Here is a 45,330-nt window from a genome sequence, read left to right as displayed (position 1 = left end):
GTAAATCCGATTGTTGGTGCTGGTGATCCATTCGCAGAATCGATCCCATACGTTGGCGCTTTCGCGACGTTGTAAGGTTGTTGTCATTGTTTTATAAATGCGATTATTTGCAGATGAATTTAGGTAGGTTTGACTACCTGTTACACATCTTAAATAATTTATTGCGTTTTGTAAAGTACTTTCAGAAAAAACTTTCTCTTGGGATTTACGCACTCATAAAGAATCCCCAAACCTTTGAAAAGGGGGACTTTAGATTTTGGATTTTAGATTGTGAAAAATGGGTACTGGGGATTGGGTACTGGGGATTGGGCAAGAAAAATAGAATTAAAATTTATGAGTAAAATTCGGTTAGGGGTTTGAATCTCCACATAAATGTCCCTAATCCCCAGTCCCCAATCCCCAGTCCCCGTCCCCAGTCCCCAATCTCCAATCCCCAGTCCCCAGTCCCCAGTCCCCAATCACCAATCCCTAGTTCAATTCGTTGCTGGCTGCTTGGATATGGACTCCATACCCACTTCTTGTAAAGGTGGACGCACAGATAAATAAATCAATGGGCCGAATAGCGGTATCAAGGCTATTAACCAGAAAAACTGCGGATTTTTCCAACCGCGACGCGCCATATCATCCCCTAGTAATACAGGAAATAATAGGGAAAGTAGACAGAAGTCTATGCTCATCACATGGATAAAGCGGTTAGTTTGCCACTCTTGCACAAAACTACCCCAATCTCCTCCTCTTAAACCGTAAGCAACTAGAATAACTGTAGCTATAGTTAATACAAAACCAGTCACACGAGAATCTAGCACCTTAATTAGGGTATTCTTTTTACCAAGAAATTGATTATTTGGTTCTCGTAGAGCTAAATACGGCAACAAGGCAAAAGCACCAACTGCAAAAGAAGCAGTAGCAAACAGCCAAGCAGGTATTTTTTGTCCTCTACCATCAATAAAGACTACTGCACTGTAGATAAGAGGCCAGATGCCCATGAGGTTGAATAGTGCTATGACTAATGGGTTAATGCCTTGCCAGTGGCCAAGAGAAAGGTTTTTAATTAACTCAAATGTATCGGGTTGATCGGGAGGCGCTAGGAAAAAACCATAGATAATTAATCCCAGCCACAGCAAGCCAAAGGCAATTTTTCTCACCATAAAAGATTTTGGTAGTATTAATTATTGATTTTGCCACTAAAAATTAGGCTATCTGCTTGCTATTATAAAAGCACCAAGAACGGAGTTAAAAGGATATTTCCAACCGTCCCAGGCTTTAAAGTTCAAAAATTGCTGCTTGAGATTAGACCACTTCAACGTGACCTCAACACCTTAGTGTTTACGGATGAGTCCGGCAATCCGTTATCTTCTGCGGTGCTGCAAAGATCCTGGAACGGACACACCTCAAAAATAAATGGGTGTGAATATGTCTGTCTGGGAGTTCTTAAAGAATTGGTAAAAAAGGGAAGCTTGCCTTTTTATCTAAAACCATATTCGACACGCCACACCTTTGCGATCTGGGCAATTACTCAAGACGTTTCACCCGATAAAGTTGCCCAATGGATTGGGGACAAGGTAGAAACCGTTTTGAGATATTACTGCCATCCACAGGTAATGGAGGCAGATTGCCCAGATTTTTAGTTTCTACTCAAATGCTGCTCAAAATTTGGCTATCAAGCCTTAAACCTTGGCTTCGAGCTAGTTTTTTCTAAGCATGTTCGTTTTTCAATGCTAAACGAGCAAGTCCATAACAAATTAGGGCGTTGGCAATGAGAAAGAGGCGTGCTATGTTACCACTTCCTAAACCCCAAACAGCTGGATCTAAAAATGCACTTACTGTCAAGCAGGCTGCTACACCTAATGTTGAACCAATGGCAAACAATTTCCAGCTAGGATGTCCCAGCAGCAATGCCATTAATACAATGGGAATCAGTACGCTGGCAAATAGGGGATTCAACGCATCAGTTCCCTGGAGGGCATTACCTAGTTCGGGAATTGAACTGCCCAAAACCCGGAAAGGCCATTGGGGAAGATCAAAAATATAGATTCCCTTGAGGAAGAATAAGCCAGAACTGCCGGCAATTAGTCCACTGGATAAAGACCAACTCCAAGTGAAGGGGAAGTAAACGCGTAAAAACCAAGCTAGCAGATAGGAACCAACTACCATTAAAATCTTGGGTAAGAGTGCGATCGCACCACCATCTATCCAAAAGCCGGGGTTAAGATAGCCGCTATCCCGTAACCACCGAAAGAAATCTGGAAAACTGATTTGTCCGCTAAAGGCTAGTTTGACTGCTGCTTCTGCATTGAGTTGTCCAGCGCCATAATAGTTCAAACCATCATCCTGAATCACTCGTGCTGACTGCTTGAGGACTTTTAAAACTTCATCTGGTTCCTTGATGCCAGCAGCTTTAATTAATGCCGCAACACCAGCAACGTGGGGAGCAGCCATACTTGTACCCTGGAAGCCCAGAAATACCCCTTCACCCTTTTCGTCGATAGTTTCTTGGAGAATTTTTCCAGCTTCACTGCCACCAGGAGCAGAGATATCTACCCCAGCACCAAAGTTAGAATAGGGCGCTCTTTCGCCATCTGGGCCGATTGCCGAAACGCCGATAACATAGGGATAGCGGGCTGGATAGCTGGCCCCATTGGTGTTTTCATTCCCGGCTGCGGCGATGATAACTACACCTTTTCTATGGGCATACTCGATCGCTTGTTTCATCAACTGGCTTTCACCACCACCGCCTAAGCTCATATTAATCACATCTGCGCCTTTATCAGCAGCAAATTTAATCGCTTCGGCAATATCGGCAACAGTACCACCGCCGTAAGAACTGAGTACCTTCAGGGGCATCAAACTAGCTTCGTAGGCAATTCCAGCGACGCCATATTTGTTATTTGTGGCTTGAGCAATAGTTCCAGCAACATGAGTACCGTGGCCGTTATCGTCTGTGGCTTCTTCTCGGTCGTTAACAAAATCGTAGCCCTTGACGAATTTTGTCTCATACAAGTCGCGAACTTTGGTAATCCCGGTGTCAATGACTGCGACTGTGATGCCACTGCCTTTAGTTTGACTCCATGCGCCTTCAATACCGATTTTATGCAAGTTCCACTGCTTGCTGTAATATTGGTCATTGGGGCCAGTTAATGAAGGATTTGCTTCTTCATCTTCTTGGGGTGTTAAAAATTCACCTAGCCAAGCGGTTTTACCTGGTTGGGGAATCTTGTTGTAGATATAGTTTGGTTCAATGAATTCTGTCGCTTGGGCAAACTGAGATTTTTTCAGTTCTTGCAGGCGTTGGCGATCGCCCTTGATAATATAAACATGATCTTTTTCGGAAAACTTGTTGTCTAATTGGGGTGTAACGTTGTATTGTTTGGCGATCGCTTGTAGATCCTGTTCCACCACAAGTGATGGAATATCTTCTCGAAAATCAAGCAAAATCGTCTCAAACTCTCCTCTGGCTGCCAATCCCTGGAAATTCAGGAAACTAAATATGGCAGCTCCCAGCCCAATGACAAACAAGCACAATAATATAAGTTTTCTCATATTAACTCATCACCGCTTTTTGCCAGTTTGTTCACTACCATAACTTATCTGCATCACTTGTTGGTAGATTTCGCACTTTTAGTTACAAATTTCATTCAGGACTCAGGATTTTTTTAACGATGGAACGTGGTCTTTTGTGGTTGCCCCTGTTAGTAATGTTTTTCTGGTTAGCTTGGCAAGGCTCGAAGGAGTATCAAAAAGTCGAAGCTTATCGCGTCTGGGCAGAGCAATTTGAACGGGCTAAGTATGATATTTATGCTGTATTAGGTCAGAAAAACAACAATATAACTTGGGGAAAACCCACGCCTCAAGGGCCGATTAAACTAGAAACATTCTCTTTGCTTGATATCAAACAAATCCAAGTTTTAGTAGATGAGAAATCAGTAGATGTAAATAATCCACCTGAGAAAGGTCGTTCTATAGAATTAGAATTTCTATTTTCCGAATCTACTAACTCAGTGCGGGTTCCGTTTACAGAAATTCCTTTGGCGTCGGAATGGGGTAAGTTTTTGCAGGGGGTATTACAAGAATTGCGATCGGAAATACAGCAGTTTCCAAATGATTGAAGAAGAATTCAGAATTCAGAAGTCAGAATCAATATGCGACTCGAAAATACTCGCTAACGCTGTGCTATTCGCCAGTCGCACAGAATTCATTCTGTTAGCGGATAGCTAAAGTTTAGCCCATTCTGATTTCTGACTTCTGAATTCTGTTTGATAAAATACTCACGCTGTATTCATTTTTAATCTTTAATTTTTAATTCCACCTTGCAGTACTAAGGGACTTCTAAATAAAACAAATATCCAATTAATTCTTGTGGGCTGGGCGTCTCGCCCGCCCTATGGATTGGGCGCTCATGTTGCCCACCCCACAAGAGTTATGTTTAATTCGATTATGCAAATTAGATGTTTTTTAGCTTAGGAGATTTTCATCTCTAGAATCTTCAAAGCTACTGCTTTAGGGACGGGCATCACCGATAATCGATTTCCTTGTCTCACCACCATTAGCTCTTCGGCGCTAAACTTCTCTTTGAGTGTTGATAGCAAGATGGGGTTAGAAAAAGTTTCAACGAATTCTACTACAACTGTTTGCCAGCGAGGGGATTCAGCACTTGACTTGGGATCGTAGTATTTACTTGTTGGCTCAAACTGATTCGGGTCAACAATATCTTTTTTCACCACACGCATTAACCCCGCAATACCGGGAGAATTAGTATTTGAATGATAGAAAAAAGCTAAATCTCCTTCATCCATTTGGCGCAAAAAGTTGCGAGCTTGATAATTACGAATACCGTCCCAGATAGTCTCACTTTGCTGTTGGAGGTCAGCAATGCTATAGACTTCTGGTTCTGATTTCATTAACCAATAATTCATCTACACAATTTATGGATACATTACAAATAGAACTTACGCAAAATCACACGCTGTAGGGGCAATTCATGAATTGCCCCTACCTGAAAATCATGGTTTCGGCTATTGTTTGCGTAAGTCCTGACAAAAATAAGTATTTCAAAAGTCAGGGTGAATTCTATGAGACTGTTGGTCAATTGACGGTGGGTTTGACCCCTCACCCCTAAAACATTGGTTTGGCTTTGCTTTCCCGCCCTGAAATAAATTTCAAGCTAATAGCTCAAGTCCGTTTCAACGGACTTAAATCAGAGTAATGAGGAATCATGGGTTAAACCCCCTATTAATTCGCCAATAGTCTCATCGAATTCGCGGCTATACAAATACTCGTCCGCCTCAGCTGATTAAGGAAAATAAACCCACCTCTGTGGGTTTGCCCTTTTAATTACGGTAAGCTATGACGGCATAAAACGGATCTCCTCCAGCTGCACCCAACCACTGTAATAAATTTGGTAATGTTGACTTATGGGCTATCACTTCTGCCGTTGTAAATCCGGGGATTGAGGCGAAGTACTCTTTGACTAATTCCACTCGAACGGTTTCTGAAGCCTCCCGCCAAGCCTGAATCGCCTTTTCAAAAAACATCCGGTTAGAAAAGCTGATAATTGCGACACCACCGGGTTTCAAGATGCGGTAAATTTCAGAAAATACGGCTTCTGGATATTGGACATACTGCACAGATACGCAGTTGAGAACAGCATCAAAATCTTCATCTGGTAATGGTAGCTGCGGATTGTCGTTAATATTTTGCACAAAGTAATGATTTAAGCGGGGATTACGTGCCAGTTCCTCGGCGTTGAGTCCATGTCCCTCTACATGGGAAAACGGTATCTCTTCTGGCAGATGAGATACCCAGCTGCTCATCATATCAAAAATGCGGGTGTTGGGTTTCAGGCGATCGCGATATAAATCCGTTAGCTGTTGAATAAATCCTTCATCAACATGGGTGACGAAGCGGGGATAGGCATAGAACAGCTTATCATCTGTGTCGTCTAATTTCAGGCGTTGATTCGGTCTTAACTGCATAAATCTCTGTTTTGGAGAACTTTTCGGAAAATTACGGCAATCTCAGGTATTTTTCAAAAATCACTATGTAAGATATTTTAATAACGGCAGGACATTTAAGAATTCAAAATTCAAAATTAAAGACATTTCAGACGGGGATTTAAACTCCTACTGAGACTGATACTACATATAAATGTAGGGGTCTTAAACCCTTGATTTGACGATAAACGAGTCGAAATAGCAGCATTTAATGTTATCAATTCAATGTTCTATAAACTATCAATGTTCTATAAACTACAGATCTTGCAGTATATTTGGCGACAAATCCGCCTGGTCAGATTATTACCCTATTTGAGTTTGTTCACTTGGATACTGCCCTTATTATTATTTACTTCTGGTAACAATAGTCTGATGGCACATGATGAAGCACTTTACGCATCGCGTGCCCGTCTGATGTTCGACTCTGGTAATTGGATGACTCCTTGGGAAAATGCACATCATAAAACCCCTGGCCCTTATTGGTTAATTGCCAGTTTCTACAAGCTGTTTGGGATGAGTGATATTAGTGCGCGTATTCCTAGTACGATCGCTGGCATTTTTAGCTTATGGCTGGTGTATGAAATTGGCAGAATTATGCTAGGCAAAAAAATAGCTTGGTTAGCTGCTGCAATTTTAAGTGTGGAATTTCTCTGGCTACAATACTGTCGTTTAAGCACACCTGACGTACCAATGATTTTCTTGGTACTTTTAGCTATTTATTCTTTAATAAAAACGGAATTATACCCCAAATATCGCTATTTTTGGAGTTTTATCACTGGCTTTAGTTTAGGTTTAGGCTTCTTAGTCAGAAGCTTTATGATTTTTTTACCAATTATAGCTTTATTGCCTTATTTAATTTGGGAACATCACCGTCATCGTCATCTTGCTAGCCCAATTTTATATCTAGGCTTTTTAGTAGGTTTAATCCCTACCTTTGTTTGGCTGTGGTTAAGCTGGCTTCACTATGGCAATGATAGTTTTGAGGAGTTACTCAAGTTTGTTGTGCATCTGGGTTTTGAGGATCAGAATCATAATGGGCGGCTGTTCTATATATGGAATATTCCTTTAAAAGCATTCCCTTGGGCTTTCTTTGGAATTTTAGGTTTAGTTTTGACTCTCTATCGTCCTATTCCTCGTTATCATTTGATATTAGTTGGTTTTCCACTTGTTTTATTTGTAGAAATTAGTCTTTTTACCACTCGTTTTCCTCACTATAGTCTTTGCCTTTATCCGTTTATAGCTTTGTTTGCATCTGTGGGTTTAAACTGGTTAGGCAACACTTATAATACAGGAATTCCCCCCCAATTTCCTCTTCAAAAGAGTGAAAGAAATATATTAAATCTTTTTACCAGGAAGAATCTTCCCCGAAACCTCAGTTATGGCTTTGGTAGCTTAGGTGTTTTACTTGTAATAGCAAGTACTATTATTCTCACTTGGGGTAGTTCTGATATCCGCAAGTATGCAGCTATTGGCTTGGCTATGGGGTTTGGTTGGTTAATTTTACCTGTGGTTTGGATTAGTCGTTACCACTTTGGTAAAAAGTTTCTCACTGCACGTTATTGGATTGCAGGATGGTTAATTCCCTGTTGGCTGGCTTTGGCGACGATGGGTAGCATTGGGATGTTAAGTGACTATAACCCTGTTTTGAGAACTTTTTTACAACAAAGTGCGATCGCCTCTATTGTCCAATCTTATCCTACCTACTATGTGCAAATAGACCAGAAAACCCAAGTAATGTTTGAGTTCTATCTTCCTATTCATGCCAAACAAGTAGCCTCTATTTCCCAAATACCAGCTTTGAGCTATGCTTGGATATATACTGACCAGTCTCCTAAATTGTCTCGGCCTCACCGTATTATCAGTACAATTCAAGAGTATCAATTAATTCAATTTCTTTCCTAAGATAGATGCAATGCATCTGTTGCTAAAAAAGACTAAATTTAGTTATAATAGTACGTACACTAACTATTTTACTAAATGGTTTCTACATCTAATCACTCTCCAACTTTAGAGTCGTGGCAGCATAATCTTGCACCATACAACTTGGGCTATAGAATCAAATTAGTCTCACAACTGCTCAGTCGCAAGTTTACTGAGAGGTTAGAACCCTTTGGATTGACGCCATTTCATTGGCTGGTGTTGTGCTGTCTTTGGCAAGAAGATGGTTTACCTACTTCTAGTATTGGGGATAAACTCAAACAAGTGGGAGGCACTTTAACAGGCGTACTAGATCGGATGGAAGAACGCGGTTTGGTGCGTCGAGAACGCGACACCCACGATCGCCGCATCTGGCGAATCTGGCTAACGGATGCAGGTAAGGAACTAGAAGCTGTGTTACCGCCAATCGCCGCAGCTGTGCGTGATGAAGCGATGGAAGGTATTTCTTTTGCTGACCGAGAACTGTTTTCTCAAATGTTGAATCGGGCGATCGCTAACCTCTCCTAAAGATGATCCCACAATCACCCGGTAGGGTGAGGCAGTGTAAACATTTATTTTGAGATAATATTACGCATACTAAGGAAATAAGTTTTTTTCAGGAAATACTACGCATTCTAAATAAACGATTATCAATCAAATTATCGAACGAGGAAGGGAGTTAAGAATCATGGGTACTAATACTTTGAACGGACGCAACGGACACAAAACCCCAATTTTAGAAAAAGAAGTGATTCCTGATTCAGAGACTTTAGAAACTGTTACAGCAGAGACATCTGCTATTGCAGAAGCACCTGTTGTAACTCCTAACATCGAAAAAGAAGTTCCACCGAAGCGCAAAAGACCGACTGGTTTAATTTTGGCAGGATTAGGCGTGGGTGCGATCGCCGCAGGTGCTTTTGGTTATCACTACTGGCAATATGCCTCCACCCACCAGGAAACAGATAACGCCACCGTTGCGGGAAACATTCACCAAATTAGTAGCCGCATTCCCGGAACTGTAAGTCAGGTGCTAGTGAATGATAACCAACTGGTGCAACCGGGACAATTGTTAGTGGAGTTAGATCCACGGGACTATCAAAGTCAGGTACAACAAGCACAAGCCGCGCTAGAAAATGCTCGCGGTCAGGCACAAGCGGCTCAAGCAAATATTGCTTTAACTTCACAAACCACCACTGGTAAGACAACTCAAGCGCAAGGTGATGTCAGTGGTGCAGTAGCAGCAATTTCTACAGCCCAAGCAGCAGTACAAGAAGCCCAAGCGGGGATACCAGCAGCCCAAGCTGAAGTCAGACTCGCCCAAGCGGGGATTCCCGCCGCCCAAGCGCAGGTAGCGCAAGCAAATGCCAATTTGGAAAAAGCTAAAACAGATTACAATCGTTACAACGAGTTGTATAAATCAGGTGCGATCGCTCGTCAGCAATTAGATACAGCCAAGGCCGCTTATGATGTAGCGACGGCACAGAAAAACGCCGCAATTCAAGGAGTAGAACAAGCCCAAGCTAAATTAGCCTCCGCGAAAGTTGGTGTTGCCAAAGCCCAGTCTCAATTAGCACAAGCGCAAGAGAATGTTACTAACGCCCAAGCTAAATTGGCAGCATCCAAGGGAGGATTGCAACAAGCTACCGCAGGCGGACAAGATACAACAGTTAAACGTAGTCAATACGAAGCGGCAAAAGCGGCGATCGCGCAATCAGAAGCATCGCTTAAAGATGCCCAATTGCAACTATCTTATGCCAATATTACCGCCCCCAGTGCCGGACGCATCGGTAGGAAAAATGTGGAAGTTGGCAACCGAGTTGCGGCGGGAACACCATTAATGGCGATCGTGGATAACAACTATTGGGTAGTTGCGAACTTCAAAGAAACTCAATTAGAAAAGATGCGCCCAGGAGAGGCAGTAGAAATTAAGCTCGATAGTTTCCCTCATCACACTTTTGTTGGTCATGTTGACAGTATTTCGCCAGCTTCCGGCGCTCAGTTTGCCTTATTACCACCGGATAATGCTACGGGTAACTTTACCAAAGTTGTCCAACGCATCCCAGTCAAAGTAGTTTTCGACCAAAAGAGTATTCAAGGGTATGAATCGCGGATTACTCCGGGGATGTCTGCGGAAGTTGCTGTAGAAGTCAAGTAATACCAATTTATACAGAGATGAGCTAGACTATGGTACAAAGTTAGGCGATCGCCTCCGATAAAAAATTAGGATGCGATCGCTCATTCAGAAACAGACTCAGCACTGAGTATGATGAAGATTACTGAGTTACAAATGCTGAGTACTCTTCTTCTTACTCTAAGCCAAGGCACTCAGTACTGAGTATGGTAAAAGCAATATCGGTAAATCTAAGCTCCAAGGGTTGGAAACTGACCCTCGGAATTTTTGTAAGTATACTATAACTAACTATATCAAAAATATAATTTTTGATCAGTAACTCTGATAGTATGATAAGTTTTAATAAATTTTTGCTGATATTGATAATTTTCAACCTGGCTTTGGGCAAAAGACCTTGTAAGTATCTAAATACTCAGGGAATTTGCACAGTGGTTAGGGTGACATGAACAACAGAGCAAACCAAAGGCATGAAGAACATCATGTAATACAATATTTCTGTATATTCAACCGAGTGTTGATTTTCGTTGCAGAGATGTTTATGTCAAGTAGCCTTGCTGCTGGAGGGGTAATATTGCGGTTGTTGCAAAATTTTCAGCCTTCCAGATTTTCCTGGTTAGGACTCAGACACTCATTTGTGAAAACCCAAGCTGTTCCTCTACCTGATAATGAAGCAGAAAGACTCAAAGCCCTGGCGGACTACAATATCCTGGATACTCTACCCGAACAAGCATTTGATGATATAACTGCTCTTGCTGCCTACATTTGTAAGACTCCAATTGCTCTAATTAGCTTAGTTGATGCCGATCGCCAATGGTTTAAATCTAAGGTTGGACTACAAGGTAATGAAACACCCAGAGATTGGGCTTTTTGCTCCCATGCCATTCTTGAACCAGAAGATATATTGGTGATTCCCAACGCCATCAAAGACGATCGCTTTAATAACAATCCTTTAGTCAAAGGTAATCCCAAAATTCGTTTCTATGCTGGTGCCCCTCTAATTACACCCGATGGTCTTCCTATTGGGACATTGTGTGTTTTGGATACCATTCCTCATCATTTAAGTTACCAGCAGTTAGATGCACTGCGCCGCCTAAGTCGTCAAGCGATCGCTCAAATGGAACTCATTCAAGAAGTTCGCAATCGCAAACAAGCGTCTCTGACTGATGAACTAACAGGTTTGCATAACCGACGTGGTTTCTTTGTGATGGCTGAACAAGAGTTAAAAATTGCTCACCGAATGAAAGCATTGTGCTGGGTTATCTTCATTGATTTAGATGGGCTAAAACAGGTTAACGACACCTTTGGTCACGATATGGGAGATGCCTTGATTATTGATGCGGGTCAATTACTCAAGCAAAGTTTTCGCAGTTCTGATATTGTTGCTCGCTTGGGTGGAGATGAGTTCATTGTTTTCATCTCCAGCTACTTTAAGGACGCTGATAGTATCCAAGAGTATCTGCAAGCAAATATTGCCAACTTTAATCAACAACAAAACCGTAATTATGAACTTTCGATGAGTATGGGGATAGAGTGTTACTCACCAGAAAGTGATATGTCACTAGAAGAAGTAATCGCCAGGTCTGACAAATTAATGTATGCTCAGAAGCGTCGGAAGCGGCAATCTTTTACATAATTTATTTCTTGGAAGTCCCTTAGAACTAGACACTAAAGTAAAAAAATTAATTTTTAAGCAGATTTTTTCCCCAATCCCCAGTCCGCAACTCCCAGATTAAGATGGAATTTTAAGGCTTAATGACAAAAGGCGATCGCTCATGAATCCAGATTTGTTGTGAATGAGAAGGAGTCAGAAGTCAGAATGGGCTAAACGCCCCGCTATCGCTAACAAGAGTCAGAATACCCCATACCTGAAGTCAGGGGTTTCAAGCAAGGAAAATTTTTCTTTATCTCCACGATAGCGACGCGGACTCGCTTTCCGCGCACCCCTGTCGGGAAGCAAGCTACGCGCAGCATCTCGTAGAGAGCGAGAGCGTCTTAGATTCATCCACTTTTTCGTGACGCTTGTAGACTCGCTACCGCTGCGCTATCAGAATTATTCTGTTAGCGGATAGCTAAGGTTTAGCCCATTCTGGCTCCTGACTCCTGAATTCTTCTTCGGTAATTTTGTAATTCCGATGAAAGGTACTGTAAATCCTTAGCCGGAAGCGACTTAACTAATCTTCATGTCCGGTTTTTTCTTGGCAACTCGATCTGAAATCAAAGCCTTGACATTCTGTAGCTTTCAGGAATTGCCTAACTGCACCACCAGGCTGACAACTCACTAAAGTTGAACCCACCACAGCCAGTGTAATTACAGTGGCTAGTCCCAGCACAGTCGTTTGTTTTCTCGGTTTGATTGTACTGACTAAAGTATCTATCTTAGTGGCAGTACCAACAACTTCAATTGCCTGAAGTGTTTTTAAAGCAATAGATGCATTGGCATAGCGATGTTTTCGGTTGCGTTCTACCATTCTCATTAACCACGACCGAAAATGCGGACTGATTTGAGGAACTAATTTTTGGAAATTAAAGCGATAGTTATCATCAATTAATTTCCCAATGTCAACAGAACGGGTATTGGTAAGTAAGCAAATCAGGGTTGCTCCTAAACTATATAAATCTGATGCCTCAGTTAGGGCATGACCAAACTGTTCCTCTGGTGGCATAAAACCTGGGGTTCCAGCTACAAAGCTGCTCAGGGCTATTTTTGCATCCTGCATTCTCGCTAAACCAAAATCAACTAGGTAAGCATTTAGTTGTTCATCAACCAAAATATTCTCTGGCTTAATATCCCGATGAATAATTGGAGGAACTTGCTTTTGTAAATCAACTAAAATTTCTAAGATTGACAGAGCAATTTCCTTAATTTCTTCAGGATGAAAGCTACATTTTAAACCCAGAGATGGCGCGTTTTTATATTCCTGTACCAGATAAAAAAATCCTGGGATCTCAAAGGAATCTATATAACGAGGGATGCGGGAATGATTCAGTTGTTGCAAAATTTCAATTTCGCGCTGATATGCTTTCACTCCTGACAAATCAGCACTCGCACGAGTAAAACAAAACTCTTTAATCACCACCTGTTGATTATAGTTGAGGACATTAGCTAGGTAAGTAATGCGTCCCCCTTCACTATTGCGTCCTAGTTCGGTGATGACTTGATAGCCTTGTTGAGAAAAATCTGGATGGTGATTTAAGGGAATTACCCTTTTATGTCCATTCTGCACACCAAGCTCCATTATAGAAACACATGAGTTTGATTTTGTCAAGGCTTAATTAAAAAACTTAGATCCGTTCACCCAGATTGTTAGCCCCATGTTCTCCTGTTTGGGCTAAGGCACATTGGCAGAAAGGCAAAATTATCACCTTTGCGCTAGCCAATCAACAATCTGGGCATTGACAACATCTGGAACCTCATCGTGGGGACAATGACCGGCATTGGGAATGGGAACAATTTTAATTTCTTTGCCATTCTCACGCGCCTTTTCGTAAATCTTTGCCCCAGTAATTGGTGTCCAGGGATCGTCAGCACCCCAAATTACTAGTAAAGGACGTTCTACTTTGGGCAAAAGTTCCTCTGGACTGGGGCCAGGCGGGGCTGTGAGAATGGAGGCAAAGACTTGTTGCGCTCCTTGATCACAAGAGGGAGTATAAAGTAAATCAACTAATTCATCGGTGACGGCTCGGCGATCGCGGTAAACTTGGTAGAGAGTGCGGCGAATTTGGGCTTTTTGGCGGATGCGGTTATAGACAAATTTACCTGTAATTGGCGATCGCACAAACCGATTAAAAGCTGCCATCATCATCCGTAGCGGCGGGTTCAATTCGTGGGGACGATGACTCAACCCACCCGCAGAGTTAATTAAAATACCACCAGCAGCAATTTCTGGATATTCTACCAATACAATCAAGCTCAAAAGTGCGCCGATGGAGTTGCCAATAAACACAGCAGGTTCGTGGATGTGTGCTGTGCAAAAATCTTTCAGCAGTTCCACCCAAACTTCTACACTGTAATCAATAAGTGCTTTATCAGAACCACCAAAACCTAAAAGGTCTATAGCAAACACCTGGTAGCCAGCATTAGCTAAAACTGGGATATTTTTGCGCCAGTGTCCAATAGAAGCACCAAAGCCGTGAACCAGTACCAAAGGGCGTCCTGTACCCATGACAGTATACTTAATTTTGTAACCCTTCCAAGTCCAAATGAATTTTTCAAAGGCGTCTTGAGTTGCAAGCTGCTGTGCCGTTACAGTCATTATGAAGATTAATAAAGTGTTTCTTTAATATAGTAATGTTCTCTGACCGTGAACGGTGCAAGCAACTCAGCCAGCACACAATGCCGCAATCATATTAACTCGCCCTATTCTTCGACCTGACTTGAAATCATAAAAGCCTTCTCCTTGGGGGACTATAGCCGTAGCCATAGTCGTCGCGCTCATCCATACCAGCCTCGTCGGCATACACAATAAATTCAGGTTTAACCGTGGCTAGCTGTTTGAGAAACTCTTACAACATATTCCATTTTGCTACGTATCCCGGTTGTATCCCTTGTGGAACTGCTCAAAATTCCAGTAATTTGTAATTAGTGAAGTCGTTGATTAGTCTTTTTAACTTGGATATGGAAAAAGTGGAAACAGCTAACAAAGAGATTCAGTCGCCGCTTGATTTTCTCAAAAACTTGTTAGTTGCTCGTTGGCGATCGCTCTTACTGCTGTTGATAGGAGTATATTTACCTTTGCAGGTATTTGAAATCCTGACAGTGAAGATATGGGAGAATCAAGCAGGTTTACCGTGGGATGTGCCTATTTTGTTAACAGTCCATTCTACAGCCAACCCACAGTTAGATGTTTTAGCTGTCACTCTCGCTATGATTGGGTTGCCTTGGACGGCGATACCGATTTTAGGTGCGATCGCACTCATATTACTACTTCAAAAACGCTGGCGATCGCTAGCTTATTTACTCACTGCCTCACTGGGAAGTGTGATCATCAACCGCATAGCGAAGCAATTAATGCATCGAGTGCGTCCACAATTGTGGGAGTCTATTGCACCTGAGTATAGTTTTGCATTTCCCAGTGGTCATGCCATGACGAGTATAACTCTAGTAGCAATTTTGCTATTTTTAGCTTGGGCTACCTCCTGGCGCTGGTTGGTTCTCATCTTTGGTAGCTTATATATCATCGCTATTGGCTGGTGTCGTCTTTATCTGGGAGTTCATTTTCCTAGTGACATTCTCGCAGGTTGGATGGTTGCATTAGGTTGGACAATTGGCGTCAGTTTAATTATCAAACCCCATAGTACTAAAGCCCAATCTGTAGATGAGGAAAGCGCTGAGGATGAAACTACCTTACTCCCAGAAGAAAGAAAGTTGATCGCTGAGGAGTAACATTTAAGATTTAGTTTGGGGCTGAATCCCTATCTAAATCTTCCCTATTTTAATCCTGTTGATGAGCAAACTTATAACCACCCCACAGAGAAAGAGCGATCGCAACCACCAGCAAAATCGGTATGCTGTACCAAGGAAATTGGGACAAGGGTAAATGAGCAACTGCACGCAATCCCATGCTGGCGTAGGTTAGTGGCAACAGGTAAACTAAGACTTTGAAAGTCGGTGGTAATGTCGCCGGGTCAAAGAAAGTCGCTCCTAAAAATGACATGGGGATAATGATAAAATTGTTGTAGAGTCCGACTGATTCGAGCGATCGCACACTCAACCCCACAATCACCCCTAACCCGGCAAATACCGAACAATTCAGCGCCACCAACACCAGAAATAGTGGGTTGATAAAATTCCAGTTTCCAGTCAACAGCAGCGCTACCAAAATCACCGAACCGGAAGTCATCAACCCCCGCACGACTCCCGCCAGCATTTTACCGATATACAACGCTAGGGGATGTATGGGAGTTAACAACAATTCCTCAAAGGTTTTGGTAAATAATCTGTCCCCACAAATGGAAAATGTCGTTCCAGCAAAGCTAACCGTCATCGACGAGAGCGCTACCATCCCTGGTAATATAAATTCCAAATAATTGTTGTAGCTACCACTAATTCCTGAACCTGGTTTGATGGAACTACCCAAACCCAAGCCAAAAGCTAAAATATATATCAGTGGAGATATTAAGCCTGATGCCGCAATTGGTAAGATTCTCACACGTAAATCTAACCAATCTCCCCAAAAAATAGTCAGACTATCAGCTAGGAAGATTTGCAATTGCGAAGTTTTGAACCTCTTGCCCGAAGGTAGCGCTCTTTGAGATATCACGTGCTTTCAATTACTTATCAAAATTTTATTAAGTATTAATTTACATTGTTTTACACATCAATTACTAGGGGTAACAAAAATATCTATCCTAAAAATTTAAATTAACCACAAAATCTAGATGTTTTAAGCATTCTTACTACATTAATTGTGAAAATTTAGTTAGCTGTATCTGATAAAAATGAAAAATATGGTATAATTCATAAATAAATTGTTTGCAAGTGATTAATCAACTCAAGCAGCGCAAAGGTCATAACTAATAACAATTCGTTAACGATTAAATAAACAAAGATACTCATTAATTGTTCCAGATAGAAACAACAACCGACTAGTACTACTTGGCTTAAGAGAATGTTTGAAAAGTATTAGGCGAATAGAATTCGCTACTACATAAACAAAGTCCACCTCTGTGGACTAAGAGAAAATCAAGAGTTTTTAACCTACGGGGGTGGATTTGGTCTGTGTAGCTGCGAATTCTATTCGCCCGGTGAGTAATAAATTAGACTTTTCAAACAACCTTAAAATTCTGTCCAGATATCTAGATAACTTCCTATTTTTCGCATTTAACAAGAATATTGCACAGAAAGTTACAGGCAATTAAAGTCCAGAATAGGCATACTTAAAGAGGGAGAAAACTTTAGACAACTCCCTGCCAAATCAGCGTGAAGGTGATTAAGCAACAATGAGACGTAAATCTACTGGTAGATCGGCTACTACTTCTAAACCCTCTGTTTTCCAATCCCCTCTATTTAACTTCACCACCATCGCAATTATGGGAGGGGTGTTAATTTTGGGAATTGGGATTGGTATTGCTTTTAGTTCTACAACCACGTTAGCCCCATCAAATGTGGCTTCTCGTGAATTTATTGACACCAAAGCACCAAACCCTGAAATTTGTGTGCAGTACGGAGCCAGCGCGATGGTGATGGACGCAAGACTCTTCGTCACCCTCAACCCCTTCAATGTCTATGTTGCCCAGCCTAGTATGCGTCCTGGATGCGTAATCCGACAAAATAACTGGGCGCTTTTAGAGCAACGTAAGCTGGTGACATCCGATCAGGTAAGAGATTGCAAAAATCGCCTGAACACCTTTGGTTTTACAGGGAACTTGGACAGTGACAAACCTGATATTAGGTGCATATATCAGAATGAAGCTGCTCAAAACTTCTTCACAGCTCAACCAGGAGCAGTTGGAACACCTCAGGAAACGGACAGATTTTAAAATTGGGCATTGAAAAGAGGCAGAGGGGCCGGGTGCGGGGGGCGGAGGGGAAAACTCTTCTCCCTGCCCCCTGCCCCCTTCCTTCTTCCCCTGCCTCCTTATCTCCTTTTAGGAAGAGGTTGACCAAACTCAATGATCTGGGGATCGGGAGCATTGGAGATTGTTGGGACTGGAAATTCCGAGATCCCAACAGGGGGAGTATTATTCAAATTATTGGGCTGATTTGGGAAAGAAGGCGGGGGAAGAGTCAAAGCAGGTTGTTGAGAAGATGTATTGGGAGTTAGGGGGGGTACAGTGACAAAAGGCTGGCCTGAGTTGGTAATAATTGCTGAGGGTAGTTCATTGGATGGAGGCGGAACTGTGAGTAAGGGCAGTTGTTGATTAGTATTGCTTACGGGTAAGTTACTCGGTGGCTGTGACTTATAAGGTGTTTGAGGTTGTTTCTTGGGTGAAGGTGAGGAGTTTCCTGCTTTCACGGCAGTTGTTTTACCAGAAATAACCGGACGTAACACCCAACGAGTGGAGTTTTTGCGGGAAACGGGTTGCAGTTGTATCTGTTTGGGATTAAAAATAGTCCCTGGTGCTAAATCTAAGACAATGCGTGTGTCGTTTGCGTTCAGTTGAGAAACGCGAATGCTTTTAATTGCTCCAGAATAATTTTGCAGCGTGGTAACTTTGCCCAACTTAGTATTCGGTAAATCTACAACTAGACGCGAGGGTTGCGCCAGGTAGAAATAGCGGGGTGTTGTGCCTGCTGAAAGGGTGATTTCAAGCTGCTGTGTCTTGGGGGAAAAACGCCAATTATCTAGCTTGGCCACTGGTGTAGCAGCAGTAGTGCAAGTTTCAAGGGCGATCGCTGCGTAAAAGCCTAATATACTGATGCTAAATAGTTGCTTGCCCCATTGGCAAAATTGCCTAGTCTTTAGTCCCTGATCCATTCTTTTTATTTGCTCCATAAAGCCCATACAATGCGCTCACATTGCTGTTTACTTCGCGCTGCCAATCCCGTAGACGCGATGAATTGCGTCTCTACATGTCGTCGCGCCAGGATTACCGGACTGGGGACTGGGGAAGAAGCAAGGGAGCAGGGAGCACAAGGGAGAAAAGTTTTCCCATCTGCCCCCTGCACCCCGTCCCCTTACCTCTTTTCAATCCCCAATCCCCAGTACCCAGTACCCAATCCCTAATCCCCAGTCCCTTTTTCAATTAACTTTTTGAGGCACAGCGGTAAACTTCAGAGTTTGGGAAATGCCCTGTACGGTTAATTGACCTGTCATATTACCTTTATCCACAAGTTGCATTTGGATTGTCACTGAGTTTAGAGGATCATTTTGGGGGCGAGGAATATTACAAAGGATTGAACTACCAACTTTTCCAGATAAATTTAATTGTTGATTTCTAAAGATGCCTGCCAGAGAGTGCTTTTCGTCAGTGTCGGTCTTAGCGTTTGCCGGTAATACGGAGGCATTTAAGTAAATACCCGACTGTTGAATGTTTAACGTCAGGGTATCCGATTTTTCACAATTCGGCAAATTCTCCGCAAGGGTTAGACGGTAACGGCCGTTAACGGTCGGAGGAGCCTTGAGATTGTTTTCTCCGTAAACACTGACAGTTTTAAACAACAGTAGTACTGACGTGATTGCGACTCCGTAAAAAGCCAAAGATTTGAAGTTGAAATGATTCATGCTCTTAATTTCTCAATGTTGGCTCTTGACTGCTAATGTCAGGAAGCATGGAAGCTAGATGAGCGGTGACTTGACTGTAGCGGCGGGTAATCAGCAGAGAGGAGCAACATTGGATGGCTAGTTGATCTGTATATCTTCCCAAGGTTTGACGCTCGATACCCCAAGTGCGGCTAGTACCAGCAATTGTCAAGTCTACATTTTTTGAGGCTTCGACTACTGTTTGGATTGCCTCTGGAGCTTGGACAATTTTGATTTCTATGCGATCGCGTACACTACTCGGTAATTGCTCCATCATGATGTCCAACTCATAATTAAGTTCGTCTTTGAGGCGATTGTCGGGTAATACATGTAAAATCTGCAACGTACAAGTTTCATGATTGATTAGCAGTCTGAGGGCTAAAATCAGGGCTAAATCATCATGGATATTTGCAGAATAAGGCACTAACAAGCTTTCTAAGCGATCGCTTCCCCGGTCTATAAATACTGCTACATCCACTGGTGCAGTGCTGAGAAGTTGACCGACTCTTCCACCTAAACGATTGCTACTAAAAGCTGGGCGATGCCATCCCAGCAGAATTAAATCAACTTGCTCTAGTGCGGCTATCTGTGCGGTTTCCCGTGCGACATTGCTAGATATGCGAACGATGGGATGCACATGAGAGCGTGTTTCTAGCGGTTCGAGAGTATTAATCAACTCTTCTAACTGCTGACGGCGCTGGGCAATTAATCGGTCTGCTTCAACTGGTGTACTTTCAAAGGCATAATCTTCTTCAAATTCAATCAGGCTAAGAGGGTTAACCACGGCGGGATGTCGGGAACTGAGAGCAAGGCTGACTGCCAACTGTAGCAAGCCTTTTTGGGTACTCGGATTAGCCACAGGCACTAAAATTCGGTAAGGACGAATGTAAGTGTCGGCATCACTAAGGCTTGTAGCTGTTTCTGCTTCTAACTCTGGTTCTACTACATCTAACCTGATTAGCTTCTTCGGATATGTCCATTCCAGTAATGGCGAGGTCATGAATGTAGTTACCAATGCCATAATTACCAGCATGGTAAATATTAAAGGGGAAATTACCCCTAACTCTAAACCAATGTTTAGCACTATAAGTTCGGTCAAGCCGCGAGTATTCATTAACCAACCCAGTGCCGAGGCTTCCCGTTTACTAATGCCACTGACACGAGCTGCTACATAAGTGCCAATATACTTGCCTGCGATCGCCACTCCTAAAACCAACGCGCACAAAAGCCACAATTCGGGACGGTTGAGCAAGCCAATCTCTGTTCGTAAACCACTGTAGGCGAAAAATATTGGTAGCAAAAAAATCAGGACAAAATCTTCCGTTTTGACTGCCAATTCCCGCACTAAATCTTCATTTTTGGGCATGGCTGCTCCCAGTAAAAATGCCCCAAAAATTAAATGAATTCCAATTAGTTCGGTGATTAATGCTGATGCAACCACACCCATATAAATCCCAGCTAGCAGTAATTGGCTGAGTCGTCCTGCACGGAGGTAGTGTTTAGCAAGGCGTTGCAGAAACCAACGTCCCACCGTCAACATCAAGCCGATGTAGACTATACTGGCAATAATTGTGGGTATAGCACCAGCAAAGTCGCCAGTCCGAGCAACTGCGATCGCTACTGCCAACAAACACCAAGCTGTCACATCATCTACTGCTGCACAAGTTAGCGCCAACGTTCCTAACCGCGTTCCTTGTAAATTGTTTTCAGTAATGATTCGTGCCAACACTGGAAAGGCAGTAATCGACATCGCCGCCCCTAAAAACAAAGCAAAGGCGGTGAAAGATACACTTGCATTGGAAACTAGAGGATAAAGTACCACCGCTAGCAATGTCCCCAGAGAAAAGGGCATTAAAATGCTGACATGAGAAGTTAAAACAGCTACTTCTAATTGTCCAGCGAGGTATTTGGGATTTAGTTCTAGCCCAATCAAAAACATGAAAAATATTAGTCCCACCTGAGACAAAACATTGAGAAAAGGAAAAGTTTCTGGCGGAAACAAGGTAACTGCTAGATGAGGAGCAACTAAACCAAATAAAGATGGGCCGAGCATAATTCCGGCGACAATTTCACCAATTACCAACGGTTGCTTAATAGAACGGAATCCCAGCCCTACTAGGCGTGAAAGTCCAATAACAATCAGCACCTCAACCAGAACGAGAACAACTATGTGCATGGTTTCCTCACAATTAACTATCTGGTTCCCTTAGATAATTCTTTAAAAGACTGGAAAATGTCAAGTTTGTTAGATACAACCAAGAGTAATTTGTGCTTCGTAGTTATATGAATTATTGTTAAGATTCAGTTGCAGTCGTGAAATATGAATTCTGATGATTTTAGGAACTACATCTAAAATAACTTCCAAATTAACGATAGCAAGAAAATTAGCGTTATATGTTAATACTATTTGATTGGTTCTCCACCGTGAGGCTCAGATCCCCGACTTCTTGAAGAAGTCGGGGATCTTTTTTTGGAACTTATTTAGGATTGCTATAGCCAGAGTCAAAACAGAGAATTACCCAATTACTAGGTAATAAATTTTGTATTTAATTTGCTTAAATGGAAGATTTTTCATAGCTTGTACCGTGCAAGAAAAAAGCAATCAGTGGTGATGCCATCAGGGTAGTAATGACTGCCATAATAACCATTATAGTGAATAGAGTTGGCGTAATTATACCTTGTTCTAGACCAATATTCAGGATGATTAACTCCATCAAACCACGAGCATTCATCAGAGCGCCGATAGTTGCAGATTCGCGCCAATTTTCCCCGCCCAATTTTGCCGCCAGCATACAAGCAACACCTTTGCCGAGAATTGCGATCGCAATAATTAAGAGCGTAATTCCCCACAAAGTAGGTGTGTTTACCAATCCAATTTGAGTGTTAAGTCCAGAGAAAACAAAAAATATCGGTAACAAAAAAGAACTAGTTAAAAACTCCGTATATTGGCGAATTTGCTGGGCGAATTCTCCCCGTGGTGTCACTGCTCCTAACACAAAAGCACCGAATATTGCATAGATACCAGTGACATCAGTAAACCATGCACAAAACATCAAAATTATCAACATTAAAGTCAGGGTTTGTCTGTTCACACCTGCATCACGTTTCGTCATCCGTGTGAATGCTTTCAGTAGAGGTTGACCGAGAAAAATTGCAAATAGCACGTAACAAATGCCACCACCAATTGCTAATATGGCAATACTCAGAGAATTTTTCACGCTAGCAAGCACGATCGCTAGTAAACACCAGGCAACTCCATCATCTACCGATGCTGCACCCAAAGCCAAAGTACCGAAGCGGGTTTGTGCAAGACCGCGTTCGTAAAGAATGCGAGCTAACATGGGAAAAGCCGTAATTGTCATCGATGCACCCAGATACAGCGCAGCTGACCACGGCGTTACCTTTGGTTGAAAGAAATCACCATTGTGATAAAACCAAGAAGATGCGATCGCTCCTAAAATAAAAGGAGTAATAATTCCAGCCGCAGATAGCAAACTTGCACTTTTGATATGATGTTTTAACAGTTTAGTGTTGAACTCTAAACCAATTAAAAACATATAAATTACCAACCCAATCTGACTAATAGCATATAAAATCGACATCGATGGATTGGGTATCTTGAGTCCGACAGCAGTAATGATAGGAAGCTTAGGAAACAGCCATTGCTGAAAACTTGGTGCAATCAATCCTAAAAGTGATGGTCCTAGCATTACCCCTGCAATCATTTCGCAAACAACATCAGTTTGACCAAGATAGCGGCGTCCTAAAATCGTAACAATGCGACAAGTAGCTAAAATAACTGTGAGTTGCAGAAATAGCTGAATAACCAGATCAAAATTTGACATTACACTTCCTTAATTTGCGTCTCTGCATTGAAGAATCTCCCCAGACTCCAAAGCTTTTCCTGTTTTTTCATATACAGCAAGGAATAAGGTACTCTTAACTGAGGTGAAACTTTATTGATATAGCAACGGACAAGGAAGTTAGGACATTAACTGATGATAAAACCTATATACAAAGAGACTTTAAACCCAGTCCCCAGTCCCTAATCCCAGTCCTCTGCTATATATAGCTTTGTGCTTAGAATTTGTACCTCACTTACCTGTAATCTTCTGTATGACTACTACATCAGCATAAGTGTCAATTTGGGAAATATCACATAGCTGTTTTTAATTTGATTAGATGTAATAGGCAATGTGCTGCTTTGGTTTCCAAAGTTGTAGCAACTACCATGTTGTTCTGAGAAACGCACACAACTGTACGTCAATACAACATATTGCATCCAAACTAAAACCGCCATATATAATTTTTTCTGATTTGTTAATTTGTGATTTATCACATTTTTCATCTATGTTAAACCATAATTAGCTGTAAGTACGCATATATATGCGCCCCTATTTTACGGTTTAATTACCTGAAAATTACTGTAATTTTTGATGAAATTAGTTATGAATATTTAAGATATTACAACCATTCTCCACCCCGAAAACGCCAACGCAGAAAGATAATTCGCATCAGGCTTTGGGAAGTAATAAAAACTGCTAGCCACACGACGCTATAGTGCAATAAAAAAGCTCCCCCCGACAGTTCTTCCTTCGGTAAAGGTATTGGTAAAAAGCCAAATAGTTTGACTCCACAAAACACAAACATCAATTCCCATATACCAGCTAAGAGTTGATAAACTGCGGGCCAATCTCTATCCCAACGTGATTTTTGCAGATAGTCATAAAGCACATCCCAGCCTAAGCCAAAGATGGCGACATAGGCAAGTATCCAAAAATAAACCGAGTTAGCGCCAGGGCCAATCCAACCCATTGCAAAAGGCAAAGATACGAGTACGCCGACAGTTGCAAGTAATAATAATCGAGTTTGCCAACGGCCAAATAAAGTTGGTGTCATAAAAGTGCTGAGTTATGAGCTATGAGTTATGAATAATATAGAGAAATTAGAGTTTTTATCAATAGATTTTAACTAGCTTCATTAAAAGTTTAGGAAGATTGTTGTATTTGCGATCCTTGCAAATACGACAATCTTAGCTAGCCCCAAAGCACCAACACAGCTAAGTAGGTCGGCAGAATAAAACAAAACTATGTTAACAAAAATGAACGAGGCTGAAACCCTGCTGCTCCCTGCCTCCTGCCTTATCCCAACGACAAATATTGACGCCCACCTACTTATATTATTATGATGGTTTCAGGTGATAATCAAATTTAGAATGGTAAGCTGCATTGGCAAAGTCCATTGAAGGTATTGCTTCCCAATTGATTACATCTTCTAATAAAGCTTGATAACCGAGTGTATTGGGATGAAGACCATCTTCACTCAAGCGTTTGAGCCGCCAAGTTTCACCGCGTTCCATCCACTGCTCAAAAATATCTAAATAGGGAATCTGACGTTGATTGCAAGCAATTCGAGTCGCTTCTTTGTAGCGGTACTGATCGGCATGATTATAATAAAAACAATCTAAAAATGGCATCTTGCTTTCATCCACTGGCACCATACCCACAAATAATACAGGACAAAGTTGCTGTGCCAAATCTAGCAGAGAAGCAATTTCCTTTTCAAATACGGTAAAATCTGTGTAGCTTCGGCCATCAGGACGCGCCAACCGCGCTGAGTCGTTAACGCCTACTGATAAAATAATTAAATCAGGAACGCGATTTCGCAGTTCACCCCGGTGGCGAAATTCAACTTCTAGCCTTTGTGCCACTTGTTGCGTGCGATCGCCTCTTACCCCTAAATTATAAAGAATATGACCCGCACTATCCGGCAACATCCACCATCGCCGTAGTTGCTCGATCCAACCTCCTTTTTCTGGGTCGCCGAATCCATAAATTAAGCTGTCCCCCAGCGCGACAATCTTCATAGGCTGAAAGTGATTTGGTGGTACAGACAGCTGCATTGAGGAAGAAGCTAAAAATGTGTGCATTTAACAACTATATTTTATATCTTTACAAGATTCTATACATTTCTATACCATAGATAACTATCTTTAGTGTGCAAGCTATGGGGTTTCTATGGTTGCAAGGTTAATATTGCTACAGTTGAGCCTCTGAGATAGAGAAGAGCGCAAAAGAAAACATTAGAGGAAGCGATCGCCATATAATAGCGATGGATGGGGGAAATTTTCTGCTGACTAGACGACCATATACTACAGATAAAAAACGCTTGTCTGCACCAGATGTCCCGTTAGAAGAGCTAGATTTAAGGGCAAATGACTATGTTAATTTGAGCCGTGAAGATATTAAAAAAAATTCATTTGTTTGCCAGAATTGTCTGGTAGGCTTGGATTGTTTGCTTTGCGATCGCATCCCAGCTAAAATTTTCCAAGGCATACTTTTGGGCGTTTAATCCCCGTCGTTGGCGTTCTGCGGGATTTTCCAAAGCCTCTTGTAGTAACTCTACCAGTGATTCGACATCTGTTGTGCCTACCCAACCCGACTCACTATCACGTATCTGTTGACAAATATGCACTTGGTCAGAAATGACTACGGGTACTCCTGCTACCATCGCTTCAGCTACAGCAATCCCAAAATTTTCGTAGTAGGAAGGCAAGACAAATAAATCGGCAGCTTGTAGTAAACTAACTTTAAGTTCACCAGTAACAAAGCCAGTAATTGTAGAGTGCGATCGCAGTGGTGAATTTTGGATTTGGGAGATTATCTTTTGCTCATAATCTGGATCTTGAGGATTTGTCCCAGCTAAGACAAAATGAAACTTATAACCAAACCCTAACAGCTTCTCTAGCGCCGGAATCAGCAAATTTAACCCCTTTTTTGGGTCAATTCGTGACATAAACAGTACCAAAGGTACGTCTTTTGGTATTTCTAATTGACTACATATATTTGTCAGACGAGATTGAGGGGGAATTACACCCAAAGGAATTACCAAATCTGGTGTAGATACTCCAAATCGTTCTGATATTTTAGCTTCTTGATCGCTGGTAAAATGAATTGCTGCGGCACTAGCTAAATTTTGACGTTCTATAATTGCCACATAAAGCTGTTTTAATTGCTTTTTCTTTTGTAAATCAGCCGGATCGAGAGTACCCAAAGGGCGGAAAATATAAGGTAGCTTCTGCTGACGACACACAATAGCAGCAGCACTAATTATAGGCGAGAATAAAGCATGAATATGTGCGATGTCAAACTCGTGAGCATGACGTTTTAGCCAGTTTAATAAATCTAGGGAAAATTTGTAGCGACGAAACGGGGCGCAATGAAAGTAAATTATCTCATAACCATCTTGTTTAATTGGGCAATTTAAAGGAACATCCAGAGGTATTTGACCATTATCGCCATTACTATCAGTTGTCAGAATTGTAACTTCCACTCCCTCTTTTACTAATGCTGGCCCTAGCCCTAGCACCATTTGACTGGGGCCGCCGTAAATCAAAGAAATTGAGGGAACAATTTGTAATATTTTCATTTTTTTGTCATTAATCAAGGGCTTTTAACCCACCTCCGTGGGTTTTGTCTGTGTAGCCAAGCCAGTGCGGTCTTCTCCCAAGGGGAGACGCCAAGGGCGATGGGGGTTTCCCCCATGAGCAACTGGCGCGCAACTTATAGTCGCCAGGGCTAGTAATAAATTAGACTTTTCAAACATCCTATTAATGACTATTAACTAACTCTTGATAAAACTCCAATTGCTGTTTAGCCAAAGCTTTATTTGTATATTTAATCATTGCTTTTTGATAACCCATTTCACCAAGATTATGAGCAAAATCTGGTTGATCCATTAATTGAACTAAGCAATTAGCAAGAGCTTGAACATCACCTTCAGGAAACACTAAACCAGCATCGCCAATTACATAGGGAATTTCACCAGAATCAGAACCAATTACAGGTACTTGGCAAGCCATCGCTTCAATTAGCACATGACCAAATTGTTCTTTCCAGCCAACAGAAGTTAAGGTTTTAAACTTGTAAGTTGTTTCTGAAGGTAATACTAAAGTACTCATTAAATTGATATAGTTTGTCACCTCGTCATGAGGAACACTTTCTACTAAAATTAACCGTTCTTTAATATTCTTTTCTGTGGCTATTTTGATTAATTCACCTTGCAACTCTCCCCGACCCAGCAAGAGTAATTTCCAAGGTTTATTTTTCAAGGTAATTAAGGCTTGTAAAAGTGTCAATAAACCCTTTTCTTGCACAAATCTTCCAACAAAACCTACCACAAAATCTTCTTTTTTAATACCAAATTTAGCTGCTAACTCTGGTTGAGCTTTAGGAGTAAATAAACTTTCATCTACACCCAGTTGGGGCATAACTTTAATTGCTCCTTGATATCCCCGTTCTCGCAAAACTTCTGCTCCATCTTGATTACCAGAAATAATGCCGTGGCTGTGATTGAGGTTATACTTTTCTAATAAAGCAATTGGTGGTTTGAGATTATATGGAAGATTCCACCAGGTAAAAAATAAATTTTTTGCCTTGAGTCCTAATAGCTGATTTAAGGCAATCATTTGAGTATAGGCTAAGGCTCTAGACCCTTGTTCTACTTGGATGATTTGGGGACGAAATTGTTTTAATAAAGATATCAAATCAGCACCAAAGGTCAGAAGCCCTTGGTGATTTTGACTAAAGTTAGAAACTGGAACTATTTTAAATGTGCCTTCATCACGGTATTCAGTTTCAATAATTCTATTTTGGACGCCACCTGGTTTCCAGCGCTTTGGAACTACAACTGTCACTTCAATATCGGATTCTAATTGAGATAAAGTGCGTAATTTTTCACAGTTGAGGTCTACGATATAAGTATGACTAGCAACTAAAATTTTCATTTATCCTTTCTTATTCACTAATGACTAATGCCTAAACTTGTTCATCCAATCGACTGTAAACTTGACCATCGTTCCATATTGATTGGATGACAGTACCCAAGGCTTTGAAAAACCCCAAAGTGTAGAAAATAGCGCGAGTAGCAATTTTGATGGGTGAACCGCTTTTATGGCAAGGTGGGCGTCCTAGAACGTGACAGTCAAATAAACGGGCGTATAGGCGTAAAGCTTGAGTTGCAGTGAGGTTTTTCAGCCCAAGTAGGAAATGGTTGTGATAAAAAGTGAGTTGATATTTGAGCGATCGCATACTAATATCATGACAACCCCCTGTTTCTTCGCCTAAATGCACCAAATGGGCTTCTGGGTCGTACCAAATCTTATACCCTGTTTGTCGCACCCGCAAGCAAAAATCTGACTCTTCGCGCACTGCACTACCACGAAACCTTTCATCAAACCTCAGTCCATACTTAGTAAAAATTTCGCGGCGAAATGACATATTGCAACCCCTGGTTGTCAAAACTTGCTGGGGTTTGGTGGTATGTACTAAATCAATATGATACCAAGCAATTCCTGGGTCCATAGCTTCGGGAGGCAGATATTCAATCTCTAAATCTCCTCCAGAATCACCTAATTTCATTCTATCAAATACCCGTCCAGCAACAGCACCCACTTCTGGATTTTGCAAATAATTTTTCGCATGGGCTGCTAACAATCCAGGGGTTAGCTGAACGTCATCATCAATAAATAATATTATTTCACCAGATGAGCGGCGAACAGCATAATTCCGCGCCCCTGGCAAACTCGCCCAATCTAAGCGCAACCATTTAATTTTAGCTGCATCTGCCATCTCTTCTAGGTAGGCTTGAATTTCTGCTTGATGCTTTGGAGTTTGGTCTACAACTAAAACTTCAAAATTGGGATAATCCTGTTTTAATACATCCACAATGCTATCTCGTAGTGCTTCCTCCCGCCCGTAAGTCGGAATGACTACAGTAATTAATGGCCAATTATTCATGAGTTTTTTTAAGTAATTTTACTACTTCTATAATAGCCTTGTAAAAATTAATTTTCTAGTTTTGTAGTGGCGTGGCAAGCTTAAAATAGTGCATTAGTCGTAGGTTGGGTTGCGCTCCGCTCCAGCCAAGCGACAATTTTTTTGCAACATTTTAGCCTTGCCACGCCAGTAGGGTGTGTTACAGCGGTTCTCGCTCACGTAAGGTACATCTGTAGGGGCAATGCCCTTAAACCTTGCGATCTAATTCTGTACCACATTTGAGTGAAAGCCGTTATACGCCGTAGGCTAATGAACCCTACAAAATTCAAGAAAATTCTGACTTTTTAACGTCAGAATTCACCTTCAGTCAATTGTTTACACTACTACGGCATAGAGATTATCAAATAACTCATTTTGCTTTTCAGAGCTATGCACAATTTGGGCTTGAGCTGATGCTCCTACACTTAAAAATTCTTAGTGTTCTTGTTTATCTGGTTCTATCAATAAATTGGATGATTTGTTCCACTGCATACGATAATTTTTGCCATTTTTATTTCATTTAAATTGTTTTGAGACGTTTTTTCTTGTTTTTTTGCTGAGGATCGGCCTCTTCTTTATCTTGTTTCTCCAGTTCTGGCAATTTAAAAAGAACTCCCGCAAAAAACCAATAGTAGACAGCAACCGGATCGACATCCAAAGGATAGTAGTAGGTGTTGTAGCTAATAAACAATATAAACACCCACAAAGCTGCTCCGTAACTGCGGAAATTACGGTTTTTGATGGAGCGATAGGTTTTAAAGCCAATAATAGTTAAACTTGTTACTAAACCGAGAAAGGCGAGTACTCCAAAAATTCCAACTTCAAAAAGTACTTTGGGGTAATAGGTTTCTATAAGCTTAGTTTTACCCATTACTCGGGCAGAGTTAGTTGCTCGACCTAAGCCACTTCCCAAGGGGCCATCTACGTTTTTCCAATTCTCTTCAAATTGCTGGACGATAAAATCTTGAGGTGGTGAAGCTTCCCATCGACCTGTAAAACTCTCGGTTCTCTGTTGCACGACTTCAGGGTTAGTCACCATTGCTATTCCTAGAACTAGAACCAATCCTATGCCTATGGGGATAAATCGTTTCAGGTTGCCAAGTTGTCCAGTAAGCAGTAGCAAAATCCCAAAGCAGATTGGTACTAAAGCTAAGGCAATTCTCTGTCCAGAGATTACAGCATTGATAAATACTGTCACTAAAGAACCTAAACCAATCAACCGCCATATTGGGGAGGGATCGGTGAAGCCAGTGGCAAAGGTAAAAAAGGTGCTAGAAATTAAGAACCATGCCCATTGCCAAGGAGCTACAAATGTCCCTGGTAAGCGAATAACCCCTTCTTCAGGACTATATAAGAGCGCTCCACCAAAATAACACCGAGCTTCTAGTGATGTGACAAATAGGGCATTTCCTTCAAGTCCTCTAGTGCCTTTACATACACCAGTTAGTAGTAAAAAGTATTGAATAAATCCCAGCACACAGCAAATCAGTATGAGAGAAATCTGGAGGCGTGATAAAAATAGAAAATCTCGCTTATCTCGAATTAGATAGTAGGCACAACCAATCAGGGGGACATAGCCTAAAAATACTTTCAGTCCTAGAATGCCCATGCCTAAAGGTATTTCTTCGGTTGCTTTTTCCAGTAGTCCAAGGTGTGGCGGGTTAAACTGCTGTCCACCATTGATAAACAATAGTGTTAGCAGACTGCAAGCAAAGACTATATAAAGTGGGGTTTTAATCCCTTGGGGAATAATTATGGGTAGTCCCTGCTTGCGACAAGTCTGCCAAAGCCCAATTAGCGCTGGAACATAAAAAGCATCTTTAGCTAATTGAAGTATGGGACTATTGCCCAAGTAGTAGGTGATAGTACCCCCAATAGGTACGTAAATGATGAAGGCATATAGGGCTTGGCGCGGGTATTTGTAGGAAAGGGATATGACGAATATCCCTAAGACGCCAGGGAGTGCTGCTTTAATTCCACCTACAAAAAAAAGTAGAATGCCAAAGAACAGACTGCCAAAGGTGGCGCTGGTGACTAAGCTAATGAACTCTTTACGTGCTTGGGCTGCTTTGCGCTTTTGGGCTAACTGTTCTTTAAGGCTAAGAGTAGGAGTTTCTTTTACAGCCTGTTTTTTTGATTTTTGATTTTTTGACTTAGATTTTGGCATAGTGGCGCTGTAGCCTATCAGCCTTAAAAAACAATCTTTAGCTTACATATAAATGGATTGCAATGGCTATAGTATGTACAAGCCAAATTCATCCTTAATTGATTGAGTTAGAGATTTTCGATCAAAAATATTAAAGTTTAACTTCATTGCACCGTAAAAAATATTTTCTCCTGTTTCTACAATGTAAACTGCTCCTGGAAATGGTAATGGTTCAATAGGTTTATCTTTGCTTTCTAATACGCCTTTGATTTTACCGTGGTCTATATAATATTTGTAGTACCCATAGCCCCGATTATATTCTGCATTTTCTGGTAAGAAATTTAAGTCATATCGGAGAATATTGGATGTACCGCACATGGAATAGAAATCTTTTCTTTTAATATATATATGATTACTACCTTCTTTATATTTATAACCCTTATTGATAAACCATCCATTAGAGTTAGGATGTTGCTTAATAAATGCTGCTAAGTTTTTACTGATGCAATCATCTGCATCAACTGCCATAGTGTGAGTTGGAGAAAATTGATGAGCATACATTAATCCCTTCAAGATTTTTCGCCCTTTATCTGTGTCTCCTCTAGCTATAGGGTTTGTCTCGTTGGGAGAAGGAAAATCAACTGTAATGTAAGTAATTTGGGGATGATTAAATTCTATTTTTGGCTGTTCATGGCAAACGACAATAGCGTGAAAATCAGCAGAGGTTTGATTACAAATTGATTTGATGCATCTTTCAAAGGATTGGGTGACACGCTCCCAAGAATTGGAAACTTGCGGACTTTTAAGTGGGATAACAAAAACAAGCATTTTATTACCTTGTAGAAGATAATCAATGAACACACACAGACCTCTTTTCTTGTTATAAAAGAGGTTTAAAATATACATACAAAGTGCAAATATACAGCAGAATTCAGGAGCGGAGCCGGAGACACTCCGCCTCCGGTCAGAATGGGCTACGCCCCAGAAGTAAAACAGTTGTAATCTCTGGTTTTGAGATTTAGCTTGTGTACTTCACTCAACTTGAAATCTGCTGTAAATAGTAAATTTTCCACAGATGACCAAGGCTGGTTAATTTGCAGAAACTATGATGACGAAAAATTTGCATTTGTGAAAGGTGAGATAGCAGCTACTCCCTTCTCCCAAAGAATACCTAATTTAATAAACTGTGAAGACGCGCAAGGGATGCGTCTGCTAGAGAAGAGAAGGACATCAAGAAAAAGGAAAAATATAGATAGGTAATCTGATTGTGGGAAGGGAGTAGGAAATGCCTATATGTGTTGCTGGACTTGCGAAACTAATTCATTTGTCCAGTGGTTTGCAAGATCAGCATTGGCAGCTTCTACCATAACCCTGATTACTGGTTCTGTGCCAGAGGCACGAACCAAAATTCTGCCGGAATCTCCCATTGCAGCTTCAGCAAGTGCGATCGCTTGTTGCAGAGGTTGGCAATTTTGCCATCCTAAGCGGCGATCGCGATCGACAACTCGCACATTCCGCAACAATTGTGGATAGGTTTGGAAGCTTTGATCTACTAATTCGCTTAAGGGAACACCCGCTTCTCTCACCAAAGCTGCTATGTGCAATGCTGTTAACAAGCCATCCCCAGTTACGGCATAGTGACGGCAAAGAATATGACCTGATTGTTCGCCGCCTAGCATTCCTCCAGTGCGCTGCATTTCGGCTTGCACGTATTGGTCGCCAACTGCGGTACGAATTAAGTTACCACCAATTTGCTGCCAAGCTTTTTCAAAGCCTAAGTTGGCCATGACTGTAGATACAATCAGGTTATCTGGCAATTGCTGGTTTTGTTGCAAGTGGCGTCCCCACAGGTAGAGAATGTAATCGCCGTTAACTTGCCTACCTGTATTGTCTACTGCTAAAACGCGATCAGCATCGCCATCGAAGGCAAAGCCGATGTCGGCGTTGTGTTCTTGTACTGTTGCTGCCAGAATATCTAGGTGTGTGGAACCACAGTTAACATTAATGCGATCGCCATCTGCTTCGTTATGCAGACAGATTACCTCTGCCCCCATTTCTATAAAGACTGATGGTGCTAACCCAACTGCTGCTCCCCATGCCAAGTCTAAAACAATCTTCATTCCCTGAAGATTTAGGGAACCGTTTAAGGGTTTTTTCAACGCCTCGCTATAATGTCCCACTAATTCAAAACGTGAGTAATGCCGCCCACAATTATTAACTTTGGTAATAGGTGATAGCTTGCCACGCAGTCCCGCTTCTATTTCTGCCTGCAATGTTGGCGGTAACTTTCCACCATTAGCACCAAAAATCTTAATCCCATTGTCTTCTGGGGGATTGTGGCTGGCAGAAATCATCACTCCACCGATGGCATCAGTAATGCTGGTGAGATAGGCAATGCAAGGAGTGGGACACAATCCCAAATACCAAACTTCTAACCCTGCTGCTGTTAACCCTGCGCTCAAAGCCATTGCCAGCATATCGCTGGAGTTTCTAGAGTCCTGTCCGAGGATGACTGGTCCTACTTGAGTCGCATGGTTACGTAAAACAATCCCCGTCCAAAAACCAACTTGCAATGCCAGAGGCGCACTCAATAATTCTCCCACTCGTCCGCGAATCCCATCTGTGCCAAATAAAGGATTTGCTGGTAGTGGGATTAAATTCTGTCCAAAACTGCTCTCAATCCCTTTTACCAATTCCTCAGCCTCGGAAGCAGAATCCCCAGGAAAGCCTGATGTTCGAGTTATAGATGAAACCATATTTTTAAACACTCCACACAATCACACTGAAAAATAGCACTTAAGACTTTATTCAGCAATTTTGACATGCTTTTTCTCTTTATAAATTCATTTTAGTTCAAGGTTTATTTCCGTAATAATACTGATTTTATGTCTCTCAAAATGTAAATATTTCATGAAGTAGGTCGTATTGGTTTTTACATTATCAATAAAGTTTCCACATTTTAGCTAATTATTCCTTTTATGCCCTCAATTTTTTGATTGATTTTTATTTGTATTGGTTCAGACTTTGCAATGACATAAAAATCCCATTTGATTTTTGAACGTGGTAGTCCCTGCCACCGAAATGTAAAGTTATATTCTCTTGATTTTATTATGTATAAAAAACTACATAATTATCAGAGCTTAAAAAATTTTAATATAAATTCTCATCAAATAGTTTTAAGGTAACGTTTTAATGGCTTTTTTAGCCGTTAGTGAATCGAAACTCCGGCAGTTAACTTTTTAAAGTTGAGAAATTTAGTATGAGCAGCAATTTAGCAACCAAATTACGTGTAGGCACTAAGAAAGCCCACACAATGGCAGAGAATGTAGGTTTTGTCAAGTGCTTTTTAAAAGGAGTAGTGGAAAAAAACTCTTACCGGAAACTAGTTGCTAACTTCTACTTCGTCTACTCAGCGATGGAAGAGGAAATAGAAAAGCACCGCCAGCACCCAATTGTTTCTAAAATTAACTTTCCTCAGCTAAACCGCAAGCATAGCCTAGAACAAGACTTGAGTTATTACTTTGGTGCCAACTGGAGAGAGCAAATCAAACTATCTCCCGCAGGTGAAGCTTATGTCAAGCGTATCCGAGAAATATCTCAAACCGAACCAGAACTGTTAATCGCCCATTCATATACTCGTTACTTGGGTGACTTATCCGGGGGACAAATTCTCAAAAATATTGCTGTAACAGCGATGAATTTGTCAGATGGGCAAGGAACAGCTTTTTATGAGTTTCCAGAAATTACTGATGAGAAGGCATTCAAAGCCAAATATCGGCAAATTTTGGATGAATTACCCCTTAATGATGCTACAACCGATCGCATCGTTGATGAAGCTAATGCCGCTTTTGGCACGAACATGAAGATGTTCCAGGAATTGGAAGGTAATTTAATTAAGGCGATCGGTGTAATGCTGTTCAACAGCCTCACACGGCGTCGTACACGCGGTAGTACTGAACTCGTCACTGCTGAGTAATGAGTGCTGTGGTGTTTCTAGTAAAAGAGCGATAGCTCAAAAACGCTCAAAATATTTAGGGGCAATAGCCTTGTGACTGCTTTTGATTCGTGAAAGCAAGCATGGGGAGATTGCCCCTCAATTATGTTAATTAGCGATTAAATTTTTGAGAGCATCTTTAGCATCAGCGTTTTCTGGATCTATCCACCAAAGATGAGCGGCTTCTTCATAATTTTTCACTTCTTCGGCAGATGTCGCTTTTTGTTCCAACTCCTCTACCGTTTGGGCCACAGTGATTTGAGGAATTAAAACCAAATCTAAACTCAACAAAAACGGCAATATTTTCCGGTTTACTATAGACTTTCAGCTTAAAATAACTAAGTCAATCTTCAAACCAAGCTTAATCTCAGTATTTAAGTTTGTAACCCGTAAAACTTACCATACTGGGTAAATCAGGCAAAAATATGGCTACGAAAATTCCTGTCACAGTGATTACAGGCTTCTTGGGTAGTGGAAAAACCAGCCTAATTCGCCACCTGCTACAAAATAACCAAGGACGCCGCATTGCCGTAGTAGTCAATGAATTTGGCGAACTCGGTATTGATGGCGAATTGTTAAAATCCTGTCAAATTTGCCCCGAAGATGGTGAGGGCGACACTAATACTAATATCTTTGAATTAACTAACGGCTGCTTATGCTGCACCGTACAGGAAGAGTTTTACCCGATGATGCAAGAGTTAATCAAGCGGCGAGATAGCATCGACTGCATTTTGATTGAAACCTCTGGTTTAGCCTTACCAAAACCCCTAGTGAAGGCTTTTCGTTGGCAAGAAATTCGTAATGCTGCTACTGTAGATGCGGTGATTACGGTGGTAGATTGTGCGGCGGTAGCAGCAGGGACATTTGCTAGCGATCTAGAGGCGATCGCAGCCCAGCGCCAAGCAGATGATAATCTAGAACACGAAACACCCTTGCAAGAACTGTTTGAAGACCAACTTGCTTGTGCAGACTTGGTGGTGTTAAATAAAATTGATTTGGTAGATGCCGAGACAAAAGCCAGAGTTGAGGAATTAATTAAGCAAGAGTTGCCCAGAGTGGTGAAGATTGTCGAGAGCAATGCCTACAGCGGGCATTCTCAACTTGATGCGTCTATATTATTAGGATTCCAAGCCGCAGTTGAAGACAATTTAGATTCTCGTCCTAGTCATCACGATACCGAAGAAGACCACAATCACGACGAAGAAATTACCTCAACTAATTTAATTTTGGATCGTACCTTTGATCCAGAAAAGCTACAACAGCAGTTAGAAAAATTAGCACAACAACAAGAAATTTACCGGATTAAAGGCTTTGTCGCAGTGCCAAATAAATCCATGCGCTTAGTCATGCAAGGCGTGGGAACCCGATTTGATAAATTTTACGATCGCCCCTGGAAACCAGAAGAGGCTAGGCAAACGCGCTTAGTTTTCATCGGGCGTGATTTGAAGTCTTCAGAAATTGAATCACAACTTGTAGCTTTATAATTATACCCAGACCCCGACTTTTTAAAGAAGTCGAGGGTCTTTCTCCTAAGAGTTAAGAGTTATGGGAACTCCAAGAAATAAATTATCCAATATTGTGGGGTGGGCGTGTCTCGCCCGCCCAGTCGATATGGCGGGCAAGATGCCATAGGTGTCAAGTTAAGCTCAAACTAATTATGTCAATAAGCATTTATGCTTAAAAGCTTGGTTTGAAAGGGACAAAAAACGAACTTTTTCAGGGACTATTAATGCTTTGTTTATTAGCATCACTCCCGGCTTGCGTATAAAAGTCAGAATAGGTTCACTTTTATACTTAGTTCCTAACAAAACCCATCGTTGACAAATGGGTTTTAACCTTAAGTTGACACTAATGGCAAGATGCCCACCCCACAAGAGTTAATTAAATATTTTTTTATTTGGAAGTCCCTATAAATAACTAGTTAATTCAAAACAAAAATTCTTCACTTGACAAAAATATGACTATTTCTCAACTATTTAACGTTGCCAATCTTTTCGTATTACCATTTTGGGCGTTGATGATTTTATTGCCAAACTGGAAAGTCACACGTCAGATAATGTCATCATATCTACCCTTTGTGCTTTTAGCAGGGACATATTTATATTTGTTTATTAACAGCATTACGCCAGAAAATGCCCAAGCTTTATCGAATCCTCAATTAGCTGATATTGCGCGATTCTTTGCAGATGAAAATGCTGCGGCAACAGGTTGGATTCATTTTTTAGTGATGGATTTATTCGTCGGTCGCTGGATTTATTGGGAAGGACAGAAAACAGGTATTTGGACAATTCACTCTTTGGCTTTATCTTTGTTCGCTGGGCCTTTAGGATTACTATCTCACATCTTGACTGACTGGATTACTAAGACATTTTTCCCCAAGTTTCAGCAGAATGAAACGGCGACGTTAGCAGAACCAGAAGTATCATCAACTGGCACATAGTAATAGTGGTTGACATCTGTGCATTGGTATCAACTTAACGTGAAACGAGCGGTTTTTGTCTAGTTCCCAGTCTCCGATTGGAAACGAGATTTGACTTTAGTCCGCGGAGGCGGACTTTGCCTGTGTAGCCGCGAATTCTATTCGCCAGATATTAAGTCTTAAGTTGACACTATTGATAATTGGTAATAGTTTACTCCCATTACCAATTATCTGATTTTCAAATCATTAACCGTTATCGTGTCTATAATCGGCATCTAACCAACAGCGTGGGAGAACTTCACCAGAAGGAAAAACAAGATTTTCTTTCTTAAAAGTATCAGGTGGCTGTTCTTCTTCACCTTGTTGTTCTCGTCCGTGAACAACATCATTATTCGGATCAAGTAATTCTTGAATTTCCAGAATTTTTACCAATTCACCAGAGTTTTTGATTTGTAAAAGCATAGAGATTGCCTCAATAAGTTTGCATGAAAGTTAGGAGTGAGTCTCAAGATATACTCACTCGCGTCTCAACCAATTTAGAAGGTCGAGATTCCTTAATTGTTAAAGGAAATTTTTACCAGAGACACATAAATGAATTACACAAAATTTATATACGTGTTTCTGTGGTTTTCATCTTTATAAAATTGACACAACAATTTAATCCTCAATCTAGCATTTCAAATCAGAAAATACTGACCGAGAAAATTGTCTAATTCAAATAATCTTGGTTGTAGAGATTAGATTTCGCGTTGATATTTTTCTAAAATGTCAACTAATGATACTTGGCATTGCAGTGGCAATAAATCACTTAAAGGAAGTTCACTTCTACCGCCGCCAATTTTTACCGTAATTGATTTCAAGACCTTTAAAACTTGATCTTCACTTACATTGTTGGAAGTAATTAAGGGATACAACTGTTCCGCAACAAGGGTGTGCAGTTTGGCATTAGATAAATAAAGATGCCATTTGGCAATGTCTATGTAGACATTTTCGCCAATTTCAGCTGCCAGGGCTTCCAGTAATTCTGTGGTATTAGTCTTTGCCATAAAAATAACCCTACATTAAGAAAAAGTGCGAAATCTCAGGCTTTTTTACATTATTGCTCAATTAACGGGCTGATTCCACTACCACAGGTTACAATCGCCCTAGCATTAGCAGTCCGTCTTCAGGTGGATTTAGGTGGAGTTTCGCTGTAATTAGCGATCGCACTAATATAGATTAAATGCACCAATACTATTCCTGTCCAGCTTGCAGTCAATAACGGCAGCCATTCCCAGGTAGTGGCTTTCAAGATGTGAAAAAACCATAACCCAGAATTAATCGTAGCAGCGATCGCCACATGCACGGCAAAATTCATCCGGTCATCGATCTTGCGGTAATCAGGGTCTTTGCGATCGGGTTTGCGAGGCCAACGAGGAGGCATAAATATTTGTTACAGATTTAAATACACCCTATTCCGGGTAATTGAAACTTTAGCAGATTTTTACTTAGGTTTGATCGGCTTCGGCAAATCATTCACGGAAGCAATGCGATCGCTCGGATGACGCGCTATATAATTCTGATGGAATGCCGCAGCCTGATAAAACCTGTATTAATTTTTAATTTTTAATTTTTAATTCCACCTTGCGGTACTAGCTAGCCTGACCAACTTGTGTAGCTTCTGGAATTTCAATCAATTTCCCAGTTTTGACATCATATAGATAGCCATAAATTGGAATTTCTGGCGGTACTAATGGATGAAAGCGAATCCGTTTCACGTCTGCATAAACGCTTTGTGCCTGTTCGGTGATAGTCAACCAGTCAATAAACTCGGCTTCGCTTGAACCTCCTCCAGAACCAACATCATGCCAACCCGTTTCGTCTATTTTGGCGGTTTTCAAACTATTCGCCAGTAAATTTCGGATAACTTGGTCTGTGAAGGTTTCCATACCACAATTCGTGTGGTGAATCACGAACCACTCACGGGTACCAAGTAACTTGTAAGAGATTACTAAAGAGCGAATTGCATCATCACTAGCGCGTCCACCTGCATTCCGAATTACATGAGCGTCTCCTTCAGCCAATCCAGCAAATTTTGCTGGGTCAAGTCTAGCGTCCATGCAGGTGAGAATAGCAAATCGACGAGCCGGCGGGATAGTGAGGTCGCCTTTGTCACCAAAATTTTCGACGTAAGCGTGGTTAGCTGATAGGACTTCTGTTAAAACTTGACTCATGATTTTAATTTGATGTCTCTGTGGGCAATAGTTTAACCAGTAAGTTGATATTGCTGATTTAACTACGGTAAGTCGATAGATTTTAGATATTTTCTAAAAAGTACTTTCCCACGAGTTCATCTAAAAGGCAAGTATCGTTCCCCGTTAGGGGAAGTGGTTATGTAAAGGCCAAAACTGGAAGCTTACACAGGAGGGCATGGAATTTGTTTCCATCCCCGTTAGGGGAAGTGGTTATGTAAAGAAACTCATCACCATCTTAGTGATGATGACGAGCTAGAAATCGTTTCCATCCCCGTTAGGGGAAGTGGTTATGTAAAGGCGTTACAGGATATAGAGATGATTGTATGTAAGGGTCGAGTTTCCATCCCCGTTAGGGGAAGTGGTTATGTAAAGAGTTACCTTCTGGAAACCTTACTAGGCAAGGGTTTGAGATACCCAAATCGACACCACTTTTTAAATTGTCAATAGTTGTCAAATCATTCTCAATAAGAGACTGATTTTGTAGCCTGAAACCCTTGCTGTGCAAACAATCGACACCAGTCAACGAAGTTATGCGGTTTTCAAGGTTCTGGCGAGTGGTGTCGATGAGTTCAACATACTTGGAAAAAAGGTATAGTAATTTACCTGAAATTGTCAATATTTTGTCAAAATCCTTAATATTTATGAGCGAGAATGTCGGTAAATTAGGAATCTTAACAATTTTCTTCTGATGTTTCACACGCAGCAATACTCACCCAGCGACTAGAACCATCTTGCCAATGTTCTTTCTTCCATATAGGGGCATTGTGTTTGAGCGTATCAATAGCATATTGACAAGCTTCAAACGCTTCACTCCGATGGGGACAACCCACCGCGACTAAAACGCTGATTTCCCCAACTCGCAAACGTCCAACGCGATGATGAATCGCAACTCGATTCACATCAGACATAGATAAGCGAATATCAGCAGCAATTTGATAAAATATCCGCAATGCCATCGGTTCATAAGCTTGATACTCTAGAGCAATCACAGGTTTACCATCGGTTTGATTGCGAACCATGCCACTCATCACAACCACAGCACCATTGGCCGGATCGTCAGACTTGGTGTAAATTTCTTCAAGAGATAATGGTGCAAAGGTAATGGCAAAACTATCTTCGGCTCTTGGTTTAACAGCAGAGGTAAGTGTGATTGTCATAACAGCTTTGATATTGTATGGGCTTTTTATATTGTCTCTGAAAAAAGCTTTGATAGTCTATGTTTAATGGCTTTTGTTAATGCTTGTGGGCAAAAGCAGATTTTTGCAGTTGATAAATTTTATTGCCCATCACGATAGCAATTAAAGGTTAAAATTCTCTTTCCATAGCAAAAATAATTTTATTTGTTAACAAAAAATTATCATAATCCAAGTCTTCTAAAATCTATTTAAAATAACCAAACTTTACTATTATTGCCTTTAAGTCATATTACTATAATTAAAGTAATCAAGTTATCTGCTTATTAAATTATTTCAATAATCAGATAGTAATTTGATTCGGCTATCAAGTGCAGTCAAGGCTGAATTGCCTACAAAAGTGTGACATTGATGGCAATGATCACCTACAGAAAGCCCTATAAATCTACGTTTCTTATTAATACGAGGCAAGTCGTCATTCGGCAATAGTTAGGAAAAATTTAATGACATCTTTCGTGTGTAACAAAGAATCAGCGAGGCTTAAGGCTTTGCATCAGTACCAGATTCTCGACACTCCACCAGAAGAAGCATTCGACGATCTAGCGTTTTTAGCCGCACAGATTTGTAACACACCGATCGCATTAGTTAATTTAATTGACGCTAACCGTCAGTGGTTCAAAGCCAAGGTGGGGTTAAATATACCAGAAATGCCACTAAATAAGGGGTTCGACCCGATTTGTCTGGAAAGCGGCGAAGTTTTGATTATTCCTGACACCTTGGCTGATGAACGCTTTGCGACAAATCCTCTAGTTACCTCTGCTGAATTTGCTGTGAGATTTTATGCTGGCGCACCTTTGTTAGCATCGGGAGGAGAAGCGATCGGGACTCTGTGTATAGTCGATCGCGTACCACACCAAATTAGTTTGCAACAGGTGGAAGCACTGCAAACTCTAAGCCGTATGGTAGTTAGACAACTAGAAATCCGGCGGAACTTAGTTGAACTAGCAAGCATAAAACAGGAATATAAGCAGGTACAAGAAGCATTACACCAAAGTGAATCTATTTTTGGCAGTTTCTTTAACAGTTCACCGATGATGATGGGAATTGTCGAGTTAGTAGATAATGACATCCTGCACATTTTGGATAACCCCGCCACAGCAAAATTCTTTGGACTCACGCCAGAAGCAATGCAAAATCGGCTAGCGCGAGACATGGGTGCAACAGATTGGTGTATATCTCAATGGATACATTATTACCGTCAAGCAGAACGCACTCAATCACACGTCAAGTTTGAATATTCTGATAATATTCCCCAAGGGCAAACATGGGTCTCAGCCACAGTTGCAACAATTACAGCAAATTCTGGTAGTCGTCCGCAATTCGTATATATGGCTGAGGATATTACAGAACGCAAACAAATAGAACAAAAAATCTGCGAACAAGCAGCATTACTGGATATTGTTAGTGATGCAATTGTTGTGCAAGATTTGTCCAACAAAATTTTATTATGGAACAAAAATGCTGAAAAACTTTACGGTTGGAAGTCAGAAGAAGCGATAGGTAAGCATTTCAATGAACTTTTCTCCACTGAACTTTTGGCGCAACACTTAGAAATTTATCAAACTGTCTTAAAGAATGGCTTTTGGCAAGGTGAGTTACGCAAAACCAGCAAATCTGGTAAGAGACTTATCATTGAAAGTCGCTGGATGCTGATGAAGGATGAGTATTTTCAAGCCAAATCAATTCTCGCCGTTGATACTGATATTACCCAGAATAAGCAACTGGAAAAGCAAGTTTTACGTACTCAACGGGTGGAAAGTATCGGCACTCTTGCTAGTGGTATTGCTCATGATTTAAATAATGTGTTGTCACCAATTTTAATGTCAGTGCATTTGCTCAAATCTAAAAACCACGATCAACAGATTAGTCAGATGCTCTCAATAATAGAAAGCAACGCCAAACGTGGTGCTGATTTGGTCAAGCAAGTACTGTCATTTGCTAGGGGAATTGAAGGCGATATCCAAGGACAAACCCTTACACCTCAGCACACTGTACTGCAAGTCAAACACCTGATTTCAGAAATGCAGCAAATTATCTTACAAACATTTCCCAAATCAATCGCAGTACACGCAGAAATTCAGGAGGATTTGTTACCTATTTGTGCTGATAGTACCCAACTGCATCAAGTACTAATTAATTTGTGTCTGAATGCGCGGGATGCCATGCTTACAGGTGGAACTTTAACAATATCTGCGGAGAATATTTGGATTGATGAAATTTATGCGAGTATGCATATAGGGGCTACAGTTGGTGCTTACATTGTCTTGACAGTTGTTGATACTGGGTCTGGAATTAGTCAAGAAATCTTAGATAAAATCTTTGAGCCATTTTTCACTACAAAAGAGTTGGGAAAAGGTACAGGGTTGGGGCTATCAACAGTAATGAAAATTATTAAGGAGCATGATGGTTTTATTACTGTATCAAGTCGTGTAGGCAAGGGTACAAAACTTCAGGTGTATTTGCCAGCAGTTAATCAAGTTCCAACCCAGTCTTTACAAAATATAGAAATCCCGACGGGAGCGGGAGAATGCATTTTGGTTGTAGATGATGAAACTGCCATTCAGGAAATTACTAAAACATCTTTAGAAAACTATAATTACACAGCAATTACTGCTAGTGATGGCATGGAAGCATTAGCAATTTATTCCCAGCATAAAGAGAAAATTAGTGCGGCAATTATTGATATGATGATGTCCAAGATGGATGGAGCAACTACCATTCGCACATTGCAACGCCTAAATCCGCTATTGCCGATTATTGCTGTTAGTGGACTGGCAACAAGTGAGCAAGTCCCAATCGATAAAACGGCTGAGTATACAGCCTTTTTACCTAAACCTTATACAACGCAAGAATTATTGAAAACTCTACATGCAGTTATTAGCTATTAGTAAGTAGGCATAAATAAACCCAACTATGTAACGAAAAGTAAAAGCGTTGAAAACCTTGCGATTGCTTCACTCCACTTCGTTACATACCCTGCGGGAAGGCTTACGCCAACGCAATGACATAGTTATAAATTTTCTCACTCACCTACTTAATCTGCACAATCTAGACGATCGCAATCATATCTACCTTTAATCTCTTGATTGAAAAAGCTGCCAATGGAGTCAGAGGAGTGTAAATCTTCCCAAGTATTCTCGTCTACGCCTAAGTATTGATAAACAGCGCCACTTTGAAACTCAACTTGCAAAATCTGTTCGTTGCGATCGTAGCCTACAGCCATAGCCATTGAGGAGACGACTGGTAGCATCAAAATTGGTTCTTCTTCAAAAGGTAATGCAGTTGTTTCGGCAATCGCTTCGTTGAGTTCTTGCAATCCTTCATAAGCCTGTATTGGCGCTGGAATTTCCAAAAACTCTAATTCGTCGCCTCGATCGAGCAACAACTGCAAATATCCATCAGAGTGAGCGATCGCTACTAAACTGCTCAAATCTACCTTAGATAGCTTCATTTATTTGGCGCTCTCCTATTGGCTTAGTCGGGAGTGTTAAAGTTTTATACAATACTTAAGTGCTTTTATAGTACAAATATACTATAAAAGCATACTGCTGTCAAGTTTTTTTCAGCAAGCCTGTGTTATGGACTGGGCGGGCAAGATGCCCACCCCACAAGAGTTAATTGGATATTTTTTTGGAAGTCCCTTAGTCCGTGCGTAAGTCCTGAGAGAGAATGGTATGTTTGTTTTTGCAAGCTTGTATTAATATCAAATGATCGATGGAGCTTCAAACTGAAATTGATAGAGCAATAGCAGCTGTTGATTACCAGAAACTTCAAGCTGAGTTTCAAGCACAGAATGAATTGTTGGTGATTGAGAACTTTCTCCCAAACTCCATCATTGAGCAATTCTTGGCGCTGTTGCCGTCTTTGCAACCTGCTATCAATCGCAACTATATTCCCAATCATAAAAAGGGCGGTAGTATCAGCCGCTATAGTTTAGATAGCCTAGCTCCAATTTTCGGAGAGTTTTATCAACTCAGTGCCTTTTTTGACTTTCTCAACCAAATTACGACAGAAAAACTCCTTCCCTGTCCTGATGCCGATCCACATACTTACGCGCTGTACTATTACACTGAGCCGGGGGATCATATTCAGTATCATTACGATACCTCTTATTATCGTGGGAAACGCTATACAGTGTTGCTTGGTTTAGTTGATAATTCATCCAGTAAGTTGGAATATCAACTCTACAAAGATATTCCTGAACGGGAAACGCAAAAGCGATCGCTCTCTTTAACTCCTGGTACACTAGTCTTATTCAATGGTGACAAACTTTACCACAGAGTTACTCCTTTGGGTGACAATGAACAGC

Annotated in this window: 39 protein-coding genes and 2 pseudogenes; 13 read left to right on the top strand and 28 right to left on the bottom strand. The window is 41.1% G+C overall.

What is annotated here, in order from left to right; all coding sequences use genetic code 11:
• Positions 1-213, bottom strand: a pseudogene (locus V7L31_RS01460) (hypothetical protein); the annotation flags it as partial.
• A gap of 260 nt (positions 214-473) precedes the next feature.
• A complete protein-coding gene (locus V7L31_RS01455; protein ID WP_334694614.1) occupies positions 474-1,148 on the bottom strand; it encodes a DUF2834 domain-containing protein in 675 nt (224 codons plus the stop codon).
• A gap of 129 nt (positions 1,149-1,277) precedes the next feature.
• On the opposite strand from V7L31_RS01455, the gene V7L31_RS01450 reads away from it, so the two are divergent.
• Positions 1,278-1,628: a hypothetical protein gene (locus tag V7L31_RS01450; RefSeq protein ID WP_334694613.1), complete on the top strand. Its 351-nt coding sequence runs from the start codon at positions 1,278-1,280 to the stop codon at positions 1,626-1,628.
• A gap of 67 nt (positions 1,629-1,695) precedes the next feature.
• On the opposite strand, the gene V7L31_RS01445 is transcribed toward V7L31_RS01450, so the two are convergent.
• Positions 1,696-3,540, bottom strand: a complete 1,845-nt coding sequence (locus V7L31_RS01445) for a S8 family peptidase (protein WP_334694612.1) — start codon at positions 3,538-3,540, stop codon at positions 1,696-1,698.
• Positions 3,541-3,659: 119 nt separating this feature from the next.
• On the opposite strand from V7L31_RS01445, the gene V7L31_RS01440 reads away from it, so the two are divergent.
• Positions 3,660-4,106: a hypothetical protein gene (locus V7L31_RS01440; RefSeq protein WP_334694611.1), complete on the top strand. Its 447-nt coding sequence runs from the start codon at positions 3,660-3,662 to the stop codon at positions 4,104-4,106.
• A gap of 351 nt (positions 4,107-4,457) precedes the next feature.
• On the opposite strand, the gene V7L31_RS01435 is transcribed toward V7L31_RS01440, so the two are convergent.
• On the bottom strand, positions 4,458-4,913 hold the full coding sequence (locus V7L31_RS01435) for an EVE domain-containing protein (protein ID WP_442944338.1): 456 nt from the start codon (positions 4,911-4,913) through the stop codon (positions 4,458-4,460).
• Between the two features lie 414 nt (positions 4,914-5,327).
• On the bottom strand, positions 5,328-5,972 hold the full coding sequence (locus V7L31_RS01430; protein ID WP_334694609.1) for a class I SAM-dependent methyltransferase: 645 nt from the start codon (positions 5,970-5,972) through the stop codon (positions 5,328-5,330).
• A gap of 261 nt (positions 5,973-6,233) precedes the next feature.
• Between V7L31_RS01430 and V7L31_RS01425 the strand changes: the two genes are divergently transcribed.
• The 4 genes from V7L31_RS01425 (at position 6,234) to V7L31_RS01410 (ending at position 11,671) form a co-directional block, all read left to right on the top strand.
• Positions 6,234-7,892, top strand: a complete 1,659-nt coding sequence (locus V7L31_RS01425; protein ID WP_334694608.1) for an ArnT family glycosyltransferase — start codon at positions 6,234-6,236, stop codon at positions 7,890-7,892.
• Between the two features lie 75 nt (positions 7,893-7,967).
• On the top strand, positions 7,968-8,435 hold the full coding sequence (locus V7L31_RS01420) for a MarR family winged helix-turn-helix transcriptional regulator (protein ID WP_292846236.1): 468 nt from the start codon (positions 7,968-7,970) through the stop codon (positions 8,433-8,435).
• A gap of 160 nt (positions 8,436-8,595) precedes the next feature.
• Complete coding sequence (locus V7L31_RS01415) at positions 8,596-10,062, top strand: HlyD family secretion protein (RefSeq protein ID WP_334694607.1); 1,467 nt, start codon at positions 8,596-8,598, stop codon at positions 10,060-10,062.
• A gap of 418 nt (positions 10,063-10,480) precedes the next feature.
• Complete coding sequence (locus tag V7L31_RS01410; protein WP_334694606.1) at positions 10,481-11,671, top strand: sensor domain-containing diguanylate cyclase; 1,191 nt, start codon at positions 10,481-10,483, stop codon at positions 11,669-11,671.
• A gap of 538 nt (positions 11,672-12,209) precedes the next feature.
• Here V7L31_RS01410 and V7L31_RS01405 read toward each other — a convergent pair.
• The 3 genes and pseudogenes from V7L31_RS01405 to V7L31_RS01395 form a co-directional block, all read right to left on the bottom strand.
• A complete protein-coding gene (locus V7L31_RS01405) occupies positions 12,210-13,274 on the bottom strand; it encodes a serine/threonine protein kinase (protein ID WP_334694605.1) in 1,065 nt (354 codons plus the stop codon).
• A gap of 123 nt (positions 13,275-13,397) precedes the next feature.
• Positions 13,398-14,291, bottom strand: a complete 894-nt coding sequence (locus tag V7L31_RS01400) for an alpha/beta fold hydrolase (protein ID WP_334694604.1) — start codon at positions 14,289-14,291, stop codon at positions 13,398-13,400.
• Positions 14,292-14,335: 44 nt separating this feature from the next.
• Positions 14,336-14,538, bottom strand: a pseudogene (locus V7L31_RS01395) (transposase); the annotation flags it as partial.
• A 115-nt stretch (positions 14,539-14,653) separates the two neighbouring features.
• Here V7L31_RS01395 and V7L31_RS01390 point away from each other — a divergent pair.
• Positions 14,654-15,421 carry a phosphatase PAP2 family protein gene (locus V7L31_RS01390; RefSeq protein WP_334694603.1) on the top strand — a complete coding sequence of 256 codons (768 nt, stop codon included), beginning with the start codon at positions 14,654-14,656 and terminating at the stop codon, positions 15,419-15,421.
• 49 nt (positions 15,422-15,470) lie between these two features.
• On the opposite strand, the gene V7L31_RS01385 is transcribed toward V7L31_RS01390, so the two are convergent.
• The gene (locus V7L31_RS01385; RefSeq protein WP_334694602.1) at positions 15,471-16,298 is read right to left on the bottom strand and encodes an ABC transporter permease; all 828 of its coding nucleotides are present in this window, start codon (positions 16,296-16,298) and stop codon (positions 15,471-15,473) included.
• A gap of 679 nt (positions 16,299-16,977) precedes the next feature.
• On the opposite strand from V7L31_RS01385, the gene V7L31_RS01380 reads away from it, so the two are divergent.
• On the top strand, positions 16,978-17,517 hold the full coding sequence (locus tag V7L31_RS01380; protein ID WP_179068175.1) for a DUF3172 domain-containing protein: 540 nt from the start codon (positions 16,978-16,980) through the stop codon (positions 17,515-17,517).
• A gap of 98 nt (positions 17,518-17,615) precedes the next feature.
• On the opposite strand, the gene V7L31_RS01375 is transcribed toward V7L31_RS01380, so the two are convergent.
• The 12 genes from V7L31_RS01375 to glmM all read right to left on the bottom strand — a co-directional run bounded on the left by V7L31_RS01375 (position 17,616) and on the right by glmM (position 33,937).
• Positions 17,616-18,455 carry an AMIN domain-containing protein gene (locus V7L31_RS01375; protein WP_334694601.1) on the bottom strand — a complete coding sequence of 280 codons (840 nt, stop codon included), beginning with the start codon at positions 18,453-18,455 and terminating at the stop codon, positions 17,616-17,618.
• A 264-nt stretch (positions 18,456-18,719) separates the two neighbouring features.
• Positions 18,720-19,202, bottom strand: coding sequence for a hypothetical protein (locus V7L31_RS01370; protein ID WP_334694600.1), 483 nt, complete (start codon positions 19,200-19,202; stop codon positions 18,720-18,722).
• Between the two features lie 4 nt (positions 19,203-19,206).
• Complete coding sequence (locus tag V7L31_RS01365) at positions 19,207-21,396, bottom strand: cation:proton antiporter (RefSeq protein ID WP_334694599.1); 2,190 nt, start codon at positions 21,394-21,396, stop codon at positions 19,207-19,209.
• Between the two features lie 379 nt (positions 21,397-21,775).
• Positions 21,776-23,065 (bottom strand): cation:proton antiporter, encoded by a 1,290-nt coding sequence (locus V7L31_RS01360; protein ID WP_334694598.1) that lies wholly within the window; start codon positions 23,063-23,065, stop codon positions 21,776-21,778.
• 619 nt (positions 23,066-23,684) lie between these two features.
• Entirely contained in the window at positions 23,685-24,119 is a 435-nt protein-coding gene (locus V7L31_RS01355) for a hypothetical protein (protein ID WP_334694597.1), read from the bottom strand.
• 283 nt (positions 24,120-24,402) lie between these two features.
• A complete protein-coding gene (locus V7L31_RS01350; protein WP_334694596.1) occupies positions 24,403-25,149 on the bottom strand; it encodes a GDSL-type esterase/lipase family protein in 747 nt (248 codons plus the stop codon).
• Positions 25,150-25,475: 326 nt separating this feature from the next.
• Entirely contained in the window at positions 25,476-26,648 is a 1,173-nt protein-coding gene (gene hpsP, locus V7L31_RS01345) for a hormogonium polysaccharide biosynthesis glycosyltransferase HpsP (RefSeq protein WP_334694595.1), read from the bottom strand.
• Positions 26,649-26,829: 181 nt separating this feature from the next.
• Entirely contained in the window at positions 26,830-28,005 is a 1,176-nt protein-coding gene (hpsO, locus tag V7L31_RS01340; RefSeq protein ID WP_334694594.1) for a hormogonium polysaccharide biosynthesis glycosyltransferase HpsO, read from the bottom strand.
• A 31-nt stretch (positions 28,006-28,036) separates the two neighbouring features.
• Positions 28,037-29,017, bottom strand: a complete 981-nt coding sequence (hpsN, locus tag V7L31_RS01335; protein ID WP_334694593.1) for a hormogonium polysaccharide biosynthesis glycosyltransferase HpsN — start codon at positions 29,015-29,017, stop codon at positions 28,037-28,039.
• A gap of 538 nt (positions 29,018-29,555) precedes the next feature.
• Positions 29,556-31,202 (bottom strand): hormogonium polysaccharide biosynthesis protein HpsL, encoded by a 1,647-nt coding sequence (gene hpsL, locus V7L31_RS01330; RefSeq protein ID WP_334694592.1) that lies wholly within the window; start codon positions 31,200-31,202, stop codon positions 29,556-29,558.
• A gap of 66 nt (positions 31,203-31,268) precedes the next feature.
• Complete coding sequence (locus V7L31_RS01325) at positions 31,269-32,042, bottom strand: glycosyltransferase family 2 protein (protein ID WP_334694591.1); 774 nt, start codon at positions 32,040-32,042, stop codon at positions 31,269-31,271.
• Positions 32,043-32,470: 428 nt separating this feature from the next.
• On the bottom strand, positions 32,471-33,937 hold the full coding sequence (gene glmM / locus V7L31_RS01320; protein WP_334694590.1) for a phosphoglucosamine mutase: 1,467 nt from the start codon (positions 33,935-33,937) through the stop codon (positions 32,471-32,473).
• A gap of 503 nt (positions 33,938-34,440) precedes the next feature.
• Here glmM and V7L31_RS01315 point away from each other — a divergent pair.
• Positions 34,441-35,157, top strand: a complete 717-nt coding sequence (locus V7L31_RS01315; protein WP_334694589.1) for a biliverdin-producing heme oxygenase — start codon at positions 34,441-34,443, stop codon at positions 35,155-35,157.
• Between the two features lie 126 nt (positions 35,158-35,283).
• On the opposite strand, the gene V7L31_RS01310 is transcribed toward V7L31_RS01315, so the two are convergent.
• The gene (locus V7L31_RS01310) at positions 35,284-35,451 is read right to left on the bottom strand and encodes a hypothetical protein (protein ID WP_334694588.1); all 168 of its coding nucleotides are present in this window, start codon (positions 35,449-35,451) and stop codon (positions 35,284-35,286) included.
• Positions 35,452-35,600: 149 nt separating this feature from the next.
• Between V7L31_RS01310 and cobW the strand changes: the two genes are divergently transcribed.
• The gene (cobW, locus tag V7L31_RS01305; RefSeq protein WP_334694587.1) at positions 35,601-36,659 is read left to right on the top strand and encodes a cobalamin biosynthesis protein CobW; all 1,059 of its coding nucleotides are present in this window, start codon (positions 35,601-35,603) and stop codon (positions 36,657-36,659) included.
• A 473-nt stretch (positions 36,660-37,132) separates the two neighbouring features.
• Positions 37,133-37,615 (top strand): ABA4-like family protein, encoded by a 483-nt coding sequence (locus V7L31_RS01300; RefSeq protein WP_334694586.1) that lies wholly within the window; start codon positions 37,133-37,135, stop codon positions 37,613-37,615.
• 225 nt (positions 37,616-37,840) lie between these two features.
• Here the strand turns inward: V7L31_RS01300 and V7L31_RS01295 are convergent, their stop codons facing one another.
• The 5 genes from V7L31_RS01295 to V7L31_RS01275 form a co-directional block, all read right to left on the bottom strand.
• On the bottom strand, positions 37,841-38,056 hold the full coding sequence (locus V7L31_RS01295) for an acetyltransferase (RefSeq protein ID WP_179064562.1): 216 nt from the start codon (positions 38,054-38,056) through the stop codon (positions 37,841-37,843).
• Positions 38,057-38,331: 275 nt separating this feature from the next.
• Positions 38,332-38,640, bottom strand: a complete 309-nt coding sequence (locus V7L31_RS01290) for a DUF3181 family protein (protein WP_334694585.1) — start codon at positions 38,638-38,640, stop codon at positions 38,332-38,334.
• Between the two features lie 119 nt (positions 38,641-38,759).
• A complete protein-coding gene (locus V7L31_RS01285; protein WP_334694584.1) occupies positions 38,760-39,017 on the bottom strand; it encodes a hypothetical protein in 258 nt (85 codons plus the stop codon).
• Positions 39,018-39,225: 208 nt separating this feature from the next.
• The gene (locus tag V7L31_RS01280; RefSeq protein ID WP_334694583.1) at positions 39,226-39,807 is read right to left on the bottom strand and encodes a beta-class carbonic anhydrase; all 582 of its coding nucleotides are present in this window, start codon (positions 39,805-39,807) and stop codon (positions 39,226-39,228) included.
• 692 nt (positions 39,808-40,499) lie between these two features.
• Positions 40,500-40,985, bottom strand: a complete 486-nt coding sequence (locus V7L31_RS01275) for a molybdenum cofactor biosynthesis protein MoaE (protein ID WP_334694582.1) — start codon at positions 40,983-40,985, stop codon at positions 40,500-40,502.
• 479 nt (positions 40,986-41,464) lie between these two features.
• Here V7L31_RS01275 and V7L31_RS01270 point away from each other — a divergent pair, with 479 nt between their 5' ends.
• Positions 41,465-43,909 (top strand): hybrid sensor histidine kinase/response regulator, encoded by a 2,445-nt coding sequence (locus V7L31_RS01270; protein ID WP_334694581.1) that lies wholly within the window; start codon positions 41,465-41,467, stop codon positions 43,907-43,909.
• Between the two features lie 146 nt (positions 43,910-44,055).
• Here the strand turns inward: V7L31_RS01270 and V7L31_RS01265 are convergent, their stop codons facing one another.
• Complete coding sequence (locus V7L31_RS01265; RefSeq protein WP_334694580.1) at positions 44,056-44,472, bottom strand: KTSC domain-containing protein; 417 nt, start codon at positions 44,470-44,472, stop codon at positions 44,056-44,058.
• Positions 44,473-44,735: 263 nt separating this feature from the next.
• Between V7L31_RS01265 and V7L31_RS01260 the strand changes: the two genes are divergently transcribed.
• On the top strand, positions 44,736-45,330 hold a 595-nt coding region (locus V7L31_RS01260), incomplete at its 3' end, for a 2OG-Fe(II) oxygenase (RefSeq protein WP_334694579.1).

It is taken from the genome of Nostoc sp. (assembly GCF_036916655.1).
Taxonomy (GTDB): domain Bacteria; phylum Cyanobacteriota; class Cyanobacteriia; order Cyanobacteriales; family Nostocaceae; genus Nostoc.
Note: the sequence above shows the minus strand (reverse complement) of the source record. Positions and strands in the feature narration are given on the sequence as shown.

What these genes read in the sequence shown, in the direction of transcription:
- V7L31_RS01355 (WP_334694597.1), bottom strand. Translation starts at nt 24,119, where the DNA reads ATGACACCAACTTTATTTGGCCGTTGGCAAACTCGATTATTATTACTT.
- hpsN (WP_334694593.1), bottom strand. Translation starts at nt 29,017, where the DNA reads ATGAATAATTGGCCATTAATTACTGTAGTCATTCCGACTTACGGGCGG.
- hpsL (WP_334694592.1), bottom strand. Translation starts at nt 31,202, where the DNA reads ATGCCAAAATCTAAGTCAAAAAATCAAAAATCAAAAAAACAGGCTGTA.
- V7L31_RS01295 (WP_179064562.1), bottom strand. Translation starts at nt 38,056, where the DNA reads ATGCTTTTACAAATCAAAAACTCTGGTGAATTGGTAAAAATTCTGGAA.
- V7L31_RS01405 (WP_334694605.1), bottom strand. Translation starts at nt 13,274, where the DNA reads ATGGAGCTTGGTGTGCAGAATGGACATAAAAGGGTAATTCCCTTAAAT.
- V7L31_RS01315 (WP_334694589.1), top strand. Translation starts at nt 34,441, where the DNA reads ATGAGCAGCAATTTAGCAACCAAATTACGTGTAGGCACTAAGAAAGCC.
- V7L31_RS01280 (WP_334694583.1), bottom strand. Translation starts at nt 39,807, where the DNA reads ATGAGTCAAGTTTTAACAGAAGTCCTATCAGCTAACCACGCTTACGTC.
- V7L31_RS01420 (WP_292846236.1), top strand. Translation starts at nt 7,968, where the DNA reads ATGGTTTCTACATCTAATCACTCTCCAACTTTAGAGTCGTGGCAGCAT.
- V7L31_RS01410 (WP_334694606.1), top strand. Translation starts at nt 10,481, where the DNA reads ATGAACAACAGAGCAAACCAAAGGCATGAAGAACATCATGTAATACAA.
- V7L31_RS01415 (WP_334694607.1), top strand. Translation starts at nt 8,596, where the DNA reads ATGGGTACTAATACTTTGAACGGACGCAACGGACACAAAACCCCAATT.
- V7L31_RS01370 (WP_334694600.1), bottom strand. Translation starts at nt 19,202, where the DNA reads ATGAATCATTTCAACTTCAAATCTTTGGCTTTTTACGGAGTCGCAATC.
- V7L31_RS01390 (WP_334694603.1), top strand. Translation starts at nt 14,654, where the DNA reads ATGGAAAAAGTGGAAACAGCTAACAAAGAGATTCAGTCGCCGCTTGAT.
- V7L31_RS01455 (WP_334694614.1), bottom strand. Translation starts at nt 1,148, where the DNA reads ATGGTGAGAAAAATTGCCTTTGGCTTGCTGTGGCTGGGATTAATTATC.
- V7L31_RS01265 (WP_334694580.1), bottom strand. Translation starts at nt 44,472, where the DNA reads ATGAAGCTATCTAAGGTAGATTTGAGCAGTTTAGTAGCGATCGCTCAC.
- hpsP (WP_334694595.1), bottom strand. Translation starts at nt 26,648, where the DNA reads ATGAAAATATTACAAATTGTTCCCTCAATTTCTTTGATTTACGGCGGC.
- V7L31_RS01365 (WP_334694599.1), bottom strand. Translation starts at nt 21,396, where the DNA reads ATGCACATAGTTGTTCTCGTTCTGGTTGAGGTGCTGATTGTTATTGGA.
- V7L31_RS01285 (WP_334694584.1), bottom strand. Translation starts at nt 39,017, where the DNA reads ATGCCTCCTCGTTGGCCTCGCAAACCCGATCGCAAAGACCCTGATTAC.
- V7L31_RS01360 (WP_334694598.1), bottom strand. Translation starts at nt 23,065, where the DNA reads ATGTCAAATTTTGATCTGGTTATTCAGCTATTTCTGCAACTCACAGTT.
- V7L31_RS01300 (WP_334694586.1), top strand. Translation starts at nt 37,133, where the DNA reads ATGACTATTTCTCAACTATTTAACGTTGCCAATCTTTTCGTATTACCA.
- V7L31_RS01375 (WP_334694601.1), bottom strand. Translation starts at nt 18,455, where the DNA reads ATGGATCAGGGACTAAAGACTAGGCAATTTTGCCAATGGGGCAAGCAA.
- V7L31_RS01270 (WP_334694581.1), top strand. Translation starts at nt 41,465, where the DNA reads ATGACATCTTTCGTGTGTAACAAAGAATCAGCGAGGCTTAAGGCTTTG.
- hpsO (WP_334694594.1), bottom strand. Translation starts at nt 28,005, where the DNA reads ATGAAAATTTTAGTTGCTAGTCATACTTATATCGTAGACCTCAACTGT.
- V7L31_RS01425 (WP_334694608.1), top strand. Translation starts at nt 6,234, where the DNA reads ATGTTCTATAAACTACAGATCTTGCAGTATATTTGGCGACAAATCCGC.
- V7L31_RS01430 (WP_334694609.1), bottom strand. Translation starts at nt 5,972, where the DNA reads ATGCAGTTAAGACCGAATCAACGCCTGAAATTAGACGACACAGATGAT.
- V7L31_RS01400 (WP_334694604.1), bottom strand. Translation starts at nt 14,291, where the DNA reads ATGACTGTAACGGCACAGCAGCTTGCAACTCAAGACGCCTTTGAAAAA.
- V7L31_RS01350 (WP_334694596.1), bottom strand. Translation starts at nt 25,149, where the DNA reads ATGCACACATTTTTAGCTTCTTCCTCAATGCAGCTGTCTGTACCACCA.
- V7L31_RS01440 (WP_334694611.1), top strand. Translation starts at nt 3,660, where the DNA reads ATGGAACGTGGTCTTTTGTGGTTGCCCCTGTTAGTAATGTTTTTCTGG.
- V7L31_RS01380 (WP_179068175.1), top strand. Translation starts at nt 16,978, where the DNA reads ATGAGACGTAAATCTACTGGTAGATCGGCTACTACTTCTAAACCCTCT.
- V7L31_RS01275 (WP_334694582.1), bottom strand. Translation starts at nt 40,985, where the DNA reads ATGACAATCACACTTACCTCTGCTGTTAAACCAAGAGCCGAAGATAGT.
- V7L31_RS01445 (WP_334694612.1), bottom strand. Translation starts at nt 3,540, where the DNA reads ATGAGAAAACTTATATTATTGTGCTTGTTTGTCATTGGGCTGGGAGCT.
- cobW (WP_334694587.1), top strand. Translation starts at nt 35,601, where the DNA reads ATGGCTACGAAAATTCCTGTCACAGTGATTACAGGCTTCTTGGGTAGT.
- V7L31_RS01435 (WP_442944338.1), bottom strand. Translation starts at nt 4,913, where the DNA reads ATGAATTATTGGTTAATGAAATCAGAACCAGAAGTCTATAGCATTGCT.
- V7L31_RS01290 (WP_334694585.1), bottom strand. Translation starts at nt 38,640, where the DNA reads ATGGCAAAGACTAATACCACAGAATTACTGGAAGCCCTGGCAGCTGAA.
- glmM (WP_334694590.1), bottom strand. Translation starts at nt 33,937, where the DNA reads ATGGTTTCATCTATAACTCGAACATCAGGCTTTCCTGGGGATTCTGCT.